A 57671-nucleotide genomic window follows, 5' to 3' on the forward strand; every position below is an offset into this window, starting at 1 on the left:
TGAAAATTGGAAAAGAGAAGCGGGCAAGATGCCCGCACTCCTCGAATTCTTTGATATGACTGGAGTGGGAGCATCTTGCTCCCTGGATTTTTAATTAGGGTATTTCCGCTTCGCGGACATGAATAAGCGAACTTGATATAAAATGCGTGTTTATCAATTGTGGGAGAGGGGCGATCGCCCGACACCAAAATCGATCGCCCCTCTCGCTGTTATTGAAAGCAACAAAATCTCCGTAATCTAGCGGATTCTACGACTGACATCAGAATATCTGTGGCTAAGGGTTTGACTAAGTATCCATCAAGCCCTAGATGGGATTCTTGATGTAGCCAACTGGGAGCATGACAATCAGTTAGGGCAATAATCGTCACTCCACATTTTTTAGCTTGCTCTCGCAATTGATAGACAAAATCGGATGACCATTGATGGCAATTGCCCGATAGAATCACCAAGGACGGAAGGGTTTGACTCGATAGACTAACCGCTTGTTCGGGTGATTTGGCGATCGCGACTTGACAAGGCACATGATTAAGCATCGATTGCAAGAGATTGAGATCCTCTAGCTCTTGCCCTAAGACTAAAACACTATTTGTTAAAGTTTCCATATTCCCGTTAAACCAAATGACTGGTGGCTCAAGAGCTGCTAACGGTTTGGGTTCTCTTGAGATAGATATGTTATTGATCCTCTAACCCTATCATTTCAGACGATCTCCATCGATCCCCAATAATTTCCAGTTTTTTTCGGTTTTACGGCTTAATTTATCGATAATGAATATTTATAAGAGATGGATAAGAGAAATACTCACAAGGATTCTAAGTTTTATAAAGAATTGGATCGAGATTTGAAGCGCCTGATTCACGGTGAAGGTCTATATGCGTTTTGCCAATCGTAATTTTGCCGATCGCGCACGGGAATTGTTTTTAATTTCTTCTGCTTGAGCAATAATCGGTTTTTTTGTCAGAACCGTAAGCTGTGGGGAGTCCTTAAAGTAATGTTTAACGCAACGGTCTTCTAGGGAATGAAAACTAATCACCCCCATGATCCCGCCCGGTTTTAACCAATTAGAAGCCCTATCCAGGAACTGGGGCAAAACCCTTAACTCTCCATTCACGGCGATCCGTAGGGCTTGAAACACCCGTGTAGCGGGATGAATCCGTCCATGACGGGCGCGAGGGGGATAACAGGAGGCGATCGCCTGGGCTAACTCAGTTGTAGTATTAAAAGGCCGCTTGGCCACAATAGAGCGAGCAATCCGTCGGGACAAACGCTCCTCCCCATACTGATAAAAAATATCCGCTAACTCCTTCTCATCCCCATGATTAATCAAATCCGCAGCCGTCAAGGACTGATCTTGATTCATCCGCATATCCAACGGCGCACTATGGCGAAAACTAAAGCCTCGTTCGGGAATGTCAAATTGGGCAGAACTGACCCCTAAATCAGCGATGATGCCATCAAACTGTTCAGTCTCACCGGGATAATCAACAAAATTACCATGCCAGAAGGTAAGGCGATCGCCATATTCCGATAAAGCAAGTTTAGCCGCCTCCAGTGCTTGCCTATCCTGGTCAATCGCCGTTACCCAGATCTCCCGACATTCGGCAAACAACAGCAAGCTATGGCCACCCCCTCCCACCGTCGCGTCCAGATATATCCCCCCTGGACGCACGTCAAGACCTTCAATTAACTCCGACCCTAAAACGGGAATATGTACAAACTCTGTCACGTTATATCAATTAAAAATTAAAAATTAAAAATTAAAAATTGGGGGAACAGGGAACAGGGAACAGGCAATAGGCAATTTCTCCGTGTCTCCCACTCCTCCATTCCCCATTCCCTAATCTAAAACTCTCCAGCTCCCCAACCTTCAACTTCCTGAGCTGCACGGATCACAAAAGCCGATAAATTTTCTAACTCTTCCGAAGACATCCACTCTGGACTGACTTCACGACAGGCATATTTTTGGTATTCCCCTTTTTGCTTCAAGGGAGCGCGGAGAAAACCCACCATATTACTGATGTTATCTAGGGGAGGAGTGGCATCCTGTAGAGACTCCAGAGACAAGGACTCAAATTCACTCAGCAGAGTTGTGCCCCCTAAATGGCAATTTTCACAATTTTTATTAAACAGGATTTTCCCTTCTGATAACTGATCCGGGGTTACGGTTTGGGTATTCCCTGCCGTATCTAGGGGAATCTCTACAGGTTCTAAAGCCTTTAGGAACCGCATTACATAGCGATCTGAGGCGAAAGCTGGAGGCGTGGCCAAACTCCAGAATAGAGTAAGGATTAAGGCGATCGCCACCACCGGACGAACCCCACTTCTCCATCGTCGGCTACTCTCAGCCCCAGAAGCGTTTAAACCAAATTTGAATTGAGGGAAATTAATCATGAACTTTAGATAAATAAACATTAAGAGCAGCAGTACCCAGGACTGCTGCTATTGAACCGGCACAAGAGCCACTCCTACCCCCAGGAGTAGGAGTATCACTCTTGGGAATTAACGAGTATTTTTACCCGCTCCCCACTGATTCGGACGCACATTCATTTCCACCAGAATATAGGAGCCGATCGCTTCTAAATCCTCATCGCTGAGATTTCTCATTTCTGGGAAAATATCCGCACTCCGGGTACTCGGATGGAGTTCATAAATTTCGATTTCTCCATCATAGGTGGTGGGATTCTGCATATAATCGACTAAAGCCGCTAGATTATTACGGGGAGGTTCTGCCCCAGCCATAGCCTCAACCCCCAAGCCCACATTCGGGTTGGTTTTAGTCATCCCTGTGCCATGACACTGGGAGCAGGTATCTACAAACAGTCTCTTCCCTAGTACATACTCTTTTTGAGTAATTGTGGTTGTTTCACCGGATTCATTAATGGGAATAGTACGGTTCTGTTCTGAAACGTTGGCAGCCGTCGCACTCCCGACAACAACGTTCAGGGCGAGAAATACAGTGGCTAATATCAGCACAATGTATCGTTTTAGCATGGTTCTCCCTCAAAGACTATGACATTTTGTTATTGGAATTTTCAACACCTTGGCTGACCCAAGACCCATTACCGGTAAAATACCTACTGGACTTGGGATCGTCACCATCACTGTTGATCTTCATTATGAATATCATGCCACTGTGGGGTCTTTAGACCAACTCTCAGGAGAGATTTTTACTGATATTAAATTGAAACAGCTTGATTCATAGTTTAATCATTTTGTCAATAGGAAATGCTAGATCCCCCCATCTCCCCATCTCCCCATCTCCCCATCTCCCCATCCCCCCATCCCCCCATTCCCCCATCCCGTCCGATAAACTGGGAAAAAATGCAGTCTGAGATGAAAACGAAGATGAGTAATGGGTTTGTGGCATCCGATTATCCGAATCTGTCGGCGCTAGAAAAGGCGAATTTAAGTCATGCGGTGAATTATAGTCATCTGGAGTCGATCGCCCAAATCTGGCCGATCACCGCTCAGAAGTTTGGCGATATTGTGGCGCTTGAGGATATTCACAGTAAACAGAAAGTGAGTCTCACCTATCGCCAGATGTACGAGCAGATGGAACAGGTGGCGATCGCCCTGCAACAGCTTGGGGTGAATCCAGGCGATCGCATTTCCCTCTTTGCCGACAATAGCCCGCGCTGGTTTGTGGTCGATCAAGGAATTATGATGGCTGGAGCGGTGAATGCGGTTCGCTCTTCCCAGGCAGATGTGGAAGAACTGCTCTATATTCTCCAAGATAGCGGCAGCAGCTTTCTGATTGTCGAGAACCTGAAAACCCTCGATAAACTCGCTCCTCGCTTAGACTCGATTACCCTACAGGCGATTATTCTGCTCAGTGATGAAGATCCACCGCCCTCTTCTGGAGAGGCTCCCCAATATCTCAATTTTGGGCAATTGTGTAACCTTGCCCAAGGACAATCCTATCAACCGGTAGACCCCAATCCGAAGCAATTAGCCACCCTCCTTTATACCTCCGGAACCACTGGCAAACCCAAGGGGGCGATGCTCTCCCATGGCAATCTACTCTATCAGGTGAATACTTTGGCCGTGGTGGTGGCTCCCGATCCGGGCGATCGCGTCTTGAGCATTCTTCCCTCTTGGCATGTATACGAGCGCACCATTGAATATTATCTGCTCTCCCAGGGCTGTTCCCAAAGGTACACCAGTATCCGTCACTTCAAACAAGACCTGAAGAGCTACAAACCCCATTACATGGTCGGTGTGCCTCGGTTGTGGGAATCCATTTATGAAGGCATTCAGAAAGAATTTCGGGAACAGCCCCAGAGTCGGCAAAAATTAATTCAAACTTTCCTAGGGTTTTCTGACCAATATGTAAGCGCTAAACGCATTCAGGAACAGCTCGAACTAGAGAACCTCAGCCCCTCTGCTGGTGAACGGACTTCTGCTAGAGTAAAGGCGACTTTGCTGGCTCCTTTGCATTATTTAGGCGATCGCCTAATTTATCAAAAAGTGCGACAAGCCACCGGCGGACAGATGAAACAGGTCATTAGTGGGGGTGGTTCCCTCGCCAAGCATATCGATAAGTTCTTTGAAATGATTAACTTTGAGATTTTAGTCGGCTATGGACTCACAGAAACCTCTCCCGTACTCACCGCTCGACGCAGCGATCGCAATTTACGGGGATCATCAGGTTTCCCCCTACCCGGAACCGAAGTGCGAATCATCAATCTAGAAACCCGCCAACCCCTTCCCCAAGGTGAAACCGGGTTAATTGTCGCCAGAGGCCCCCAAATCATGCAAGGCTATTATGGCAATATCCAAGCCACCGCCAAAGCTATTGACCCCGATGGCTGGTTTGATACCGGAGATTTAGGCTTCCTGACTCCAGAAGGACAATTGGTAATTACAGGACGGGCAAAAGATACCATCGTTTTAACCAATGGAGAAAACATCGAACCCCAACCCATCGAAGACGCTTGTATCCGCAGTGTATATATCGATCAAATGATGTTAGTGGGGCAAGATCGGCGATCGCTCGGAGCCTTAATTGTCCCCAACCTCGAAGCATTAGAAAACTGGGTCAAAGAACATCATCCCACGGATGCCGGAATTGCCCAAACCCTAGAGGATGGAACCTTGAAGCTCAACCTTGAGCATCCAGCCATTGAAAACCTATTCCGAGGCGAACTCAACCGGGAAGTCAAAAATCGCCCAGGGTATCGACCCGATGACCGCATTGGCCCCTTCCGTTTGATTACCGAACCCTTCTCCATTGACAATGGCATGATGACCCAAACCTTGAAAATCAAACGTCCCATTGTCAAAGAACAGTATCGCGATATGATTAACGGGATGTTCACTTAATCATCTTAGAAACAGGATCGCCTGTTTTTGACCCTCAATTGCACTGGACTTACAATAGAGTGAATTTGCTAAACATGGATACCCAAAACCTGCTGCTCAAACGACCCGTTCGGATTAAAGTGATTGTGACTCCTCGATGGAAAGAAGAAGTCCAAGAACAACTCCAAAACCAACTCAACCAGATGGATGGACAAATTCAACAGCTAGAGATGCAGGGCCAAAGCATGATTGTCAACATGCAAAATCAAAATCCCCAACAAGTGTCCCAGATTCAAAACCAGTTGAATCAGAAGAAAAATGAGTTACTGCAACAAAAAAATCAACTTCTGAACCAACTAAATCAGGTACAAACCCTAGAGTTAGACCGGGAAGTCGATCAAGGTCAAATGGATAGCTTCTTTACCATTACCCCAGGAGAAAACCTGATCCAGAAAATGCAGGTTGAAATCGTCCTCCGAGATGGGGTGGTCGAGGAAATTCGCGGTCAGATTTAGTCTAGAATGAACGATAATTTTTAAGGATAATAGCGCCATGATTCATGAAGTATTCATGCCTGCCCTCAGCTCTACGATGACTGAAGGCAAGATTGTCTCTTGGGAAAAGTCTCCAGGAGACAAAATTGAGAAAGGGGAAACCGTCGTTATTGTCGAGTCCGATAAGGCAGACATGGATGTGGAATCCTTCTATGAAGGCTATCTCGCCACTATCATTGTAGATGCGGGTGGGGTTGCCCCCGTAGGAGATGCGATCGCCCTGATTGCTGAAACCGAAGCAGAAATTGAAACCGCCAAACAACAGGCCAAAAGTGCCCCTAGTGCTGCTCCTGCTCCTGCTCCTGCTCCCGCTCCCGCTCCCGTTGCTGCAACCCCAGCGCCAGCTCCCGCCGCCGCTCGCAGCAATGGCCGCACTGTTGCCTCCCCCAGAGCGCGAAAACTCGCCAAAGACTTAAAGGTAGATTTAGGGGCCTTGGTCGGTAGCGGCCCCCATGGGCGCATCGTAGCCCAAGATGTTGAATCTGCTGCCGGTGTAGCGGTTAGCGCTCCCCCTGCTGCTGCTCCCGCCCCCATTACTACGCCCAAACCCTTAGCCGCTCCTCCTGCGCCCAAACCCGCCGTTACCCCCGGTCAGGTGGTACGCTTCAATACCTTGCAGCAAGCCGTTGTCCGTAACATGGTCGCCAGCTTAACTGTACCTACATTCCATGTGTCCTACACCATCACCACCGATGGCCTAGACCGGCTCTATAAACAGATTAAGTCTAAGGGAGTCACCATGACCGCTCTACTGGCCAAAGCGGTAGCCGTAGTTGTAGCCAAACATCCCATCGTCAATGCCAGTTATACTGAGGAAGGGATTCAATATCCATCGAGTATTAATGTTTCCGTCGCCGTCGCGATGGATGATGGGGGCTTAATTACTCCCGTGCTGCAAAATGCCGACCAACTGGATATTTATTCCCTCTCGCGCACCTGGAAAGACCTGGTGGCTCGCTCCCGCACCAAGCAATTACAACCGGCAGAATATAATAGTGGAACCTTCACCCTCTCCAATTTGGGGATGTTTGGGGTCGAGCAATTTGATGCAATTTTACCCCCCGGTCAAGGCTCAATTCTGGCTATTGGTGCATCTAAACCCCAAGTGGTGGCCATGGATAATGGCTTAATGGGAGTACGCCGACAAATGAAGGTCAATATTACTTGCGATCATCGCATTATTTACGGTGCGGATGCGGCGGCATTCCTGAAAGATTTGGCGGATTTAATTGAGAATAATCCCGAATCTTTAACTCTGTAGTAGGCAGCCTAGAAACCGGGTTTTTGCTGACCTCATCTATCTATAGCAAACCTAAATGAGTTGTGTAATGGCTGCCCCTCATCCCCCTACCCCCTTCTCCCGCAGGAGAAGGGGAAAAAAGTCAAGAATCCCTTGGGAGAGGGATGGGAGAGGGCATTCCCCGTTGTACAACTCATTTAGACTAGCGATAGGAAAGATCGAGATCAAAAACCCGGTTTCTTACAGCAATTTTAGTTAGTTTTCACGGTTTAAAAATGCCACCGCCTCCACATGCGCGGTTTGCGGGAAAAAATCCACCGGTTGTACTCGTGTCAGGCGATAAGCTCCTTCCTCACAAAGAATCTGAAGATCTCGCGCTAGAGTTGCGGGCTTGCAACTGACATAAACCAGACGCGCAGGACGCAGTTTTAATAAGCCTTGCAGCACTTCTGGCTTACAACCTTGACGAGGTGGGTCAAGTAAGACAAGATCGGGTTGATGATCTAATTGGGGTAATATCTCTTCGACTTTGCCCACCTGAAAGGCTACATTCTCAATATGGTTTAATCGGGCATTTTCTTGAGCTTGTTGAATGGCTTCTGCTTGCACTTCTATCCCCGTCACTTGCTGGACTTGACGCGCTATGGGTAAGGTGAATGTGCCAATGCCACAATAGGCATCAATGACCCGTTCGGTTCCTTGTAAGTCCAGATGCTGGAGAATCATATCTAACAAGGCTTCTGCGGCTTCGGTATTCACCTGAAAAAAGGTATCGGCTCCTAAATGGAAGGTTAAACCGGCAAATTGCTCGCGCACATAGGATTGTCCGATAATGGGAAAAGTGCGATCGCCAAAAATGCGATTGGTTTTATGGGGATTCACATTCAGACAAACCCCAACCACCCCAGGAAATTGCTTTAACCAGTTCTGGCTATGGGTTTCTAGACCGGGTAATCGGCGCTTTGTGGCCACGAGAGTAATTAAAATTTCTCCTGTGCGCTGACCCATACGCAGACAGAGATGGCGCAAGAGTCCTTCATGACTCTCCTCATCATAGGCTGACCAGTGAGCCAAATCAAACTCTTCTTTGAGTAGCTCTAAGAGGGGGTTTAAGCGCTCATCCTGGACGGGACACTGATTGAGATTAATCAGTTTATGGGTTCCTTTTTGGTAATATCCCGCTTTGAAGATGCCAATATCCGACAGTTCTAGGGGATAGGACACCTTATTCCGATAGCCGAAGGACTGGGGAGCGCCGATAATGGCAGAAACGGGAGGATCGGCAAATTTGCCAATCCGAGTTAACGCTTCTGTGACTAGGGTTTGTTTCGCCTCTTGCTGATAGTCATAGCGTACATGCTGCCATTGGCATCCCCCACATTTATCGGCGACAATGCAAGCTGGACGGATACCATGGGGAGAGGGTTCGAGCAGTTCTTCGATCGCTCCTCTGGCAAATTGGGGCTTAACATAGAGTAGCCGAACTTTGAGGCGATCGCCCGGAACCGTATTCGGCACAAACACCACCCGGTTGTCTACCCGTCCCACACCATCGCCTGTATCGCTTAAGGAAGCGATCTCGATTTCCACCACTTCACCTTGTTTCCAGTTCAATTCTGTTTTCATCTTGTTAAGTATCTCTTCCCTTGTGTCCCACCCAATAGTTAAACTAACAGGATATTGATATTCCGTTTAGGATAGGGATTCCAACATAATCATGAGCGTTGTTACTCAAATCATTCTCAATGCAGACGAAGAATTGCGCTATCCCAGCGCAGGGGAACTTCAAAATATTGAAGCCTTCTTAACCACCGGAGAAAAGCGCACTCGCATTGCCTCCACTCTCACGGAAAATGAAAAGAAGATCGTAGACAAGGCTACCCAAGAGCTGTGGCGCAGACGACCTGACTTCATTGCACCTGGGGGTAATGCCTCTGGTACAAGGGAACGGAATCAGTGTATCCGTGATTATGGCTGGTATTTGCGGCTGGTGACCTATGGGGTTCTCGATGGTAGCACCGAGACCATCGATCAGATTGGTGTTTTAGGTGCGCGGGAAATGTACAATTCCCTCGGCGTACCCCTAGCGGGTATGGCAGAAGCTATGCGTTGCTTGAAGCAAGCCTCTTTAGCTCTGTTGAGTGTAGAAGATGCTCAGGAAACGGCTCCTTATTTTGATTTTCTGATTCAAGCCATGTCTTAATCAGAGGGTTGGGCGAACCGCCCCTACGAAATAACCCGTAGGGGCGGGTTAAACCCAAATCTAGGACACCCACAAATCAATAATGTAAACCCGCCCCCACCAATAAACCCAGCACAGGGGAACCAGAAACCCGGTTTCTTAGCACCTAGGTTGACTATACAATCATTTTTAATTTTTAATTTTTAATTTTTAATTGATATCATGCGTTTAGGTAAAGTCGTTAAATCAAATTCCCATTGTGATTATGTGGTGCAACTGGATGAAAAGCGGGATTTGTTGCATCCGCCAGCACCAGAGGATTATGGGTTTGGGTGTTTTGTCAAGCTTGAAGATCTCAATCAGCGCCATTGGGCGGTGGGTTTGGTTTATAATTCCCAGTTGTTTAATCCCCAATTTCTCAATACCGGGCCTCGATTGTCGAACGATCCCGATCCGTTGTTTACGCCGGATCTGATTGTGGAAACGCGGGTATTACTGGGTACAATTTTAATTGGGGAATTGACGCAAGGGGGCGATCGCCTTTATGGAGAGCAAGGTATCCCTAGGGTAGTCGTTCCCGTCAATACGCCAGTCTTTAAGATGAGTCCCCAAGAAATTCATCAGTTTCACCTCAACGCCCAAGGTCGCCCCCATTTAGGCTACTATGCCCATGTGCTACGCAGTGGGGGGATGTTTGCCTCCCAATTGGTGCAACAAGTGATTGGAGAATTAATTAACCAAAACCTCTTTTCAGAAGCCGATCAAAGGGCATTAGAAATCCTACGCAAGGAGTTAGCCTGGAAGAATACCCTAGGCTCGATTAAGGTTTAAAAGATCCTGGATTCTGGAGTGACCATTATGCTGAAGTTAGCCGGTTATCAAGCAGAGGAGCTGATCTATGATGGCAGCCGCACCCTAGTCTATAGCGGAATCCGAAACAGCGATCGCCAGCCGGTAATGATCAAAGTGTTATGTTATCCCAACCCCAGCTTTAAGGAATTAATCCAGTTCCGCAACCAGTATGTCATCACTCGCGAGCTAGAGCATCCCCACATTGTCCGACCCTTGGCATTAGAACGCTATGGCAATAGTTATGCTTTAATTATGTCCAATTCAGGGGCGATCGCCCTTTCCCAGTATTGGCAAGTATCGAACCACTCCCCCCAAGAGATTCTCACTCTAAGCATTCAACTCTCAGAAGCCCTATATTATCTCAGCAGACAACGAATTATTCACAAAGATATTAAACCCGCTAACATCATCATCCATCCCCAAACTCATCAAATTCAACTGATCGATTTTAGTATTTCCAGTCAACTCCCCAAAGAAGAGCAACAACTACTCAATCCCAACATCCTCGAAGGAAGTCTCTCTTACATCTCCCCAGAACAAACCGGACGCATGAACCGGGGAATTGACTATCGTACCGACTTCTATTCCCTAGGAGTCACCTTATACGAACTGCTCACTGGTAAACTCCCTTTCCTCAGTGATGACCCCATCGAATTAGTGCATAAACATATTGCTCAAACCGCCGAATTTCCCCCAGAAAGTCACGTGCCAGTGGTGCTGCAAGGAATCGTCTTGAAACTGATGAGCAAAAATGCAGAAGACCGCTATCAAAGCGCTTTGGGGTTAAAACATGACCTAGAGAGATGTCTAGAGCAGCTAGAAACCACAGGAGAGATAGCTTTATTTATACTGGGACAAAAGGATAGGAGCGATCGCTTCATCATCCCCGAAAAACTCTATGGAAGAGAAACTCAAGTAAAAAGCCTACTACAAGCCTTTGACCGAGTAGCAGAAGGCAACACCGAAATGATGCTAGTCGCCGGATTTTCTGGCATTGGCAAAACCGCCGTTATCAACGAAGTTCACAAACCCATCGTCAAAAAACGCGGTTACTTTATCAAAGGAAAATACGACCAATTCAATCGCAACATTCCCTTTTCCGCCTTTGTTCAATCCTTCAGAGAACTCATGGGGCAACTCTTAGGAGAACCCGATCAACAATTAGAGAAATGGAAACAAAAAATCCTACAAGCATTAGGAGACAATGCCCAAGTCGTCATCGAAGTAGTTCCCGAATTAGAAAAAATCATCGGCCCCCAACCCCCCGCACCACAACTCGAAGGCAATGCCGCACAAAATCGATTTAATTTTCTCTTTGAAAAATTTGTCCATGTCTTTACCAATCAAGACCATCCTCTAGTCATATTCTTAGATGATTTACAATGGGCAGACTCAGCCTCCTTAAATCTTTTAAAACTATTAATGGAAGACTCAAAAACTGGATATTTATTAATCCTAGGAGCTTATCGGGATAATGAAGTTTGCCCTTCTCATCCTTTGATGTTGCAATTAGAGAAAATAGAACAAGAAAAAGCCGTAATCTCTACAATCACTCTAGAACCCTTAGCCTCAAATTATATCAATCAACTGATTGCCGATACCCTCAACGACCCTTTAGACAAGGTACAGCCCTTAACCGACTTAGTGTACCAGAATGCTCAAGGTAATCCATTTTTTACTACTCAATTTATCAAAGGACTATATAATGAACGTCTAATTTACTTTGATGAAAAATCAGGCAATTGGACTTGGAACATAAGCGAAATTTATAATCGTGCATTACCCAATGACGTAGTTATTTTTATAGCTAGAAGCTTGCGGAAATTACCGCAAGAAACGCAAGACATCTTAAAATTAGCAGCTTGTATTGGCAACCAATTTGATTTAGAGACTTTATCTGTAGTTTCGGAAAATACCAAAGAAGAAGTAGCAGATTATCTGTGGTATGCACTGCAAGAAGGCTTGGTGTTACCCATTAACGAAAGCTATAAATTTTTCCAAAAACTAACGACAGAAGAAACCCCAACCCAGTCAGTTCTTACAGTCGGCTATCGTTTCTTACATGACCGAGTGCAACAAGCGGCTTATTCTCTGATTGCTGAAGATAAAAAACAAGCAATTCATCTAAAAATAGGTCGTCAATTGTTGCAAAACTTAAGTAAAGAAGAAAAAGAAGAGCAATTTTTTAATATTGTCAATCATCTCAATGAAGCGCGAGATTTAATTAGCGATCCCAATGAGCGAGAAGAAATTGCCCGACTGAACTTACAAGCCAGCAAAAAAGCCAAAGTATCGGTGGCTTACGAAGCCAGTCGCCATTATTGTTATGAAGGTCAAAATTTTCTAGATGAATCAGCTTGGAATACGAATTATACGCTCATGTTTTCCTTGGCAATATCAACCATTGAAAGCGAACATCTGAATTATAATTTAGATGCGGCTAGAATCTTATGTACAAAAACATTGTCGCACGTTACAAGAGTTGTAGATCGTGCAAAAATCAATGCCTTTGAAATCTTATTTGAAATCAATGAGAATAAAATGCATGAAGCCATTGATCTTGCTCGACAAGCTCTAATTCCTCTAGGAATTAATTTACCATCCGATCCAGAAGAGATCAAGGCTGATGTTGAGTTGCTCCGTAAAGAAGTTGAATTACCCATAGAAGAAATTGCCAATTTAGAAAATCTGCCCTTGCTTGAGGATGAAGAAAAACTAACTGCAATCAAGATTCTTACGAATACAGCATCTGCGGCCTATATTTCTCAGCCCAATCTCTATCCCTTGATCGCTTTTCATGGCATTCGATATCTGATCAACTATGGACAGTCGGAAGATGCAGTAACTTTTTACGCTTGGCATGGGAGCGTGCTGTGTGGAGTGTATGATGAAATTGAAACAGGATATGCATTTGGACTACTCTCCTTAAAAGTAATTGAAAAATTTAATTGGCGGGAATTTGAAACCAAGAGTAGAAATATGTTGAATATCTTTATTCGACATTGGAAAGAACCACTTAAAAATGCGGTTAATGATTTTATTGAAGTTATTAAAAGTGGCTTTGAAACAGGAGATCTAGAATTTGCTTTTTATGGTGCTATCGGCCGTTGTAACTATTTCTATTTTATGGGTGGTTTTCTGCAAGAAGTACGAAAACTTCATGAACAGTATTTCCCTGCTGTTGTCAAAGCAAAATATGAGTTTCATCAAAGTTTCTTCCTCCTGTATCGACAGATTATTTCTAATCTTTTGGGAGAAAAAGAGCATCCAGAACTCCTGGAAGGCCCTATATTCGATCGTCAGTCTTATTTGCAAGAGTGGGAAAAGAACAATAGTCATCTAGCCTTCTGTTTTTATCAAGCGCAAACCCGTCTTTTTTATTACTTTGAAGATTATTCTAGGGCCCTAGAAGTTGGCGAAAAAGCTTGGAAAAACCAAGGAGCCGCCCTTTCTACAACTTATCTATCTGAGCATTTATTTTATTACAGTTTAGTATTGTTATCTCAGGAAAATTTAACAGAACAGCACTGGAATATTTTGGAAGAAAATCGACGAAAACTACAAATGTGGGCTGGCTTTGCTCCGATGAATTTTCAGCATAAATGGGATTTAATTGCAGCAGAAAAGTCTCGGATTTTAGGGGAATTATTTGCAGCAGCAGAATTCTACGATCGCGCCATTACTGGAGCCAAAGAAAATGGATTTCTCCACGAAGAAGCCCTGAGTAATGAACTAGCAGCTAAATTTTACTTAAACTGGGGCAAAGAAAAAGTAGCAGCCGGTTATATGCAAGAAGCTTACTATGGGTATGCTCAATGGGGAGCCAAAGCTAAAACCGATCATCTCGAAGCCCAATATCCGCGACTTTTGGCTCCTATTCTTAATCATCCAACCCAAGCTTCAAAAGGGGAAACTCTGACGAGTACATCCCCAGGTAGCTCAAATGTCTTAGATCTCACCAGTGTCATCAAAGCCTCTCAAGTGCTATCGGAAGAAATTTCTCTGAATAGTTTACTCTCTAAGTTAATGCATATTCTGATTGAAAATGCAGGGGCGACGCAAGGGATTTTAATCTTCAATAATACGGGCACTTGGGAAATTATGGCTCAGTACCTTCAGGGTAATTGTAATCTGTCCATTGTTCCTCTTGAACAAGCAGAAAATATCCCCCATAGCATCATTAACTGGGTCAAACGGACAGAAGAAATTGTGCGGATCAACAACTTATCAGAAAATACATCGTTTAGCACAGACTCATACTTATTGCAGCAGCCAACCCAAAGCTTGGTCTGTTCTCCCATCCTCAATCAAGGTCAATTAATTGGTATTCTCTACTTGGAAAATCATCTGACTTCAGAGGCATTTACGGCTGACCGGATGGAAGTCCTAAATGTGCTGACGACTCAAGCGGCGATTTCGATTAATAATGCTCGATTTTATCAAACTCTGGAGGATACGGTAGCCCGACGGACGGCTCAATTGGCGACAGCGAATGAGGAAATAACCCAACTCAACGAAAGACTGAAAGCGGAAAATTTGCGTTTAGGTGCAGAACTCGATATTGCCCGCAGAGTGCAAGAAATGATATTACCCAGACCGGAAGAATTGCGTGCCATTCCCACTTTAGACATCGCTGGATACATGGCTCCAGCCGATGAAGTGGGGGGAGACTACTATGATGTGTTGGTCGAAGATGGAGTAGCCACTATTGGTATTGGAGATGTCACCGGTCATGGGTTAGAAAGTGGGTTAGTGATGATGATGGCTCAAACGGTTATTCGGGCGATGAAGGAAGTGCGAGAGAATGATCCGGTACGATTTTTGAATACGGTCAATAGTACCCTTTATAAAAATGTGGAACGGATGAAAGTAGACCGACAATTGACTCTAGCCATCCTCAATTATGCGGATAGCCATTTAAGTATTAGTGGGCAACATGAAGAGGTATTAGTGGTGCGGGCGGATGGAAGATTAGAAACGGTGGATACAATGGAGTTGGGGATGGTTATCGGTTTGATAGATGATATTGCCGACTTTATTGCTCAAGTGAGGGTGAAACTAGAACCGGGAGATGGGGTGGTTCTGTATACTGATGGAATTCCGGAAGCAGAGAATGAGGCAGGCGAATTATATGGATTAGAGAGATTATGTGAGGTGATTCAAGAGCATTGGCATCAATGCGCTCAAGAAATTCAGAAAGCGGCGATCGCGGACGTGCAAGGGTTTATCGGTAACTATAAAGTGTTTGATGATATTACTTTGCTGGTTCTGAAAGAAAAAGATCTCTAAGCCAAAACATCGACTCTATAATAGGGAATGGGGAATAGGGATTTGAACTATAGCGCTGGGCGCTATACTCAACATTAGGAGTTATAATTTTTAATTTTTAATTTTTAATTGATTATGGTGCGTTTTAAGCTGTGGCAATGGGTCGTTTTAATTACCCCGATCGCCTCTATCGTCATTTTACTGCTCGTTGCTGCCGGATGGCAGATCCATACCTGGGGTATTAGCTGGATTTGGGCGGTCTTTATCCTGGTGTTCCTGGGGTGGCGCTGGTTGTTGGTGCTGTGGACGCGCCCCATGGTGGAGCAGCTTGAAGCAGCCGTGGAAGCGGTGAGCGCGGATATGGAGGCAGTGACGGCAGAAACTCAATCGGCCATTGGTAATGCGGAAATTGGGGCAAAAATTGAGACGGAATTGGAGAAAATTCTTAAGGAGTCCAAAGGCGATCGCCCCATCTGGGAAGATCAAACCGCCTTTTTCCAACGCTGTCAAGCCATAGTGGTCTGTGTTGCTCAAGCTTATGGACAGGATGCCCAATATCCTCTACTGAATATCTATATCCCCCAAGCCTACGGGTTAATTCAAGGAACCGTGGAGGATGTGGGACGCGCCATTACCCAACTTTCTCCGGTTCTGAATCAGGTGACTGTTGGCCAAGCCTATCAAGCCTATGAACTCTATCGCAAGTTGGAACCCCCGGCGCGTAAACTGCTACAGGTGTGGGGTTGGGCCCAATGGTTGCTGAATCCGGCCGCAGCCGCAGCCAAACAAGCAACAAAGAAGTGGGGCAATCAAGCGACTCAGGAGTTATTGGTGAACCTGGGTCAAATGTTACGGGAATCGGCCCTGCGGAATCTCTGTCGCCAGGCGATCGCCCTCTACGGCAATGTAGCGCCCCCGGAACTCAATGTTTCCGCCTCCGAACTAAGCCTACCCAAAGCCAAAACCGAAACCCTACGCGCCATTATCGCTAAAGCCTCTCCAGAAGAGGAGATCGAGCAACACCCCCTGAATCTACTCTTAGTTGGACGGACAGGGGCGGGTAAAAGTAGCCTGATTAACACCTTATTTCAAGCAGAACGGGCGGAAGTCGATGTTTTGCCCAGCACGGACAAAATTCAGAATTATCAATGGCAGGGAGCCAATGGCGAGGAGTTGAATCTGTGGGATACTCCTGGTTATGAGCAGGTGAACCGGGCAGATTTAGGCGAGCAGGTGTTAGAGTTTGGCGCTAAAGCCGATTTAGTTTTATTGGTCACTCCTGCACTCGATCCGGCTTTGCAGATGGATGTGACGTTCTTGAAGCAACTCCGGGAACAGAATGAAACCCTACCCCTAATTACCTTGGTGACTCAAGTTGACCGCTTGCGCCCCATCCGGGAATGGTCGCCCCCTTATTACTGGACATTTGGGCAGCGGCCGAAGGAGGTAGCCATTCGGGAGGCGACCGAGTATCGTCAGCAACAGTTATGGGAGTGGTGCGATCGCGTCCTTCCCGTAGTTACGGCCGATACTCAGACAGGTCGCCAGGGTTGGAATACGGACAAGCTCTCGGCAATGCTCATGGAGGCGATCGGGCCGGTGAAAGAGGAGAGACTAGCGCGATTTTTACGCGATCGCGATGCCCGTACCCTCGCCGCCGCCAAAATTATCGACCGCTACACCTTCCAAATGGCGACGACTCAAGGCCTAACTGCACTCCTGAAAAGTCCCGTCCTCCGATTTGTATCAACAATTGCCACCGGTTCCCCCACCCTCGCCTATCTCCTCGCCGAACAAATCCCCATCGAACAGTTACCCGTTGTGATTGGCAAATTACAGATGGCCTATGATTTATTTTTGCTCCTGAGTAATGATCCGGAGATAGAAGTAAAATTTGAACTCTTGACCCTCTGGCCCCAACTGTTGGAAAATCCCGCCACTCCCGATAAAAACGCCTGGGCCTTCGGTCACGCCTTAGTAGAATACTGGGTGCAAGGCTTGAGTGTGGATGAACTCGGCGATCGGGTTAAATTTTATCTAGAGATGCGACAGTAGAATAGAGCGCCACGCTCTAGGCAAACAGCAAATGAGGACAAAATAATGGAAATTCTATTAACCCCTGAGTTAGAACAACTGATTGCCAATCAAATTGAGACCGGTCAGTATGCTTCACCTAGTGAAGTAATTTGGGCAGGAGTCAAGCTCTTACAAGAAATTAACCGAATCTACCAAGGACGGTATGCAGAACTGCAAAAAGAAGTACAAATAGGCACAGAAGCTGCAAATAGGGGCGAATTACTAGATGCAGAAGTCGTCTTCGGTCATCTAGAGCAGAAACTAAGGGCTAAACGGGGTTTACGCTGATATAATGGCTCAGTTTCCAGGATTAGGTCGCAGACGAGATGAACTTTGTCTAGGTGCGCGAAGTTTTCCCATTAGCAACTATCTCATATTTTATCGGGCATCCGCCGAGGGAGTCGAAATTTTAAGGATTGTTAGCGGGTATCGAGACCTAAAAGCCTTATTTGAAATGGACGAGTGATATCAAGTCTATCCCTTATTCTCCTGCCCACCCTACCCCCTACTTAAACTCCACTAATCGGTAATCACCTGCTGAGTATCTAAATTAAATAAAGTATCTAAACTAACGTAAACTTTTCCTCTATTGTCTCGTCGCTCAATTGCTGCTAAACCATCAGCAGCCAAAACCAGGATTTTAAAGGGTGTTAATTCAATTTCATTATCATTCATCGCTGATGTGCCTTCATCGGGGACGCTTCGGAATGTATATTGAGTCGTTAACGGCCCCTCCTGTGTAGACGATCCCATAATTGTTTTACCATCGGTAAAAGTTGTCCCTTACAGCAGTTGGCTCTGCTATGCGGTAAACTTTGATCCCCCTTTCATGTCCGCTTGCGGAAAATCCCCCTTAAAAAAGGGGGACTTTCTTATTCCCCCCTTATTAAGGGGGGTTAGGGGGGATCTTTTACTACTGCACCTCATTACCGCGCAAAGCGCTGTATGGATTGATTCTCACTTTTCACAGAATCTTTTAACGTTTTTTTTACGCTGCACGCTGGCTCCCTTCTGCTGCACCACATGGGTGAGTTCATGGGCAATTAATTCCTGACCTTGCGGACTTGAGGGTTTATATTGTCCCTCATTAAAAAACACATCCTGTCCCGTAGTAAAGGCTTTCGCTTGTATCGATTGACTCAAACTGTGAGATTTCGGATCGGTATGCACCTTTACCCCACTAAAATCGGCTCCCATGGCTTCTCCCATTTTCGTTTGCAGGGTAGGATCTAAGGGTTTTCCCCCTCCTTTGGCTTGTTTGAGTTCTCCTTCAAACTCTGGGGTAGCGCTGCCTCCTCCTAACCCATCTCGTTGCAGTCCCGGTTTAGGCTTCATGTCTACATCTTCGTCATCTCCTTCGCGCTGCACCATGGAGTCAAGGGGTTTCATGTCTACATCTTCGTCATCTCCTTCCCGTTGCACCATGGAGTCAAGGGGTTTCATGTCTACGTCATCCCCCTCATCCTCAGTGCGCTGAATACCCAATTGTTCGGGTATTCCCATGCTCCCCTCCTCTTCTTTTGTCTGTACTCCTTCACTGGCAGCAGGTTTGGGTTCATGAATTTGTTGAACCACTTGACTCGCTACTGCATCCGCTTGTTGTTCGTGAACATCTCCCGGTTCGCCAATGGTGAGTTTGGCTTGGACGGGGGCCGGATGGCCGTACATTTCATGGAGACTGGTATAGTTATAGTTGTTGGCTGGCTTAAATGGGGGCAGAGTTTTCTCTTTGCTCTCCTTGCGCTGTACGGCAGGAAGCACTTTAGGCGCGAACCGACTAGAGGACTTCTGAGGAGCAGAACTCTGTTGGGCGGTTTTTTTGCGACGAATGTAGGAGCGCATGGTGGAAAAACCCATAGGAAACAAGCTTATGACGATTATATCAATTGAACATGAGTTATGTAATGGCTGCCCCTCATCCCCCTACCCCCTTCTCCCGCAGGAGAAGGGGAAAAAAGTCAAGAATCCCGTGGGAGAGGGATTGAGGGAGAGGGCATTTCCTGTTGCACAATTCATTTAGATTAGCTATATAGCTTGTAGAATTATGGGGAAAAAGTGTTCTAGGGTGGAAAGCGATCGCTCGATCGCAGTTTGAATTAAGCCAATATCCGGTTGAATTCCCGTGCAATCTAGGCCGGTGCGGTAGCGAAATTCCCCATCTTCAAAGTCTAGCTCGAAGTTGCCTAGGGTGAGTTGGGAGTAGTTGAGATTCATGAAGAATTTAGCCAAATTGGGGCGCTCAGATTCAGGTATGGAAACTGTGGCGATCGCATAAAAGATAAACTGATTGAGTTCTTCTCTGACTTCAGCTAAACACAGCCATGTCCCTGCCTCGCTTTCAAAGAGCGATCGCACCATTAACTCCCCTTCAACCCGTTCATAGGGCCAATTTTCCGACTCGAAAAAGGCAATTACACAGTCAAATAGGGGAGTGTCCCTAGAAACCGTCAGCCATTCATCGAGTTCTTCGGCTACCTCTTCCGAGTCCTCAATGACATCCGTCAGAGTGTCTGAAAGGTTGTCGAGTTGCTCATTAAGAGCGGTTTCAAAGACTCTGGCGATCGCCCCACTCAGGTTTTGTGTACTGTCTTCATCTTGGCGCAATAAGCCTGGAATCGATTGTAATAAAGCATAACTGAGATTTTGGGTGGTGGCGATCGCTTCCCGTTCGGGTAAATTGAGAGCCTCTGCCAGATTTTGAGTCACCGTAGATTCTGCCATGAAGCGAGTCAGACTTTCCACCAATTCCGATTCGGGAGTCTCACTTGCTGCCAGAGTGAGGCTATCCCAATAATTCCACAGAGTGCGATATCCCGTTGCTCCTTCTGAATGCTGCTGAGATGTCCACAGGAGCATCCAGTTGTCTGTATGGCGAAGGGGTGAGGTTAAAGGTTCTGCCAGCAGGAACTCTGCAACCGTTTCCGCTTCACTAAAAGGTTCTAAGGCTTCTAGATGTTCTGGAGTCAGGAGCAGCACCGTATAAATGGGACGATCCGGACGAAATTCTCCATTAGAGAACATCGTGCGAAACTCCGGTTGCAGACTAAAGAGAGCTTCCTTTTCGATGCGATCGTGCTGTTCTGGGCTAATCTGTATATGCAACTCACACCCAATCGGAACTCCATCAGCTTGCAGAAGATTAACTCCTTTTAACTGCATCTCCAGAGGTTCATGAGCGGTTTGGAAAATGAAGGGGCGATCGCCAACAACCATCACTTAACTCAACCACCACTTATAACGAAGATTTTAATTCATTCGACAAAGCTTTAACAAATACTAACTTAGACCTGGGATGATTATTGACATTCTGCAACATTCTTGCAAAGTCCCCCGGATCGCTCGGCCATTTTCCCCATTGCATTTGTTTTTTACCTTTATCACTTAAGCCAGTGTCTAACCCACCCTTATTCAACGTTACCGTAGGATTCCCCTTTCCTTTACCCCGAAGACGACTCCATCCTGCTCCTACTGTAGTCCCAATTCCTTTGCCAGTTTTCTTGGTCTACGAATTGAATTATCATGAATTTCTATTTTGTAATATTCTTCACCTGTATCTCCCTCGATCGCATCCTTCAGACTGGCAACCAATGCATCACCCTGCTCTCGATACTGGGGAGGATTTTCTGGAAACTGACCCCTTATTTCTGGTTCTGCCAGCCATCCATCAAGATCTGTCGTTACACCACTTGAAGGTACTCGCTCTTCCTGATCGGTTGCAAACGGTAAAGTCTCTGGAGCATTATTATCCTTAGTTTCCTTCGTTATTGTCTTATCGTCGCTATCCTCGGAATTATCATTATCCTGGGTAGGGCTAGTCTCATTGACTCGCTGCAAAACCTCCCCACTTCTCATCGGTTGCAGCGAGTCTAAGGGGAGTTTCGCTGCTGCTTTCAACTGCATCACATTGTTCTGTCCCCTGGGTTTCACCGGTTTCCCTGACCACCGTTTGGGACGCAATGAACGCTGTAACTCGGCGACACTTTTCTGTTGACTCACCTTACCCTGTACGGTTTCCTGGGTCGTTGTTGCCCTTGGTGGATAATGGGCAGAGCGCTGGAGAACTTGCCATCCCTGGTTACTTGTAATAGGTTCTGAGCGACGCGGTTGTAGGGTTGCGGGTTGGGGATGACCATAGAGTTCATGCAGAGAGCTATAGTTGTAGTGGGAACTGGGTTGAAAGGCAGACAGAGCCTTAGTCTGGGAACTTTGGCGCTGTACGGAGGGAAGTACCTTGGGGCGAAATGTGCTTGAGGTTTTCTGCGCTGTGGAGCTAGATTTAGGTGTTTTTTTAGGTCGTTGGAAGGCACACATGAGCGAAAACCCACAGTTTGAAGAAGTTGCTTCTATTATATATATTTGAGATCAAGTCCAGGTCATCAGTTAAAGTATAGGAGTCAGGTGAGCAGGGTCTTTTGGTAGCATTTGAATGATATGGCTTCTTATCCTGCCCACCCTACGATGAGTCTAAACTCCAACCCAGACCTATTTTTAATTTTTTCGGCTGTCGCCGACATGAAAATTTTTAATTTTTAATTTTTAATTTTTAATTGATATGAATGCCCCTCCCTCCGAAGTTAACCCCCAATGGTATTATCAGAGTCTGCAATATTTGACGCGGTGTATTGGGCAAATTCACCAAGTTCTCGATCGCCACATTACTCAACTGCAAAATCCGGATCAGGCTCTTCCCGATACTCCCCCCATTCATCTCGATGCTCCCCCTTCAGATCTAGAAGAACCGCTTCCCGCTTTCGAGCAGTTAAGCCAAGTCTTCCACCTCTCTCCCTTCGAGCGCAAGGTGCTGTTGCTCTGCGTGGCTCGGACGCTCCATCCCCAGGTTCCAGCCCTTTGCGGCCATGCTCAGGGAGATGCTAATTTAACTTATCCTACGTTTCAGTTGGCGATCGCCCTTTTTCCCGATTTCCATTGGGAAGCTCTTCATCCCCAAAGACCGCTACGATTATGGAACTTGCTGATTTTAGGCGAAAATGAAGATCTGACCCATACGAAACTGGAGATCGATGAGAGCATTTTACATTATTTATTGGGTCAGGTTTATCAAGATCAAGACTTAGCCCCATTGCTCGAACCTCTTACACCTCCAACGCCCTCTTTATCCGCCTCTCATGAAAAAATTGTCGAGTTAGGAATTTCCGCTTTATTAACCTCTCATCCCGTGCAACTGTGCGGATGGAATGTAGAGGATAAACGGGCAATCTGCCAACACATTGGCGAGTATTTTCAAATGCCGGTACAAGTGCTTTCGAGTCGCCATTTACCCAGCGATCCGAAGGAGTTAAAACATCTGGTATTTCGCTGGCGACGGGTGATGCTATTGTCTCCTACTTTGCTGCTGTTGGAATATGAGCCAACTCAAGGCACAGAACTGGCACAACAGGCAATTTTAACGGATTTTATCCGAGACTTAAAAACGCCGGTGATGATCTCGACTTCGATCCGGTTTTCTTCTGCTCATCTCCCCCTGCTCACGTTTGATGTGCCGAAGCTTTCCTATTATGAACAATTGCATCTGTGGCAAACCCATTTAGGAGAAGCGACGGAGGAATTGAACGGCCATTTAGAGGTGATTACTTCCCAGTTTAATTTACCCTCAACCACGATTAAGGCGGCTTGTTCGACGTTAGAAATCGAACCTAAAGAAGGGGATTCTGTCGGCGATCGCCTCTGGCACTTTTGCCGCCTACAAGCTCGCCCCCGCTTAGAAGATCTCGCTGTTCGTATTGAAACTAAGGCAACTTGGGATGATTTAATTTTACCCCCGCAACACAAACAAACCTTGTATCAAATGGTGGCTCATTTACGACAGAGGGTGCGCGTCTATGAAGATTGGGGCTTTGCAGGCAATGAGCGGCGCGGATTGGGCATTAGCGCCCTTTTTTCCGGGCAAAGTGGCACGGGAAAAACCTTGGCGGCGGGGATTATCGCCCGCGAATTGAAGTTAGATTTATATCGCATCGATCTAAGTTCTGTAGTCAGTAAATATATTGGCGAGACTGAGAAAAACTTAAAACAAGTCTTTCAAGCTGCCGAAACCGGGGGCGCAATTCTGCTCTTTGATGAAGCCGATGCTCTCTTTGGTAAGCGCTCCGAAGTGCAGGATAGCCGCGATCGCTACGCCAACATGGAGGTAAGTTATTTACTGCAAAGCATCGAAGCCTACCAGGGATTATGCGTACTGACGACCAACCTAAAAGGGGCGATCGATCAAGCTTTTCTGCGCCGTATCCGCTTTATTGTCCAATTTCCCTTTCCAGATCGGGATAGTCGCGAAGCCATTTGGAAGCGAATTTTCCCCACTAAAACTCCTACAGAGGGTTTAGATTCTCGCAAACTGTCTAATCTTAATGTAGCTGGAGGCAACATCCGCAATATCGCCCTCAATGCCGCATTTTTAGCCGCCGATGCAGACGAACCCGTGAGCATGAAACACCTGTACGAAGCCACAAAAAGTGAATATATTAAACTAGAGCGCTTGTTAACCGAAAAAGAGATTAAGGGATGGATTAATTAATACTCTTATTATCTATTAAAATTCTATCGAATAGTTTAAGTTTTGTGATGTTGTCATAAATAAAGTAACATATTGAAAAGTTTAATTTACCTTCACAAGAAGATTGACTCTTCATGATAGTCTAGACACGACAATATCAATCTGATTGAGGAATTGAGTTATGGCAATTGTTAAAAGCGATTCAGGAGAACACCAACATATCTGTGGTGCTGTGAGTCCAAATGGCAACCCATATTTTGGTGAAGGGTTTAACTCCAGGAAAATTAAGGAGGGAACTTACCTTGTGGAGTTTGAAAAACCCTTTGGAAAAAATCCAGCACCCATCTGTACAGTGTTCGGAAGCGAATGGAAAACGTTCAATATGTCAGTGGCTATCGTAGATCTGAGTCCAACCCACTTTATCTGTGTAACTTCGTCACCAGATCGACCAGTAGATTGTGCTTTTACATTTATTGCGTTTGGCGATCTCTAATCATCATATCAAGTCCGAATAATCAGCTATGATTTGTCATTGCGAATGGAACGCAGTGGAATGAAGCAATCGCACAATCTCGCTAATCTTGGCGTTTGGGCTTCGCGGACATGAAAGCGAAGCTTGCGTGAAACGCGAAGCGCGAATGCTTCCCTGCGGTCGCAATGACATCTATTTAACCGGACATCATATCATCTGTACGATCAAGACTTCTCCCTATTTCTAGCTTCTCTGGTTCAGAGTGGGGAAAAGTTTGAAGTTTTCCATGTTCAAAATCATTTTCTAAGAGGAATAATCCCATGGCAATTATCAAAGGTGAGCGAGGTGAATCCCAACAGCTCGGCGGTGTTATCGACAAAGGTGGTAATACAATATCGGGAGACGGCTTCCAGACCCGAAGGCTTACGGAGGGCCTTTACCTCGTTGAATTTAATCAACCCTTTAGGGAAAATCCATCTTGCATTTGTACAATTTTTGGGCCAGAGTGGGAGACCTTGAACTTATCTGTTGCTATTGTAGACCTTTCACCATCGCACTTTGTCTGTACAACTTCATCACCGAATAATCGTCAAGGTTCTGGTTTCACTTTTCTTGCTTCTGGCCCCCTCTAAATTGTGGGGGTAGAAGCCGGGTTTCTCGGAAAATTGAGGACACAAACGAGAGAAGAAACAAGAAACCCGGCTTCTGGACTCATGTAAGCATAGTTAATTTTTAACTGATTTCACTTCTACACAAACGTCCCCCTCACAGGGATGAATTTCAACCAACACATGGGAAAGGGAAGAAATGGGGTGTAGGAGTGTTTTGTAATGTTCCGGTTCTTGGGGATAGTAAGAGTGTAGGTTGGGTTGAGGAACGAAACCCAACACCCGTCTGACGAAAGTTGGGTTTCACTTCGTTCAACCCAACCTACAGTTTTAAGCTTGCCGGTCCAGTAGTGGATTGGCAAGCTTAAAACTGTGGCCAACGCGATCGCTATAATCCAAGTTAGTTGTATTTATAGCACATGGTTTACCCCTATTTTTAAGCTTGCCGGTCTAGTAGGGTGGGCAGTGCCCACCTTACACATTGACTTACATAATGTCTCATTTTTATTTAAATTGACTATAAGTTTACAAAAGCGCCTGATAACATTGATAATTGCGATCGTCCCAACAGACAATAATCGCTTGCTCGATAGAAGGCTGTTGCTGTAGAACTGCGCTAATCGTCCGTAGAGCAATGGAAGCGGCCCAGTCTGGGGGACAGCCTAAAGCACCCGTGGCAATGGAAGGAAAAGAGACCGTTTTAAGCCCTTTTTCTAGGACTAACTTCAGGGCATTCCGGTAACAGTTGGTGAGCTGTTCTTCTTCCTTCGCACGTCCCTCTTGCCAACCGGGGCCGACAGTGTGAATCACATATTGGGCAGGTAAATTAAAGGCGGGAGTAATTTTGGCTTCGCCCACATCACAGGTAACCAAAGCATTACAAGCTTGGCGCAACTCTGGGCCGGCTGCTCGGTGAATCGCCCCATCTACCCCATATGTACCCGTCATCAGGGGATTGGTTGCATTAACAATGACATCAACCGCCATCTGAGTAATGTCACCTTTGACGACTTTTATCCGGTTTCCCACCTGTTGCCAAGGTTTTGCCTCCTGTCCTGACGGGGGAACCGGTGAGGGGGATGGGACTTTCTTTTGGCGCTCTTCTTGATATTCACCATAACGGGACTGTCCCCACCCGCGACTGCGACTATGGGATTCAAAATGACCGCGCTTCATGAATTGCTCGTATTCCCGCCGTTTTAAGTTGGTATTCAAGGATTGCAGGGAGTTAGATTCCTGACTCATGGCTGGGGAAGCAGGGGCCGACTGAATCGCTTCCATGCCTTTAGCAATAGTTTGTTCGGCGAGGTCATACTGCCCCTGTCTGGCTTGCTCTGCGGCTTCTTTTTTGGCACGAGAGGCCAGTAGAGCGGCTACTTCTTGCTGTACTTCTGGGTTAAAGGGAAATTCGTTTAAACTTTGTCGGTTAACCCAAGGTAGGCTGAGGGATTGGTTGATGTGCTGGCGTTGACTGGTTTCTACATCATCCCAAGCTAGGTGCAAGGTGAGGATGGAGGGCAGGGTTTGGGGGGGAATTTTCAGCCGTAGGGCGAGGGTAAAGGGACTACCAGCAACGAGGTTGGGGAGTTGATAGTCACCGTTGGAGAGAGTGGCAAAGTCGTTGAAGACATCGAGCAGTTGCACTTGAGGGGGGAGGGTGAAGTTTAAACTGACATTTTTGCCTTGGGTAGCCATGAGGCCTTGTAATTCCATGGCGAAAATGTCGGGGAGTTGGTCGGGACGTTCGATGTAGTAGTAGTTGCCATCACCACTGACGGCGATCGCCTCTAATAGACTTTCATTATAGTCATCGCCTACGCCCATGGTCGTTGTACTGACTCCCCTCTGGGCTAGTCCATGGACATCAGTGGCAATGACATCGGGGTTAGTTTCCCCCACATTAGCAATGCCATCGGAGAGCAGAATCACCCGGTTGAGAGAAGCCGGTTGTAGGTGTTGACTCACCTGTACGCCTCCTTCTAGCCAACCGGCATGAAGGGCGGTTCCTCCCCCCACCTGAATTTGTTGAATTTGTTGCAAGATATAGCGTCTACTCCGTACCAGTTGACTGGAAACGGGGGTGTTAACATGGCTCTCGAAGGTGACCACACTGACGCGATCGCTCGGTAGTAATTGGTTGACGGCATGAATGGCTGCTTGTTTGGTAAAGGTGATTTTATTACGCTCGGCCATGGAACCGGAGCGATCTAAAACCAGGCTCAGATTAATGGCTGGCCGTTGGGGTATATCTTGGGGGGCAGGGGGGGTAAGCCGGATTAAAACATCTAAAGTTGTGGGCATTTCCGTGCATAAAGCGGCACGGAGGGGGATAAATTCGATCGCCGGTTGCATAAGATTAACTCCTTTAGGGATAACGCAGAGCTAAGAGGGCCTGGATAATCGCTTGTACCAGGTTTTCTTGCTCTTGGGGGCTGGTGGGTAGGGTGACATCTGAACGCAGATGGATTTCTAAACCCGGTAATATTTCTAGATGTTTCCAGTCTTCTGGGATGGGTTGTGTTGCCTCGGAAACCCGTGGGATGTTCTGACTAGGGGGACTGATCCTCCGTTGGTTAGCCGGAGGGTGAGCAGGGGCTGTCGGCGATCGCCCTTTCACTTGTTGCAGAAAGGCCAAAGCCGGATTCGCCGGTTCTAGGGAGAGTTGCACCCCTCCCTGCAAGAGGGACTCTAACTCGGTATTGGTTTTTGCTACCACAAAGGATTGCAGGGCGCTAGTACCGAATCCCTCACTGAGTAATCGTCTGATTAACAACATCTGTAGGAGATGGCGGTAAGTATAACGGGCCTCCCTCCCCTGTTTGAGTGGCTCATCAAGCAATCCCTGGCTGGCATAATGGCGCACTAAACGAGGGTTGACCTCTTCACGCGATCGCCGGGAATGGGATTGCCGCTCCGGTAAAAATTGAGGCAACAACTCATTTAACACCTGGGCAAATTCCTCCAGAGACCAGAGGGGCTGCTCTTGTGAAAGCTGTTGCAAGGTTTTCATAGTTCAAGTCTAACAATTACAATTAAAAGTGTCAATATCAAAATTATATGTTAGCATTGACTCAATTGCATCGCCCGGAAAAAAACCGGTTGATCTATCACCAGGGCGTAACGCTATAAGCTATAACAGGACTATTAAAACCTCTTAATTGCCATAAGAGGCGATCGCCCGACTCCAACTAAGGGAAGCTACTGCTGTGAATCTTCTTGACAACCTGAAAAGTCTCATCTCTAAACGGCCAAAAGGGATTGGAGTTGAACTGACTCCCGAACAGATTAATATTGTTCAAGTCCTGAAAAAAGGTCAAGCCTACAAACTCCAATCATTCCACTCCATAGAAGTGCCAGAAGGCATCTATGAAGACGGGCAAATTTTAGATGCTCCTGCTATGGCAGAACTGATCCAATCCTGTCTGGAAGAAAATAAAATCACGGTCAAGAACGCGGCTTCTGCGGTCTCCGGACGAGAAGCCGTCACCCGCCTAATCCCGGTTCCGGCTGAGTTAGATGACAATGAACTGCGGGAAATGGTACTCAACCAAGAAGCCGGATTATACCTACCTTTCCCGCGAGAAGAGGCAGATGTAGATTACCAAAAACTGGATCTGATGATCGATGATGATGGGATTGAAAAGGTACGGGTTTTGCTCGTGGCGACGCGCAAAGAAGTCACCGATAACTATATTAATACCTTTGAGCAGGCCGGGTTGCGCCTGGATGTCTTAGAAATCAGTAGCTTTTCCCTGATTCGTACCATTCGCGAGGAGTTGCGACAATTTGCCCTAGGAGAAGCGGTGGCGATCGCCAATATAGAATTTGAAGGCACAGAAATTGCGATCGTTGTCGATGGTGTCCCCCAATTTTCCCGTACCGTTCCCATCGGAACCCACCAGATCCAAACCGCCCTCTGTCAAGCGATGAACCTACCCCCATCCCGCAACCCGGAAATTCTCCAAGGGATGACCATTCCCCTCACTCCCGTTGATAGCGTGCAAACGGGGATGACTGGCTCGAACCCTGGCGCGGCTGCTATGGTAAGAGTATTGGGAGAATTGGCCGATGAACTGCGGCGATCCATTGACTTTTATGTAAACCAAGGAGAAAACCAAGAAGTCGCCCAACTCCTCCTAGCAGGCAGTGGGGCGGGTATTGGTCAATTAGATGAATTTTTAACCCAAAGGCTTAGTGTTCCCACTTCCCAAGTCGATCCCATTGAAGCCCTATCTTTGGAAATCGATCAGGAAATTCCCCCAGCCCAACGGCCGGGATTGGGTATCGCCTTGGGGTTAGGCTTACGATATGTGATGTAGAGGAAAACACCCATGTATGGACTCGATATTAATTTCCTTAAGGATAGACCCGGATATTTAGAGACTCCCTCAACCACCCAAAAAGGAGGGGGAGGCAGTAGTGCAAGTCCCACAGATGCCCTACCCATTATTGTCGGTTTAGTGGTCGGTGCGGCGGCCGTGGGCGCAACCTTGGGTGTGAAAATGGCTATTTTTGACAAGCAAAATGGCGAGCTTCAAGCCCAGTTAGATGGCATCAATGCCAACATAGAACAACAAGCCTCGAAAGCCCAGGAAATTGAAGGGGTGCAAGCCCAAACGCAAGCCATTCGCGACCAAACGGGGTCTCTGGCCACGGTATTTAATCAGATTAAACCCTGGTCAGCTCTACTGCAAGAAATCCGCGATCGCGCCCCCGCTACCATTCAAATTAACACGGTTGAACAAATCGAGGTGCAACTGCCTGACCCCAATCCCCCTCCAGAAACCCCGAACGCAACCCTAGATGTCAAAGGGCTACGAATCGCCGGAACTGCCCGCACCTTTGATGATGTCAATGATTTTATGTTGCTGCTGAAAAACTCTGATTTTCTCGGTGGAGACCAAACACAACTCCTACGAGCAAGTCTGCAAGCGAATAACACTCAAGTTGAAGTGCCAGAAGGTAGTGAGATCGAAGTAAAGCTCCCGGATGTGGTCGCTTTTAACATTGAAACGCCCCTATCCGACAAAGGGGCATCGGAATTAATGGCCCAACTCGAAAGCAAAGGAGCCATTGGTTTAGTCAGTCGGATTGAAACCTTAAAACAAAAGGGGATTTTAGAATAATGACACTAGCAGGAGATTTAGGAACAGTTGGGGCTGAAGCCGAAGGTAAAGGCGGCAATCAAACGAATCTGTTTATCGGCATTGGTATTGGTGTACTGGGCTTAGGAATCGCTGGATTTTTAGCCTATAGCCAACTGCTACCGGCAATGCAAAAAAATCAGGAACTGCAAGCCGAAGTCAATGATAAACAAATTCAGGTTAAACAAGAGCAAGAACTGCAAAATCAGTTGCTGGCAGCCCAGGAAGACCAAGAGTTAGCCAAACAGCAAAGTGAGGAAATTAAGACCCTCTTTGCCGATGAAGCGTCCCTCGATACGCTGCTATTGGATATTAACCGCATTCTCAAGGAGCGGGGAGTGGAGTTAATTCAGTTTGAGCCAAATACTGACGGCATACAATTGGTCACCGATGGTTCTTTGGGAACCGATGTGGATGGTAAGCTCAGGAGCCGAGGGTATCGTCTGCAATTTTCGGGCACTTTCGATCAGACTCGTTTAGTATTGCTCAATATCGAACGACTGCAACCCTTATTAGTAGTTGAGTCCATGAGAGTCACCGTCGATCCATCCTCCCAAGAAGTTCGGTATCAAGGGGGCAATTTAGTGGCCCAGAATACGCCTAAGCTGACCACAGAAATGGAAATTAGGGCCCTATTGCCCGCAGATCTTCCCCCACCCGTTCCTGTAGAAGCAGCACCGGAAGCGGCTCCGGAAGGTGGTTAGATCCCTAAGCCTATTTTTGTCGGGGTGGACAATTGTCCGCCCCTACAGCATTCTGCGTAGATCTTCAAATAAGCGGTGTGCTTCTTCGATCTCAAAGTCTTCTAGTCGATCTTCGAGTTGGTGAATCTTCGGTTCTAGGGGAGTATCGATCGCCTCCTGCTTCAAATCATCCACCAAGGCGATCGCCTCAATCAAATCTGTCTCTAGTAACTCCAGAATCTCACCAATCAACTCAGCAATGCGCTCCCGGTTCCATTGCTTCTGCTGCTGAAGGTTATCGGGTAAATCTTGAATCCCCTCTAAAACGACCTCCAAAGCTTCTAGTAACCCTACCTTACCGAGCTGCAACTGTTCAATATTCAGAGTATCTAACTTTAATATCTCTTCAAGAGTAAGCGCCCAGACATACACCCGATCCGCACCAATATTACCCGCAGCTCCTTTCAAACCATGGATTAACTCTTGGGCAGGTAACCATTCTTGACGGCTAAGGGTTCCCTCGAAATCCAAGCCAAAGTCTTGATATTGCTGATAAAACAACTTCAGTAATCCTTGATACCCTGGCCAATTGCCTCCCATGCGCGATAAACCTACCTCAACATTAATCCCTGGTAGAGAGGGATAAGCCGGTTGCGGATTTTCAGTGAGGATAACCGGCTCTGAGGGCTGCTCAACTTCTTCTGTCACTGGAGGCTCATACATGCCTGGAGGAATCCAACGCACGAGAGCTGAGTATAACTGATTGAGATTGACGGGTTTTGCCACATGGTCATTCATGCCTGCGGCTAAACTTTGAGCGAGTTCCCGATCCATAACATGGGCAGTCATGGCAACAATGGGCACAGTGGCAAACCTTTCGCTTTCTAAATCTCCCTCTTTTGCCATTGCCCGAATCTCTCTCGTTGCGGTTAAGCCGTCTACTTCAGGCATCCGAATATCCATTAAAATTAGATCGAAAGCATGGCATAGCACCCGGTCGATCGCCTCTTGCCCATTGATTGCCCAATCTACTTTTAACCCCACACCCTGTAAGAGTTCCCGTGCAATTAAGGCATTTACTTCATTATCTTCAACGAGCAAAACCTGAGCGCCTTGGATCTGTTGCAATTGTTCCTCCAAACCCGAAGAGGATGCGATCGCTCGGTTAGCATCCAAAGGGAGAGTGTACCCCAAAACCATCATAATCGTCTCTAATAATTGGGAGCGATTAATCGGTTTGGTCACTAACCGATTGAGATCTAACCCAGGGGTCTCTTTGAGAATACGGTCTTCTGAATGAGCTGTGACCATCAAAATCTCTGGAATAGCGGCTAAATTAGGATTGGCTTCGATCGCTCTTAAGGTGTCCAAACCATTCATCTTGGGCATATAGGCATCAATTAAGACCAGATCGAAGGGGGTAGACTCTCTTGCCCTTTCTAAAGTGGCGATCGCCTCCTCCCCCGAACCCACTGCCATCGCTTGCAAGCCAAAAGAACTTAAGATCTTGATGAGCATCTCCCTAGAGAAGGGATGATCGTCAACCACCAAAGCCTTTAAACCTTCTAAATTGGCAATCTCCCAGGATTGAGAATAATCCCCCAAAGCGCATAGATAAGGAAACTCCAATTCAAAGGAAAAGGTACTGCCGTGATCGATCTCACTTTCAACCTGAATAACCCCCCCCATTAAACTCACCAGACGTTTACAAATTGCCAATCCTAACCCCGTTCCTCGATATTTACGACTAATAGAAGCATCGGCCTGAGTAAAGGCTTCAAACAGAGTATTGAGTTGATCGGGGGTTAAACCAATACCCGTATCCTGGACGGTAAACTTGAGCCTGACTGACTTTTCGCTTAAGGCTAAAGTTTCGATAGTAATCATCACGCAGCCCTGTTCGGTAAATTTGATGGCATTACTGGTAAAGTTAATCAAAACCTGACTCAAACGCAAAGAATCCCCCATTAAATAGCTGGGGACATTACTATCGACTTCAAACCACAAATCTAGTCCTTTTTCTTTGGACTTAAATGAAAACAGATTGTGCAAATTGTCTAAAATGGATTCTAACTGGAATGGAGTATTCTCTAACTGCATTTTTCCTGCTTCAATCTTAGAGAAATCCAAGATATCATTGAGTATGGATAATAAGGACTGTGCCGAACTCTGGATTTTCTTCAGGTAGTCTTTTTGCTCGTCATTTAAATCCGTTTTGAGAATCAAGTAAGCGAGACCTAAAACCCCATTCATGGGGGTACGAATCTCATGGCTCATCAGGGCTAAAAACTCACTTTTAGCGCGATTGGCATATTCGGCGGCTGCCTTGGCTTCTTGTAATTCTTGTTCGGCTCGTTTGCGATCGGTAATATCCACAGACATGCCAATAATCTGAGTCGGTTGTCCATTGGTATCATGGACAACTGTCGCATTGACTTCAAACCAAAAATAAACCGGATGGTCTAAATCTTCATTAACTAAAACTCGATGCTCAATTTGAAAAGATTCCCCTTCGGCGATCGCCCTTTGATTGGCTCGATCGAGCTTTTCCACATCATCGGGATGAATCATTGCCAAAGATTCTCGGTAAGAGAGTTCTGCTGGAATATCCGAATTAATCGTTGAAGAAAAATAGACCCGATCCGTGCCCAGATCCCTTCTCCAGGCGATCGCCTTCGATACCTCTAAAGCCAATAAAAGTTGGGTTTCCCGCTCTTGTTGTTCCCGTTCGGCTTGTTTGCGGGTGCTAATGTCTCGGAAAATGCCCTGAATTAAGGTGGCATCTTCTATGGTAATCACAGAAGTAGAAACATCAACGGGTATAAGCTTGCCGGTTTCACTTTGGCATTGTATATCGAAGAGTTGATAGATCTCTCGATGGGCGATCGCCTCAAATGCCTCTAGAGTCCTCTGTAATTCCTGGGGGGGAAACAAGTCACTCCAGTACATTTGGCACAGTTGCCACCGGTTATAGCCAAATAACGCTTCTGCCTTAATATTCACTTCCTCAATTTTGCCCTGGCGATCCATTAACACAATCGCATCCCCCGCTCCATCCATCAGCGCTCGATACCGAGCTTCCCGATTTTGCAAAGCCACTGTGCGCTCAATCACCTTATTTTCGAGGTCTCGATTCAGTTCTTCCAGCAGACGACTAGCCCGTTGACGCTCCAATTCTGCCCCGGCACGAGCGGCAAACACCCTCAGAATCTGTTCTGCCCACTGGGGATTTTTCAGAGGTTGGGTGTCTAAAATACAAAGGTTACCGATCGCCTCTCCTTGGCTATCATAGAGAGCAACACCCAAATAGCTCTCCGCAGAGATCTCCGTTAAATAGGGATCGTCGGGAAACTGCTGCTGAACCGATTCTATACAAACATAAACTCTCTTTTCGAGGCTTAATGCACAAGGGGTTTTGGCGATCCCATAGCTAAAATTCGGTTGCCGACTTTTCCCCCAAACCCCTAACGTGCAGAGTTGATCGTCAACTTTTTCAGAGACAATGGCATAACCCACCTGAAGTGCTTCACTCATATATTGAACCAAAGCCGGAAAAAAATCTGCTCCTGTGGTTCCAGCCGTTCCCATCACCAAATTATCTAGGGCGGTTTGGGTTTGTTTGCGCTCGGTGATATCTTGCATCAGGCCTAAAACATGTCAATTAAAAATTAAAAATTAAAAATTAAAAATTTGCTCAGTTACCCATTTTAATGAGTCTGGCTTGGAGATCAGTTGGCTTGCTGCGAGGCTTATACAGCCTCGCCTGTAGACCTATCTCTGCTATTATAGGTTAACTGAACCCAGCCCATAGTTCCATAGTAGGAAACCTGTCATCAAGTCTAACTCCCCCGCAATAATTGTTCATTGTTCATTGTTAATTAGGTAACGTAATCTTAAAAATTGAGCCTTCCGGTTGATTATCACTCACCTGAATTTTACCCCCATGAGCTTCCACCACCAACTTACAAAAGGCTAGACCTAAGCCAATTTGAGAAACTTCTGGTAAAACATTACCAATTTCGTATTGCTCAAAAATTTTCTCTTTTAGGAGTTCTGGCACACCCGATCCAGTATCAATAACCTCCAACGTTATTGAACCAGAAAGGGGAGCATTTAAGTTAATGATAATTTGACTCTCTGGGGGAGAAAACTTAATGGCATTAGAGAGCAAATTATCTAGCACTCGATGCATCATTGCTTCATCAATAGCTATATTTTTTCTCGGTTCTTCTGAACACAGAGGCACTAAAACTTGATTTCTATTGGCAGCGATAGGTTCAAAATTAGAGGCTGCTGAGTTCACCAGAACTGCTAGATCCATCTCTTGTAAATTTAGGCGCACCTTGCCCGATTCTAAGAGGGCAATTTTCAATAAATCATCAATTAAAGCTTGGAGAGATTGGGCTGAATTATAAATTTTATTGATTTTATCCTTTTGTTTTTCTGGACTATACTCTCGCCTTCTCAATAATTCCAAACCAAATAATACTCCTCCTAGAGGATTTCGCAAATCGTGAACCACCATTTTAACCATATCTTCCCGTAATTTAAGCAGGCTTTGCAGCTCGTCATACTGCTGCTTAATTCGCAGCATAGAAGAAACACGGGCACGAAGTTCTATCCCATTAACCGGTTTACTAATAAAGTCATCGGCTCCCGCATTTAAACACCGGGCTAGATCGGATTTTTCACTTAAAGCGGTGATCATAATAATGGGTATAACTTTCCATTTCGGCATCGCTTTAATTTGCCGACAAACTTCAATCCCATCGATTCCGGGCATCATGACATCAAGGAGAATTAAGCCTGGATCGTAGGTTTCTAGAGAATTCAGGGCCTCTTGACCATTAGCTGCATAGTGAAGATTATATTCTTCGTCATTCAGTAGGGTTTCAATGACATCAAAATTATCGGGTTCATCATCTACAATCAAAATCGAAAACTCATGGGCTACAGTCATTGGTCGATCCTACGGAGAAGAATTAGGGCATTATAAAGGACTTCATTAAGTGTATAGTTTAACAGATTTTTTCGCCAAAAGCGATGAGCTTGGCTTAATTTCTGAGAGAAAAACGTTATTATTAATACTTTTTATCCGTAACAATCGATTTCAAGATTTCTGAGTCTGCAAGAGTTCTTGAATCGTTAAAGCCAACTGCTTGAGCTTAATAGGCTTGCTTAAGTAATGATTGGCTCCTGCTTGCAAACAGCGATCGCGATCTTCTGGCATAGCCAGAGCCGTCAAAGCAATGATTGGTACATCAATGAAAGTTTTAACTTCGCGAATATACTGAATTGCCTCTAAGCCATCCATCCCCGGCATTTGAATATCCATCAAAATAGCATCGGGACACTCCGTCTTAGCCATCTCAATCCCATCCTGCCCATTTTTAGCAAATAAAACCTGATAGCCCTTCGCCTTCAGATAACTCGAAACCGTATGAATATTCGCCTCATTATCCTCCACCAACAAAATCCGAGGATGACTATTGAGGATTTTTTCCCGACTCTCCTCTTTACTGCGCTCCAACTCCACCCCCTCTTGCTTCAGAGCAGCATTCACACTCACACAAGGCAAATCCACCCGAAAACAACTGCCTACCCCCTTGTCACTTTGCAAGCTCACCCTACCCCCATGCAATTGGACTAACTGCTTCACCAAAGTTAAACCCAACCCCGTTCCCGCATACTTACGATTCAGGGAACTATCAATTTGCACAAAGGGCTGAAATAACTGTTTCTGCTCCTCCTGGGAAATCCCAATGCCCGTATCCTCCACTGTAATTCGCAGATACTCCTTCCCTTCACTCTCTTCATCTGCTTCCCCCTGAAGCAGATGGGCTGAAAGAATCACCTTGCCCTCTTCTGGAGTAAACTTCACCGCATTATTAAGCAAATTAATCAAAATTTGGCGAATGCGCCGTTCATCTCCCCATAAATCGGGTAAACCCTCTGAAAGTTGAGTCACTAATTCAATTTTCTTGTTATAAGCTTGAGTTTTCACTAGGGACAAACTCGAACGACATAAACTGCTGACGGCTATAGTTTCCCATTCCAGCTCAATCTTCCCCGACTCAATTTTGGCGACATCCAAAATATCATTAATCAATGCCAACAAATGGTTGCTACTGCGGGTAATGACCTCCAGGGATTTTTGCTGCTGGGGATTCACTTCCCCAAACACCCCATCTTGCAAGCCCTCCGTCATCCCCAAAATAGCATTTAGGGGGGTGCGTAGCTCATGGCTCATATTCGCTAAAAACTCATCTTTCAACCGGGTTACCCGTGCCAGAGTTTGATTTTTTTCCTGCAATTCCTTATTTAGATTCTGAAGCCGTAAATGACTTTTAATCCTTGCTTTAACTACACTATTATTAAAGGGCTTAGTAATATAATCAATCGCCCCTAATTCTAGTCCCTTGGCTTCATCTAAATCTTCATCCAGAGCCGTAATAAAAATGACTGAAATATTCGATATTTCTGGATCGGCTTTTAGCTGCATAAAGGTTTCATAGCCGTCCATCTTGGGCATCATCACATCCAGAAGAATTAAATCGGGATGGGGTTTTTTCTGTGCCATTTTGATCGCTCTTTCTCCAGTCGTGGCGGCAATCACTGCGTAGTCATCTTTCAGCACTTGGAAAAGCACTTGCAAGTTATCGGGACTATCATCGACAATGAGAATCTTCGGTTTAGGGGAATTTGGATGGCTCATAAAGGGTCAAGGCTTACTCCAGAGAACTGGGGGAATTCGCTAAGGTCGTTTGCATAGTGTATAGTAGATCCTACAATCTATTAAAAGTTCATTTCTCGATGGGCTAAAAGCTGCTCGATGGTGGTGACCAATTGTTTCAGTTTAACGGGTTTACTTAGATATTCATTGGCTCCGGCTTCTAAGGCCCGATCGCGATCGCCCTCCATCGCTAAAGCAGTTAACGCAATAATGGGAACCTCTACCAACTGGAGATCCTGACGGATTTTCTGAATCGCTTCTAAGCCATCCATATCTGGCATTTGAATATCCATTAAAATCATATTGGGCTGTTCTGAGGCGGCTAAAGCTACACCCTCTGAGCCATTTTTACCGATGCAGAGTTGATACCCTTTAGCTTTTAGATAGCTCGATAAAGTGGTAAGATTAGCTTCATTATCATCCACGAGCAAAATTAAGGGCGATTTGGACTCAGTAGCAGGGGAAAGGTTTCGATCCCGATCCAGTTCTGGGGGGAGATCAACCGGAGTATCGGGCCCCTCTAAACAAGGTAAATCAATGCTGAAACAACTGCCCAAACCCACTTTACTCCTCACTGAAACCTGACCCCCATGGAGTTCGACAATCTGCTTGACTAAAGCCAGACCTAATCCTGTACCGGTATACTTACGATTTAAGGCGCTATCGATTTGCACAAAGGGCTGAAAGAGTTTTTCTAGGTTTTCCGGAGTAATGCCAATGCCTGTATCGATTATGGCAATGCGGAGATAATGGTTGAGGGTTAATCCGGGATCTTGGGGCTGGCATTTCACTTCTGGATGCAGAGCCTCAATTTGGGAGATGTTCGGAAAACATAGGGTGGAGTCTGTATTCAAGGCCGGCTTAGGAGCAACTTTCAGCGTAATTTTCCCCCCTTCTGGGGTAAATTTAACGGCATTATTGAGCAGGTTAATTAAAACTTGGCGGATGCGGCGCTCATCGACCCACAGATCGGGTAAAGGGTTGGCGATCGCGGTTTCTAGGGTAATGCCTTTTTTCTGGGCTTGTTGTTTGACAAAGGCCAAACTGGAGCTACAGAGGGGAGCAACGGGGACGCGGCTATATTCGAGTTCGATTTTGCCCGATTCAATTTTAGCCACATCGAGAATATCATTAATCAGTTCGAGGAGATGGGAACCACTGCGCTCGATGGTGTCTAAGGCTTTGAGCTGTCGATCGTTAATTTCACCAAAGATTTGCTCGCTCAGTCCTTCAGCCATACCCAGAATGGCATTGAGAGGAGTGCGAAGTTCATGACTCATGTTGGCTAAAAACTCATCTTTGAGGCGGGTGGCGCGGGCGAGTTCTTGGTTGGTTCTGAGTAGTGCTTCTTCGGCAGCTTGGCGATCGCTAATATCCCGACAAACGCAGATTAAATAGCCCTTGTCTGTGAGGGTGAGGGAGAGTTCTTGGGCGAAGGGTTCCCCCTCACGCAGGGCGATGGTTTGGCCTCGCCAATGGCGATCGCTAGAGAGAGCCGGAAAGACTTGCTCTTCAAAGTATTGGATTTGTTCCGTATCATAGAGCTTGCGCCAACTTTGTCCGAGCAACTCTTGAGGATCGGTAAAGTTAAACAGGCTCAGGTGTGCCTGATTGACGAAGATATAGCGGTCATCTCTGAGGATACCGATACCATCGATCGCCGCCTCAATCGCAGCCATTTGTTGTTGCAGTCTGGCTCCGGCTTCTTTGCGATCGGTGATATCCCTAGCAGCAGCATAAATGAGATCTCCATAAGGACGCGATCGCCATTCAATCCACCGGTAGGAACCATCTCGGCAGCGATAACGGTTGGTAAAATTAATCAGCTCCTCACCTTTGCCTAAATTCACCATCGCTTCTAGGGTGCTGTCCAGGTCTTCCGGATGCACATAATCTAAGAACTTTTGGCCCTCTAACTCCGAGACTGGATAGCCCAAGGTTTTCTCCCACTGAGGGTTGAGGCGGATAAACTCACCCTCTAAATTGGCCATACACAGCAAGTCAAGGGCAAGGGAAAAGAAGCGGTCTAACTCTTGAGTGGTCTGCTCTAGGGCCGCCATACTGCGCTTGTAGTCGGTGATGTCTCGACAGACACAAATGAGCGTACCGTCTTCTGTCAGCGTGAGGGAGAGGTCTTCATCAAACGTCGAGCCATCTTTACGGGTGGCGATCGCCTCCCCTTTCCAAAAGCCTTGTTCGAGGAGGACAGGAAAGACTTCTTTTTCAAAGCGCTTGAGTTCTTGCTCAGAATACAACTGTCTCCAGCTTTGGCCGATCAGTTCTTCAGGGCGATCGTAGCCAAAGATCTGCACATGGGAGCGGTTCAAATATTCATACCTATCTCCCTTAAGCAGGGCAATTCCATCTACAGCCGCCTCAATACTAGCCAATTGTCTGGCGTTTTCTTCCTCCGTCTCCTGTCGCTGGCGCTCTAGGCGATAGCCTTCGATTAAGTTACTACAGGTAATCAGAAAGGGTTCTAACTCTTCTACAATCTGCTGATTGTAACCCTGGGGTCGATTGGCAATGCCCACCATTCCCAACAGGGTAGACCCACTGTAAAAGGGTAGACCTAAAAAGGCATTCAGGGGGGGATGACCATCGGGTGTGCCTCCCCGCCTAGGATCGGTTCTAGGACTGTTAGCAATTACCGGTTTTCCGGTCATGACAACCGCCCCAAACAGGGTATTCATATTGCCAAATTCCATCCCCTGTTCATAGTTTTGCTCGTAAAACTCCTGAGTCGCTCGATCCCAGGCAATATTGGTAATGCTGTGGGTTTTCACGTAGGGAACGCCCCGAATTTTGAGCAGAATTTCGTCACATTCAGGACGTTTTTCTAAGGGTGCTATGCCATCATCTCGAAATAGCACTTCACCAATAAAGCCATACTCACTATCGGTGAGTTCGAGTAAGTTAGAGAGCAGGCCTTCAAAGATGGTGAGCCGGTTACCTGCGGTGATAAATTGAGCTTGGGCGGTGCTGATGGCTCTCAGCAATTGGTTACTGCGAGCAAGGGCAAGTTCCGCTTGTTTGCGATCGCTAATATCCACCCGAATCGCCAGGTATTGAAAGGGTTTTCCCCCAGCATTCAGGAAGGGCACAATGGTGGTATCCATCCAATAGAGCCGTCCATCCTTCGCCCGGTTGCAAACTTCAGAGCGCCAAATCTCTCCCCTAGAGACCGTCTGCCACAGGTTTTGGAAAAATTCGGGGGGATGAACACCAGACTTGATCAGGCGGTGGGTTTGGCCAATAATCTCCTCTTGGGTATAGCCAGAAACTTCACAGAAGCGATCGTTGGCATAGGTAATCACCCCTTCGGCATCCGTAATCGCCACGATCGCCGCTTGATCCAACGCTAACTTAAAGTTGGCCAATTCTTGCATCAAGACTTGACGCTGCTGGGAGTCTATTTTAGCCTGGGTGATATCTCGGTTAATCCCAATCATCCGTTGGGGATTTCCCTGCTCATCTCGTTCCACAATGGCCGTGGCAGATACCCAGCGTACAGAGCCATCCGGATGCAAAACTCGAAACTCAGGATCAAACTTTTTCTCGCCTCTCAGGGCTGCTTCTAGAGCTTCACCAGCCATTGGCGCATCCTCTGGATAGAGGGCATTTTGCCACAGTTCCACTGTATTCGTAGGGTTCGAGGGGTCTAAACCATAGAGGGTATACATTCTCCGATCCCAGGTGAGCCGATTTTCCACCACATTCCATTCCCAAATGCCAATCTGGGCTGAAGAAACGGCTAGTTCTAGACGCTTGGATATCGTCCTAATTTTTAGGGTTCTTTCTGTTACTCGATCTTCCAGGTCTTGATTGAGTTCTTCTAGGGCTAACTGGGCCTGTTTGAGATCGGTTTCCATATGTTTGCGATCGCTAATATCCGTAATGCTGCCCACATAACCGATGACCTTGCCCTCACTATTGCGCTCGACTGTTGATTGAGCATATACCCAATAGATAGACCCATCGAGGTGTTGCAGACGAAATTCGAGTTCACAAGCACAATGATCCTTGACTCCATTAACCCAAATATTCTCCACTCGTTCGCGATCGTCTCGATGCACAGATGTGAGCCATCTATTCCCCATCAATGCGGTTCCTGCAAGTCCCGCTAATTCACACCAGCGCTGATTCACATAAACCCATTGACCGGTCTTATCCGCCCGAAAAACCCCGACTGGCAGGCTCTCTGCCAGACTTGCATATCGCTGCCCACTCTCGCGCAGTAAGCTTTCGGCTTGTTGTCTCTCCCTCAGTTCGACGGCCAGTTTTTGATGGGTACTGGCTTGTTGAATGGCGATCGCCAACTGCACCCCCACTTCTTCTAACAGGGACACCTCTTCCCCTGTCCAGTCTCGATAATCCTCACATTGATGACTAATCAGAAATCCCCAGGGCCCTTCCTCGAAGGTTAGGGGAATGACGAGATTGGCTTTCACCTGATATTCTTCTAATAAGTTCAGATAGCAGGGAGTATATCCGGCGGTATCAACATTGTTGACCACAATCGAGCGGTCTCTGGTCTGCTCTCCAAAACAACCGTCCTCGATCCAATTCCCCAAGCTAGTTCGCCACCGAGGAAGGGCGGACTCAGCAATAATGCGCCCATGACCCTCATCTTGAAATTGGCACACTACGACGCGATCGCAACTTAAAACCCGTCTAATTTCGCTAACGGCCACATCCAACACCTCTTGCAGATCCAGAGAATACCGAATCCGCTTGGCCATATCAGCCACCACCTTCTCCCGTTCCCGTTGCGCTTGTAGTTCAGCCATTCTCGCTTGTACTTGCTCTTCGAGTTCGCTGTTGCGCGACTCTAACAGCACGACTTTTTGGGCTTCTAGATGATTGACCTTATGTTCTAAGACTTCCACTAATTTGTAGAGTTCTAGGGGATTCAGCGCTTGCAACAGGCTGGTTTGAGTGACAATACCCAAGAGTTCCCCTTGCTCTCCGATCGCCACCACTCGCTGGATCAAGTGCTTTTCCATGATTTGCTGCACTACCCATAGGGAGTCCTGGGGTTTAACCGCAAAAATAGGACGGCTCATTAAGTCCTCCGCCAGGTACTGTTTAAAATGAGGATAAAAGCTATGAAATTGAACCAGGTCTCGCTCAGTGATTATGCCCACAGGAATGTCTAAGGAACCGGTGGCAGTGTGCCTATTTTCTACAATCACCACCGAACTGACTCGATGGCTTGCCATCAGTTGGGAAATTGCTAGTAATGAGGTTTGGGTAGTAGCACAAATGACCTGGCGACTCATGACTTCTTGCGCTTCTCGCAGACGCAACAGATCGATGGGGCGCGAGATCTGGCGTAAACTTTCATGGGTAACCAGTCCGACTAACTGTCCGCGATCGTCTAGAATAGGCAGATGCCGAATCCGATGCTGCTTGAGCAGGTTGATCGCGAAAAAAATATCGGTAAATTCTTCTTCTTTAATGGTAACGACGGAGGGACTCATCACCTGTTCAACCCGCAGATAGGCCAGGGGCTGATCTTCGGCTAGTAAGCGTACCATATCCCGTTCGGTGAGAATACCCATCACCTTTTGGTTGTCCACTATGACAACACAACTGGAAGTAGCTTCTAAATGGAGTTGATGGTGTTGATTGTCTTGAGTGCGCTCGGTTTCACAGGACAAATGGGTAGCGCTCATTTTAGAGATGGCCTCCCGCACATTGGTATTAGGAGATACCACGATCGGGTTTCTAACAATGGCTAACTTCAGTTGGATGGGGTCTAGAGCGGTTTCAGAATTTAACATTCATTCTGTTTTTGGGTTTTATCTCTATTATGAACGATCGTCTGGGAACTTAAAAGGACAGAGATCGCACAGAGATGATGATCCAGTTCTCGACCTTTGTTCAGATCGAGAATTGAGGATCAACCCAGAAAGAAAGCATGTATGATGAAAATCTAGAAAAAGACAAGCACCACCCGGCCAGTTTATGGATCAGTCTCCTGCCGACTTATTAGCCCTATTGGGGGAACAACCCCAACTTGATTTTAATTTGCCCGATCCCGAAGATGACCAAATTCCCGATGTTGAATTTGTGCAGCAACTGGATACGGCCTGGTTAGTTTGCGATCGCTTTGATTTGCAAACGGATATTTGGCGGGGTCGGATTTTACGGGCAATCCGCGATCGAGAAAAAAAAGGGGGGGATGGCCGCGGAACGGGGTTTATCAATTGGTTAAAATCGAAGGAAATTACGAAAAGCCAAGCCTATTCTTTAATTCAGTTGGCCAATAGCGCCGATACCTTAGTCGAAGAGGGACAATTAGACCCAGAATCGGTGAATAATTTCAGTAAGCGAGCCTTTGTGGAAACAGCAAAAGCACCGATAGAAGTGCAACAATTAGTCACAGATGCCGCGAGTCGAGGCGATCGCATTACCCGCCGAGAAGTCAAACAATTGGCCGATGAATGGACAGCCATGTCTTCCGATCTCTTGCCCAATGAAGTCAAGGAAAAAGCCGCCTCCGGAACCATGGCTTCTAAGCATTTGGCCCCCTTAGTCAAAGAATTGGGCAAACTCCCGGATACTCACCTACAGAGTATTCAAGAAGAGGTAGCGGCTAACCCGGATGTGGAAACGGTTAAACAAATGACCTCAGAAGCCCGGAGTCTAGCCAAATATTTAGATGCAGCCGCCCAAGTGCAAATCCTGAGTCAATCCTCCGTCGATTTAGAGATGGCCCTAGATGAGAGCTTGCGGTTAGGGTGTTTAAGTACAGCCTCAGAATTGCTCAAACAAGCCACCCAACTTGAACAAACGGTAGCCAAATTGTATTTAACCTGGAAACGGTTGGGAAATTTGGCCGATCGCCTGTTTGTAGACACCGGAGCGAGTACCCCCCATCTGCGCTCGATGCTCAATCAACTCGGCCCCCTCACCAGTGAAATTCTAGAGGTTCCCCTACAAGATCGGCTCCCCGATGAAGAAGGCGATCGCTCCAGCATCCGCCTACAATGGCTCTCAGATACCTAAGTCCAGTTCTAAGGACAAATGAATAGAGGATAATTTTACGCTATCATCAGATAAATCAATGAAATATCACTCATTCATGCAAATTATCCTAGGGTCAGGGGATCGAGACCGAGATGAGCGATCGACTCTTGAGCGGTCTTTCCCAGAAGGGGATGAAAACGGGCAAGGGTTAAGTTACACTTAAACCTACCCAAACTCGTCGATCTTCCCATCGGCAAAAAAACCTTGCCATCCAATCAGGATTAACATCATCAATATTAGGAGATTACTCACCTATGCAGCAGCTTGCAGTTAGCACTGAACTCGACTATCAAAGCGAAACTTACAAAGATGCCTATAGCCGGATCAATGCGATCGTCATTGAAGGGGAACAGGAAGCCTATGACAATTACATTAACTTGGCTAGTCTGCTGCCCGACGACAAAGAACAATTAACCAAACTGGCGAAAATGGAAAATCGCCACATGAAAGGGTTCCAAGCTTGCGGCAACAATTTGAACGTCACTCCAGATATGGAGTTTGCCAAAAAATACTTTAATCAACTGCACCAAAACTTCCAGGATGCCCTAGCAGAAGGGAAGGTGGTTACCTGTCTGTTGATTCAATCTTTGATTATTGAGTGTTTCGCGATCGCTGCCTACAATATCTATATTCCCGTAGCCGACCCCTTCGCTCGCAAAATCACCGAAGGAGTCGTGAAAGACGAGTATACCCATCTCAACTTTGGTGAAGAATGGCTCAAAGCCCACTTTGAAGACTCGAAAGCTGAACTGCAAGCAGCCAACAAGCAAAATCTGCCCATCGTCTGGAAAATGCTCAACCAAGTGGAAAAGGATGCCCAAATCCTGGCCATGGAAAAAGAATCCCTGATTGAAGACTTCATGATTGCCTACGGTGAAGCCCTAGCCAACATCGGTTTTAGCACGGGAGAAATCATGCGGATGTCTGCCTATGGTCTACGGCCCTTCTAATCTCGGTTGAGAGGGTTTTCGATTGACCTATTGCTTTCCCCGATAGTCAGCAACCCACCGGTCAGACCTAGCCATCTGATCGGTATTTTTATTTCCATTGTCTATTTCGTCCCATTCTCCTTTACTCTAATAAGCAGACGGCTTAACTTAGTACATCCATGTTTGGTCTGATCGGTCATCTTACGAGCTTAGAACATGCCCAATCCGTTGCCAGGGATTTGGGCTATCCAGAATATGCAGATCAGGGGTTAGATTTCTGGTGTTCTGCCCCCCCGCAAATTGTGGACGATATCAAAGTCACCAGTGTTACCGGACAAGTTATTAAAGGTAAGTATATTGAATCCTGTTTTCTGCCAGAAATGCTGGCCAATCGGCGGATTAAAGCGGCAACGCGCAAAATCCTGAACGCCATGGCCCATGCTCAGAAAAATCATATTGATACTACGGCTTTGGGTGGATTTTCCTCGATTATTTTTGAAGAATTTAATCTCCATGACAGTCCACGGGTTCGCAATGTGGACTTAGATTTTCAACGGTTTACCACGGGCAATACCCATACCGCCTATATTATTTGTCAACAGGTTGAGCAAGTCACGGCTCAGTTGGGGATCGATCTCTGTCAAGCGACGATCGCCGTTTGTGGGGCAACAGGAGATATCGGCAGCGCCGTTTGTCGATGGCTCAATCAGAAAACCGATGTGGCGGATTTGCTCTTGGTGGCTCGTAAACAAGACCGGTTGAATGCCCTGCAAGAGGAACTGGGACGGGGCAAAATTCTGGCCCTAGAAGAGGCTCTTCCCCTAGCGGATGTAGTGGTTTGGGTGGCGAGTATGCCCAAAGGGGTAGAGATCGATCCATCCACCTTGAAACATCCCTGTTTGATGATTGATGGGGGATATCCGAAAAATTTGGGTACTAAACTGCAAGATACGGGAATCCATGTCCTCAATGGCGGCATTGTCGAGCATTCCCTCGATATTGAATGGACAATCATGGATATTGTGCAGATGGATGTGCCCGAACGCCAGTTATTTGCTTGCTTTGCCGAAGCCATGCTTCTAGAGTTTGAGCAGTGGTATGAGAGTTTTTCTTGGGGCCGCAATCAAATTACAGTGGAAAAAATGGAAAAAATTGGCATGGCTTCACGCAAACATGGATTTCGTCCCCTGTTATTACCCCAGGCTTGAGACCTAGGGTTGAGTAGAGATGGCCCGAATCCGATAAAATTGGAAGCGGGTTGAAAAAAATGTAATTCCCCTTTATTGACTGTGAGTACCTCTGAACGTAAACCCCTACTCCTGGATTTTGAAAAGCCCCTGTTTGAGCTAGAAAACCGAATTGAACAAATTCGGGAATTGGCAAAAGAAAATGGTGTGGATGTCTCAGATCAAATTCAGCAGTTGGAAGGGCGTGCCATTCAACTGCGACAGGAGATTTTTACTAATTTGTCTCCCGGACAGCGACTGCAATTGGCTCGCCATCCTCGCCGTCCCTCGACCTTGGATTATATCCAGTCGATTAGTGAGGAGTGGATCGAGTTGCATGGCGATCGCTGTGGAGGCGACGATCCGGCCTTAGTGGGCGGGGTGGGTCGGATTCAGGGACGACCCGTCATGATGCTCGGCCATCAAAAGGGCCGGGATACTAAAGATAATGTGGCCCGTAATTTTGGCATGGCTTCACCGGGAGGATATCGGAAGGCGATGCGCCTGATGAATCATGCGAATCGCTTTAAGATGCCCATTCTCACGTTTATTGATACTCCCGGTGCTTGGGCCGGACTGCAAGCCGAAGAGCTAGGACAAGGAGAGGCGATCGCCTATAATTTACGGGAAATGTTCCGCCTCGATGTCCCCATCATTTGTACAGTCATTGGGGAAGGGGGATCGGGGGGAGCCTTGGGGATTGGTGTGGGCGATCGCCTCCTGATGTTTGAACATGCGGTCTATACCGTCGCGACTCCAGAAGCCTGTGCGGCTATCCTCTGGAAAGATGCTAAAAAATCCCCCCAAGCGGCAGAAGCCTTAAAAATTACTGCCGAAGACCTAGAAAAATTGGGGATTTTAGATGACCTATTACCCGAACCCCTCGGTGGCGCTCATGGCGACCCCCTAAAAGCCTCTCATATCCTCAAAACCTCGATCCTCCGTCACCTGTCTGAACTCGATACCCTATCCCCTAAACAGCGTCGAGACCTCCGGTATCAGAAGTTTAGACAGATTGGAGTCTTTTTGGAAGCGAGTGCCTAGGCTCTCGGTTTGTGTTAACTGGGGCGATCGGAGTTATAATGAATTCCAGTAACAATTGTTTACATTTTCCTCATTACCGATTTGAGTTTTAGCGATCGCAAACATTTAGATGACAACAGCTTGGCCTCCCTAGCATGGGCTGTCCTAGCTCACTTCGGTTGTATTCCAATTGATCCAAAACCTAGCCCCAGTATCTGGCGACAAAGTATCTCTAGTCATGTGAATCCTAGATCCTTTAGATCCTATAGATCCGATCGCTCCAAAACGATCTCAACCCCCATTGCTTCCTCCCTCAGCAGCGATCGAGGCATGGAACAATACCCAAGGCCAGCAGCTTGGCTTAAGTCCCTCTGGCTCCCTCTTAAAGCAGACAAAGTTATGTCTGTCTTGCTCACCCACCTGAAATGAAAAGAGAGTTTTTCATCTTATGACTATTGCTTCCTCTAATGGTTCTCCCTCCTTGAGTTATTCTAAGGAACATCAACCGCTATCGAGTCGGCCCGATCGTGCCACGACCCATGGTATGGAATCGACCATTTCCCATCCTCCCTCTGAAGTCAGCAATGAAGCCTTAATGGATTCTGTGCGAACCATGTTAACCGAACTCGGCGAAGATCCAGAGCGGGAAGGGTTGCTCAAAACCCCCAAACGAGTCGCAGAAGCGATGCGCTTCCTCACCAATGGCTACCATCAGTCCTTGGAAGAACTGGTTAATGGAGCCGTTTTTGATGAAGGCCATGATGAAATGGTACTGGTGCGCGATATTAACCTGTTTAGCTTGTGCGAACACCATATGTTGCCATTTATGGGTAAAGCCCATGTGGCCTATATTCCCAATCAAAAAGTGGTGGGTTTAAGTAAATTAGCACGGATCGTGGAAATGTATTCCCGTCGCTTGCAAGTTCAAGAGCGCCTCACTCGCCAAGTGGCTGAAGCGATTCAAGAAATTCTTGACCCTCAAGGGGTGGCAGTGGTTGTTGAAGCTAATCATATGTGTATGGTGATGCGCGGCGTGCAAAAACCCGGCTCTTGGACGGTGACTAGCTCCATGGTGGGTGTGTTTAAGGAAGACCAAAAAGTGCGTGAGGAATTTTTAAACCTCATCCGTCATCAACCCAGTTTCTTCTAAGAGAAACATCTAAGGCAGGATGGCAGTTATCGGGCAGGATAAAACCGTTGATCTCGACCCAAATGCCATCCTTGCAGTTGACCGGCTCGCCACTGTTGGAAAAGCTCTGCTGTAGAGAGACCTAATTTTTCGGCTAAAAGGTTTGGCAAAATTCCTTGGGGTCGAGGTGGGGCTGGGAGTTCAATTTCCCGTTGACTCTTTTGTACTTGGGCAAGTTCTAGCTCTAACTTCTGGGCATACTCTTGAGATTGGGTTAGAGCTTGCCTGAGCATTTCGATTTGGGTTTGCTGTTGAATTAGGATTTGGCGCACCTGAGCGAGTTCTGTTTGTAGCTCCTGTTGGTGGGTCTCTAAGCTGTCTAGGCTCTGTTTATAGTGGATCAGTTCTTGTTGCAGTAGGGTTTTCTGGCGATCTCTAATTTCTAAGGATTGATGTAAATAATCATTTTCCTGCTTCAAGAGATCCTCTTGGTTTCTACCTTGAGGATCTTGATAGATCTCAAGCAACTGATTAAGCTTATCATCAATTTGGCTTATTCTCTCTTCTAGGCTCAACTGATCGCTCATCACTGATTACTCTGATTCGGAATTTTCACTTCTTTACCAATAAGGCTTAAAAAACTCGTGCCAAAATGCTTAATTTCTAGAAAACTGGCATTTTGCGGCGCAGGTTTATAAATGCGAAAGGTTTTTATAATCCCTAGGGTAGCTGCACTTTCTAGGGGGCCGATAAAACGGGTATCCCGGTCAAGGAAATGGGGCTGATTTACCCAATAATCCATTTGCGCTCCGTTGAGAAAATAACAACCGGAGTGGGGATTGAGGGGACGCTTTAAAATAACAGGACATTCCATCACTTTTCCGGTCAATTGGGGATGTTCTTCTAGGTTTTGAAAGGGTTGAGTCACATGGGGTTTCAGATCGCCATCGATGTAAGCTTTGCGGAATGTGCCACCAATAGCGCTCTCATAGCGGTTGGGTTGCAGAAGGTTGCGATCGCCCGTGATCCGATTAAACCAGACCAGTTTAACAAAAAACCAAGGGTCAGATAAAATCAAGTCATCTTCTAGGAAGCAGTAGTAATCATAACAGCCCAAATTATCTTTTAATACCCCTTGACATTCAAAACCCAGAAACATCGGTTCACATTGGGTTGCCAGATGGTAGTAAGAGTCTTGGGGAATGGGCAATTCCTTGAGCAGGTGGTGTTCCCCACTGGTACAAATCACGATATCAATATGATTGATATATTGTTGATTGCTCGGTACAACCACCCGTTGACCAATGTCAATCATGCATTGAAATTGACTATAGAGCTGATAAATCGCCCCCAGACTTGAAGTCAGAGCTTCTATCCGGGGTTGGGGATTAGGACGTTGGGAAGCATGTTGTCGAGACCCTTGGGGGTTATAAAAGTGGGGGATAGTAAAGAGAAGACGCATACATTAGTCATTGACAGCAATACCATTATTTTGTCATTGCTAGGGAAGGCAAACAATAGGTTCATGTACTGAGTATAACATTTGATGCATGAAATCAGTATAGTTGATTACTATTTTGCCTTATAATTAAAATTATGACCCATTTAATTATCTTAGTCTTTTTATGAAACACAATTTATTAGCTCCCTGGATAATTCTCTTATCTTTTAGTGTCAGTTTAGTCAGTTGTCAATCCAATACACAACCTTCATCTGTTTCGGAAAATCCTTCTCGTTCTAGTGAAATTGATACTCAAATGGAAACCCAGGCTAATATCGATCTAGAAACAGAAAGGATTGCTACTAAACCCTGGAGAATTACTTTTGTAACGAAAGCTCCTAATTACGAAGAATTATCAGAGTATGATTATTGGTCAGTGACTTGGCGCGGTATGGAGCAAGCGGCAAAGGATTTTGGGGTTAATGTAGAGTTGGCTTATATTACCGATCCTTGTGAAAATGAATTAGACTGTATTGAAGCCCAAATCAGACTGGTTTCTGAGTATTTGAGTCGTCAAAATACGGATGCGATGATTATTGCTCCCATGGATGCTAATCGTCTGGTTCCCGTGACAGAAACCCTGATTGAAAAAGGGGTTCCGGTTATTGCTCTAGATAGTGCAATTAATACCAATAAGGTGTTGTCTTTGGTCAGCTTTAATAACTTCCAAGCGGGAAAAGTGATGGGGGAGTGGCTGGTGAAAAAATTAGATGATAATAGTAATGTTTTAATTTTAGAAGGCGTGACCAGTCAACGCAGTGCGATCGATCGCCGCAATGGGTTCCTTGCTGGCTTAGAGCAAGGCAATATCAATGTTCTCGCTAGTCAATCCGCCCTTTGGGATAAAGATATGGCAGAAAAAATTACAACTGAATGGCTAAAAGAATTTTCGGATATTGATGCGATTATGTGTGCCAATGATACCATGGCTTTAGGGGCACTCAGTGCCCTTCAAAAAGCCGGACGTAGTGATATTTTAATTACCGGTTATGATGCCATTCAGGATGTGATTGAGGCGATCGCCAAAGGAGACATCGCCGCCACCATCGATCAATCCCCAGATATCCAAGCTCGTATCGCTCTACAAATGATGATCCGTCATCTAGAAACCAAAGAATCCCTTCCCCCTATCATCTATATGCCCGAAATCAAAGTCGTTTCTGAAGAGAATGTACAAACCTCTCTCCAGTAATAAAATGATCGTCAATTATGAAATCTCGTCAACATCAATCCTTGATCAAACAGCTCATTCAAAAAGTATTACTGATGACCCTAATCGGTATATTCGGTCTGGGTAGCACCATTATTTTATTGGTTCTTAATCGCCTTGATTCAGTAAACAAACAAATGCTCGAATCTAATGTGACCGCAGTGAGTGCTTTTGATGAGTATTTTATTCGTCTAAAAGCCAGTATGCTGGCTGCCTCAAATTTATTACAATCTACCAATGACGTTCAATATGCTATTTTTCAAATCGCATCCCTAAATCCTTCTATTGTTGATATTTTAGTGGTCAATCCAGAAGGAAAGATTGACCATCAATATCATGCTTTTGGCCGCCCCAATGTCAGCCAATACGAGCATCCAGAATTACTCAAAACAGAGTTTAAGTTTGGAGACATATCTTTCAGTCAGATTTCTTATGAACAAGAGATATCGACCTTAGATATGCTCACACCCTTATTCGATGAATTGGGAATTCAGACCGGTATATTAATGGTCAGAGTTGATTTAACAGAACTTTGGAATACCACTTTAGATATTAAAGTAGGTAGATCCGGCTATGCCTACATTGTCGATAGTGAAGGTTATCTAATCAGTTATCGCAACCGTAGTTATTTAGTCAATCGTAATCTCACCTTAAAAGATTTATTAGGCAGAAGCCCTGAAAGTATTGCCAGTACAGAACTGGACTTCTATCGAGGCATAGAAAACAAATGGGTTTTTGCATCGGGTAAACCCCTCAATTCTGTCCCTTGGTTTGCCATTGTTGAACAACCCATACAAGAAGCCTTATATCCCCTCTTAATTCCGGGAATTTTAGTAGGTTTAATCTTGGTTTTTATTGTTTTTCTGCTCTACGATATCCTTCATTTTTTCCGACAGCGTATTGTTTTACCCCTACAGAAACTTAGCTTTGCTGTTGAAAATGCTGAACTGGGCAAAGCGATCCCTAATATTTCTTTATCAACCGATGATGAATTGGCACAACTGGCTACTGTTTTAGTCAATACATCCCTAGATAATGCTACTCTTTATCATACCCTAGAAGAGAAAGTCAAACAACGGACAGTACAACTAGAGTTAGCCAATCAAGAAATAGGAATCTTAAATGAGAAACTCAAAGCTGAAAATGTTCGTTTAGTTTCTGAACTAGATGTGGCTAAAATGATTCAAAAAATGGTTCTCCCTAAACCGGCAGAGCTAAAAGAAATTTCTTATTTAGATATCGCTGGATATATGGAACCGGCCGATGAAGTGGGAGGAGATTATTATGATGTACTTCAACAAGGCGATCGCCTGAAAATTAGTATTGGTGATGTGACCGGTCATGGCTTGGAAAGTGGTGTCTTAATGTTGATGACTCAGACGGTTGTCCGGACTCTACAAAAAGTGAATCAAACGAACCCCATTGAATTTTTAGATTTACTCAATCGGACTCTATATGATAATTTACAAAGAATGGATTGTGATAAAAATCTGACCTTATCTATTGTGGACTATCATGATGGGGTCATGACCCTCAGTGGACAACATGAAGAGTTAATTGTTGTCAGATCTCAGGGTGAAGTAGAAATTATTGACACCATTGATTTAGGATTTCCCATTGGCTTGGATGGAGAAATTAGACAGTTTATTCAGCAACAAGATATTCACTTAAAGAGCGGAGATGTGGTGGTTTTGTATACGGATGGTATCACAGAAGCGGCTAATATCCATCACGCTCAATATGGTGTACAAAAGTTATGTAGTGTGGTAACTAAGTATCGACATCAGTCGGCGGAAGAAATTTGCGAACAGGTGATTAAAGATGTGCGGGAATTTATTGGGACGCAGAAGGTGTTTGATGATATTACCTTGGTGGTGATCAAGCAAAAATAGTCGATCGCACGGTAAAGTAATCAGTAATAACTCATAACGAATCAGTCAGAGGATAGCGATGGTTGCTAAACGGATTTTACCCTGTCTAGATGTGAGGGCAGGGCGAGTGGTGAAGGGCGTTAATTTTGTGAATCTTCAGGATGCGGGCGACCCGGTGGAGTTGGCTTCGGTCTATAATGACGCGGGGGCGGATGAGTTGGTGTTTCTGGATATTACGGCGACTCATGAAGACCGGGATATTATTCTGGATGTGGTTTACCGGACGGCCGAGCAGGTGTTTATTCCTCTGACAGTGGGTGGAGGGATTCAATCCTTAGAAATGATTAAAAATTTGTTAAGGGCCGGGGCGGATAAGGTGAGTATTAACTCGTCAGCCGTCCGAGACCCGGATTTGGTGAATCGGGCGAGCGATCGCTTTGGAAATCAGTGTATCGTTGTCGCCATTGATGCCAAACGTCGCAGCGATCCAGAGAATCCAGGATGGGATGTTTATGTGCGCGGGGGACGGGAGAATACTGGACTCGATGCTCTCTCCTGGGCCAAGGATGTGGCCGCTCGTGGAGCTGGGGAAATCTTGCTCACGAGCATGGATGCGGATGGTACTCAAGCCGGTTACGATCTGGAGCTAACCCGCACGATTGCTGAATCTGTGGAAATTCCGGTGATTGCTTCCGGTGGTGCGGGAACCTGCGAACATATCCATGAAGCCTTAACTGAAGGCAAAGCAGAAGCTGCTCTTTTAGCGTCTTTATTGCACTATGGCCAATTGTCGGTGGCTGAAATTAAGGCGCATTTGGCCAGCCAAGGTTTGAAAATTCGACAACCGGTGACGTGACATCCATCACATTATGTTCCTCAAGGACAGATTTCTAGGAGAATTTAAGAATTGAACCGCGACAGTCCTGCAATAACTTGTTACAATACAGGAATTGTTACATTTCTTAAACGAGCAATGATCATTATTCTCATAATTGTCATTGCCTTAGTAGCCTGGTCTTTACATCTGATGGAATCGGCGATTCATACGCGGGAATTCTCTCTGATGTTAGCTGGGGTTCTAGTGGCAGGGGCTGCGGTAGCCATGGTAGCGGTTTACTTTCTCATGGGCCATTACGTCGGCTATTTGAGTGAAACAGCTCGGCTCGACGATCGGGCCATTGAAGAACCCCGTGAAGTCCTCAGTTGGCTGGTGGAGTTCGATGAAGCTCAACAAACCGGAATGGGGAGTAGGGCGATCGGTGGATACCCAAAACTAAGCGATCTCTCAACTCAGTGATCTCTACCTTCTGAACACCCATAGTTCAGTTGGAGAACCACCCAAAAGCCATTATGATTAAAAATGACCGGTTGTTATGAGCTGGTCTCACATTGCCCACAAGTTCCCAAATTATGAGTATGAGCCGACGGAAAAAGCCAAAAATGCTCGTTGTAGATGACGAACCGGATAATTTGGACTTGCTTTACCGAACCTTTCGGCGTGAATTTCAGGTCTCGAAAGCTGAAAGTGGAGCAGATGCGCTCAACGTTTTGGCCGCAGAAGGGGAAGTGGCAGTGATTATCTCTGATCAAAGAATGCCCCAAATGAAGGGTACAGAGTTCCTCAGTCAGACTGTAGAACAATATCCGAATACCATGCGGATTATTCTGACTGGGTTTACGGATGTGGAAGACTTGGTGGAAGCGATTAATTCTGGCCAAGTCTATAAATATATTACGAAACCTTGGGACCCCACAGAATTAAAGGCGGTAGTAGACCGAGCGACTCAAACCTATGAGCTGCTCAAACAGCGCACGGAGGAGTTGGAAGCTTGTCAAGCTCAAACCCTGCTGCTTTCGACTTTGGTGAAGTTAACCCAGGAGCCTCAAGAGCTAGAAACGGCTCTAGGGGCGATCGCCGAAGTCTTTGCCCAAGCGTTTGAAACCCAAGGCTGTATCCTGCATCTGGTTCAGGATGGCGCATTAAGTTCCCCAGTGGGTCGTTATAGCAGTACCGATAACCCGATCGACTTAAGTACCGATGCCTCCACTCAAGAAGCCCTATCCTCGGCTACTCCCCAATACTCACAACTGGCAGATGGCCCGATCCAAGAACATCTGGCTATTCCTATTCTCTACCAGAAAAAACTCTTAGCACTGCTTTCCCTACAGTGGACTCAAGCCTATAACCTGAGCGAGGAAGAACAAGCTTCTATTCATACCTCTGCCCAACTGGTAGGGTTACTGATTGCGGCTATGGGTTAGATGGGGGAATGGGGGATAGAATCCTAACCTATTACCCATTACTTTAGAAGAATGACTCAAAGTTCGGTTCAAGATATTTTTAATCGCATCGCTCCAGTTTACGATCGCCTGAACGACGGGTTCAGTTTCGGCCAACATCGCATTTGGAAACAGATGACGGTGCAATGGAGTGGCGCAAAACCCGGCTCAGTGGCGATCGATCTCTGCTGTGGCAGTGGGGATATCACCCGGTTATTAGCGCGGCAAGTGGGAGCCACCGGTAAGGTTTATGGAGTAGACTTTTCTGAGAAATTGTTGGCGATCGCCCAAAACCACTATAACTGGACACCCATCCACTGGCTCAACGCCGATGTCCTCCATCTGCCCTTCCCCAACAACACCTTTAACGCTGCCACCATGGGCTATGGACTCCGCAACGTCTCCAGCATCCCCCAAGCCCTACAAGAACTCCATCGCATCCTCAAACCCGGCGCAACTGCCGCCATCCTCGACTTCCATCGCCCCAGCCAACCCCTACTGCAACAGTTCCAAAACTGGTATCTCAATCAAGTCGTAGTTCCCTACGCCCAACAGCAAGGACTCACCGAAGAATACGCCTACATTATGCCCAGCCTCCAGCGCTTTCCCCTCGGCCCAGAACAAGTGAAGCTTGCCTATCAAGCCGGATTTGCTCATGCCGTTCATTATCCGATCGCAGGCGGTATGATGGGAGTATTGGTCGCTACCAAATCTGTTGATTCCTAGTCCTAGCCTTGCGTTTCTTAGATCTTTGGATATACATCACCCCACCCATTGCCGGTGGCATTATTGGCTATTTCACCAATGATTTAGCCATTAAAATGCTCTTTCGCCCCTATCGAGCCATTTATATCGGTAAACTGAAACTCCCCTTTACTCCCGGCTTAATTCCCAGCAACCAAGGACGGTTAGCCCAAAGAGTTGCCGATACCATCATGGGGTCGTTACTCACCCCCACAGAACTACAAAACCTAGCCCGTCGTTTACTCCAAACCGAACGCACCCAAGCCGCTATCCTCTGGTTACTCCAATTAGCCCTCAAGCAGCTCCAGGCAGACAAGGAACAAAAAACCATTAAAATTCTAGCCGGTATCCTCAAAGATTTACTCGGCCAATCCCTACCGCGCTTAATTCGGGTGTTAGCTCGGCGAGACGATTTTCTCGAAGATCAGATTAACCATATCTTCGATCGAGTGCTATTGGATTTCAGTCTAACCGAAGTTCAGGCGCGATCGCTCTGTGAATGGCTCTTTCATGTCGTCCTTCCCCCCAACACCATTCGCCAAGCCCTAATCGACTTCCTCACCGACTATAATATCCAAATCATTGACGAAGGCTTTCGGGAAAAAACTAGCGGCACATACTGGGTAGTCGCTAACATCCTAGGGCTAAAAAACTCTTTACATCGTCTCCGCAACTATTGTTTAGACGAGCGAGAAGAAGCTAACCAAAAAATTCAAGAACTTATCGATGCCTTAGCCCTCAAACGCAAAACCAAACAATGGCTACAAACCCTTTCCCTACAAAACTTACCCGTCCTCACCGTGCGACAACTGCGGAAAAACATCCGCCAGAGCGTCAGAATTTATTTACAAGAACGGGGCGCAGACCTCATTCAAGGTTTAGGCAACTCCATTAACTGGGAAAACATTGCTGCTCTGATTTTAAATCGGCTGCAAAATTCCCCTATCATGCAATCTTCCTTAGAAATTGTTAGCCAAGAACTCGCTCTCGTTCTAGACCGTTACTTAGAAAAAGATCTAGAAATTATTGTTGCCCAAATTATTCCCATCTTAGACATCGATCAAGTCATTATCGATCGCGTCAATGCCACCTCCCCCGCCA

At 46.3% G+C, this 57671-nt stretch carries 44 protein-coding genes and 3 pseudogenes (1 of these 47 running past the window's edge); 29 read left to right on the forward strand and 18 right to left on the reverse strand.

Annotated features, from left to right (window positions below; genetic code table 11):
- Positions 1-209: 209 nt before the first annotated feature.
- The 4 genes from PMG71_RS06425 to psbV form a co-directional block, all read right to left on the reverse strand.
- Positions 210-602: a response regulator gene (locus tag PMG71_RS06425; RefSeq protein WP_283752829.1), complete on the reverse strand. Its 393-nt coding sequence runs from the start codon at positions 600-602 to the stop codon at positions 210-212.
- A gap of 264 nt (positions 603-866) precedes the next feature.
- On the reverse strand, positions 867-1724 hold the full coding sequence (gene rsmH, locus PMG71_RS06430) for a 16S rRNA (cytosine(1402)-N(4))-methyltransferase RsmH (protein ID WP_283752830.1): 858 nt from the start codon (positions 1722-1724) through the stop codon (positions 867-869).
- Between the two features lie 116 nt (positions 1725-1840).
- Positions 1841-2389, reverse strand: a complete 549-nt coding sequence (gene psbV2 / locus PMG71_RS06435) for a photosystem II cytochrome PsbV2 (RefSeq protein ID WP_283752831.1) — start codon at positions 2387-2389, stop codon at positions 1841-1843.
- Positions 2390-2497: 108 nt separating this feature from the next.
- Complete coding sequence (gene psbV, locus PMG71_RS06440) at positions 2498-2989, reverse strand: photosystem II cytochrome c-550 (protein WP_283752832.1); 492 nt, start codon at positions 2987-2989, stop codon at positions 2498-2500.
- A gap of 49 nt (positions 2990-3038) precedes the next feature.
- On the opposite strand from psbV, the gene PMG71_RS06445 reads away from it, so the two are divergent.
- The 4 genes from PMG71_RS06445 (at position 3039) to PMG71_RS06460 (ending at position 7114) form a co-directional block, all read left to right on the forward strand.
- Positions 3039-3200: a hypothetical protein gene (locus tag PMG71_RS06445; protein ID WP_283752833.1), complete on the forward strand. Its 162-nt coding sequence runs from the start codon at positions 3039-3041 to the stop codon at positions 3198-3200.
- 119 nt (positions 3201-3319) lie between these two features.
- The gene (locus PMG71_RS06450) at positions 3320-5320 is read left to right on the forward strand and encodes an AMP-dependent synthetase/ligase (RefSeq protein ID WP_283752834.1); all 2001 of its coding nucleotides are present in this window, start codon (positions 3320-3322) and stop codon (positions 5318-5320) included.
- 74 nt (positions 5321-5394) lie between these two features.
- Positions 5395-5814 carry a YlqD family protein gene (locus PMG71_RS06455; protein WP_283752835.1) on the forward strand — a complete coding sequence of 140 codons (420 nt, stop codon included), beginning with the start codon at positions 5395-5397 and terminating at the stop codon, positions 5812-5814.
- A gap of 37 nt (positions 5815-5851) precedes the next feature.
- A complete protein-coding gene (locus PMG71_RS06460) occupies positions 5852-7114 on the forward strand; it encodes a dihydrolipoamide acetyltransferase family protein (protein WP_283752836.1) in 1263 nt (420 codons plus the stop codon).
- A 234-nt stretch (positions 7115-7348) separates the two neighbouring features.
- Here the strand turns inward: PMG71_RS06460 and rlmD are convergent, their stop codons facing one another.
- Positions 7349-8719 (reverse strand): 23S rRNA (uracil(1939)-C(5))-methyltransferase RlmD, encoded by a 1371-nt coding sequence (gene rlmD, locus PMG71_RS06465; RefSeq protein WP_283752837.1) that lies wholly within the window; start codon positions 8717-8719, stop codon positions 7349-7351.
- A 91-nt stretch (positions 8720-8810) separates the two neighbouring features.
- On the opposite strand from rlmD, the gene apcD reads away from it, so the two are divergent.
- The 6 genes and pseudogenes from apcD to PMG71_RS23845 all read left to right on the forward strand — a co-directional run.
- On the forward strand, positions 8811-9296 hold the full coding sequence (gene apcD, locus PMG71_RS06470) for an allophycocyanin subunit alpha-B (RefSeq protein ID WP_283752838.1): 486 nt from the start codon (positions 8811-8813) through the stop codon (positions 9294-9296).
- 201 nt (positions 9297-9497) lie between these two features.
- Positions 9498-10106 (forward strand): DUF8166 family protein, encoded by a 609-nt coding sequence (locus tag PMG71_RS06475; RefSeq protein ID WP_283752839.1) that lies wholly within the window; start codon positions 9498-9500, stop codon positions 10104-10106.
- Between the two features lie 27 nt (positions 10107-10133).
- The gene (locus PMG71_RS06480; protein ID WP_283752840.1) at positions 10134-15416 is read left to right on the forward strand and encodes an AAA family ATPase; all 5283 of its coding nucleotides are present in this window, start codon (positions 10134-10136) and stop codon (positions 15414-15416) included.
- Between the two features lie 114 nt (positions 15417-15530).
- Positions 15531-17450: a GTPase family protein gene (locus PMG71_RS06485; protein ID WP_283752841.1), complete on the forward strand. Its 1920-nt coding sequence runs from the start codon at positions 15531-15533 to the stop codon at positions 17448-17450.
- A 45-nt stretch (positions 17451-17495) separates the two neighbouring features.
- Positions 17496-17759, forward strand: a complete 264-nt coding sequence (locus tag PMG71_RS06490) for a ribbon-helix-helix domain-containing protein (protein WP_283752842.1) — start codon at positions 17496-17498, stop codon at positions 17757-17759.
- A gap of 4 nt (positions 17760-17763) precedes the next feature.
- Positions 17764-17937 (forward strand): annotated as a pseudogene (locus PMG71_RS23845) (type II toxin-antitoxin system RelE/ParE family toxin); the annotation flags it as partial.
- Between the two features lie 53 nt (positions 17938-17990).
- Here the strand turns inward: PMG71_RS23845 and PMG71_RS06495 are convergent.
- The 4 genes from PMG71_RS06495 to PMG71_RS06510 form a co-directional block, all read right to left on the reverse strand.
- Positions 17991-18224, reverse strand: coding sequence for a hypothetical protein (locus PMG71_RS06495; protein ID WP_283752843.1), 234 nt, complete (start codon positions 18222-18224; stop codon positions 17991-17993).
- A 204-nt stretch (positions 18225-18428) separates the two neighbouring features.
- Positions 18429-19328 (reverse strand): eCIS core domain-containing protein, encoded by a 900-nt coding sequence (locus PMG71_RS06500; RefSeq protein WP_283752844.1) that lies wholly within the window; start codon positions 19326-19328, stop codon positions 18429-18431.
- Positions 19329-19496: 168 nt separating this feature from the next.
- Complete coding sequence (locus PMG71_RS06505) at positions 19497-20684, reverse strand: type III secretion system chaperone family protein (RefSeq protein WP_283752845.1); 1188 nt, start codon at positions 20682-20684, stop codon at positions 19497-19499.
- A gap of 252 nt (positions 20685-20936) precedes the next feature.
- Positions 20937-21782 carry a hypothetical protein gene (locus tag PMG71_RS06510; protein WP_283752846.1) on the reverse strand — a complete coding sequence of 282 codons (846 nt, stop codon included), beginning with the start codon at positions 21780-21782 and terminating at the stop codon, positions 20937-20939.
- A gap of 241 nt (positions 21783-22023) precedes the next feature.
- On the opposite strand from PMG71_RS06510, the gene PMG71_RS06515 reads away from it, so the two are divergent.
- From PMG71_RS06515 to PMG71_RS06525, 3 genes are all read left to right on the forward strand, one after another.
- Positions 22024-24003 (forward strand): ATP-binding protein, encoded by a 1980-nt coding sequence (locus PMG71_RS06515; protein ID WP_283752847.1) that lies wholly within the window; start codon positions 22024-22026, stop codon positions 24001-24003.
- Positions 24004-24163: 160 nt separating this feature from the next.
- Positions 24164-24475 carry a hypothetical protein gene (locus PMG71_RS06520; protein ID WP_283752848.1) on the forward strand — a complete coding sequence of 104 codons (312 nt, stop codon included), beginning with the start codon at positions 24164-24166 and terminating at the stop codon, positions 24473-24475.
- Positions 24476-24774: 299 nt separating this feature from the next.
- The gene (locus PMG71_RS06525; RefSeq protein ID WP_283752849.1) at positions 24775-25086 is read left to right on the forward strand and encodes a hypothetical protein; all 312 of its coding nucleotides are present in this window, start codon (positions 24775-24777) and stop codon (positions 25084-25086) included.
- A gap of 501 nt (positions 25087-25587) precedes the next feature.
- Here the strand turns inward: PMG71_RS06525 and PMG71_RS06530 are convergent.
- Together PMG71_RS06530 and PMG71_RS06535 are read right to left on the reverse strand one after the other, a co-directional pair.
- Positions 25588-27414 (reverse strand): macro domain-containing protein, encoded by a 1827-nt coding sequence (locus PMG71_RS06530; protein ID WP_283752850.1) that lies wholly within the window; start codon positions 27412-27414, stop codon positions 25588-25590.
- 13 nt (positions 27415-27427) lie between these two features.
- Positions 27428-28072 carry a MerR family transcriptional regulator gene (locus PMG71_RS06535; RefSeq protein WP_283752851.1) on the reverse strand — a complete coding sequence of 215 codons (645 nt, stop codon included), beginning with the start codon at positions 28070-28072 and terminating at the stop codon, positions 27428-27430.
- Between the two features lie 196 nt (positions 28073-28268).
- Between PMG71_RS06535 and pilM the strand changes: the two genes are divergently transcribed.
- From pilM to PMG71_RS06550, 3 genes are read left to right on the forward strand one after another with little or no spacing between them, the layout of a single operon-like run.
- A complete protein-coding gene (pilM, locus tag PMG71_RS06540; protein ID WP_283752852.1) occupies positions 28269-29381 on the forward strand; it encodes a type IV pilus assembly protein PilM in 1113 nt (370 codons plus the stop codon).
- A gap of 12 nt (positions 29382-29393) precedes the next feature.
- The gene (locus tag PMG71_RS06545) at positions 29394-30188 is read left to right on the forward strand and encodes a PilN domain-containing protein (RefSeq protein WP_283752853.1); all 795 of its coding nucleotides are present in this window, start codon (positions 29394-29396) and stop codon (positions 30186-30188) included.
- The gene (locus tag PMG71_RS06550; RefSeq protein ID WP_283752854.1) at positions 30188-30910 is read left to right on the forward strand and encodes a hypothetical protein; all 723 of its coding nucleotides are present in this window, start codon (positions 30188-30190) and stop codon (positions 30908-30910) included. The genes PMG71_RS06545 and PMG71_RS06550 overlap by 1 nt, the downstream gene beginning before the upstream one ends.
- 42 nt (positions 30911-30952) lie before the next feature.
- Here the strand turns inward: PMG71_RS06550 and PMG71_RS06555 are convergent, their stop codons facing one another.
- The 5 genes and pseudogenes from PMG71_RS06555 to PMG71_RS06570 form a co-directional block, all read right to left on the reverse strand.
- The gene (locus tag PMG71_RS06555) at positions 30953-34531 is read right to left on the reverse strand and encodes a hybrid sensor histidine kinase/response regulator (protein WP_283752855.1); all 3579 of its coding nucleotides are present in this window, start codon (positions 34529-34531) and stop codon (positions 30953-30955) included.
- 232 nt (positions 34532-34763) lie between these two features.
- Positions 34764-35849, reverse strand: coding sequence for a hybrid sensor histidine kinase/response regulator (locus tag PMG71_RS06560; RefSeq protein WP_283752856.1), 1086 nt, complete (start codon positions 35847-35849; stop codon positions 34764-34766).
- Positions 35850-35999: 150 nt separating this feature from the next.
- Positions 36000-37202 carry an ATP-binding response regulator gene (locus PMG71_RS06565; protein ID WP_430540999.1) on the reverse strand — a complete coding sequence of 401 codons (1203 nt, stop codon included), beginning with the start codon at positions 37200-37202 and terminating at the stop codon, positions 36000-36002.
- Between the two features lie 21 nt (positions 37203-37223).
- Positions 37224-37604: pseudogene (locus tag PMG71_RS24090) on the reverse strand (response regulator); the annotation flags it as partial.
- Positions 37605-37684: 80 nt separating this feature from the next.
- Positions 37685-43408: a PAS domain S-box protein gene (locus PMG71_RS06570; RefSeq protein WP_283752858.1), complete on the reverse strand. Its 5724-nt coding sequence runs from the start codon at positions 43406-43408 to the stop codon at positions 37685-37687.
- A gap of 184 nt (positions 43409-43592) precedes the next feature.
- Here PMG71_RS06570 and PMG71_RS06575 point away from each other — a divergent pair, with 184 nt between their 5' ends.
- From PMG71_RS06575 to folE, 6 genes are all read left to right on the forward strand, one after another.
- Positions 43593-44636, forward strand: a complete 1044-nt coding sequence (locus PMG71_RS06575; protein WP_283752859.1) for a hypothetical protein — start codon at positions 43593-43595, stop codon at positions 44634-44636.
- A 58-nt stretch (positions 44637-44694) separates the two neighbouring features.
- A complete protein-coding gene (locus tag PMG71_RS06580) occupies positions 44695-44820 on the forward strand; it encodes a hypothetical protein (RefSeq protein ID WP_283752860.1) in 126 nt (41 codons plus the stop codon).
- A gap of 91 nt (positions 44821-44911) precedes the next feature.
- Positions 44912-45607: an aldehyde oxygenase (deformylating) gene (locus PMG71_RS06585; protein ID WP_283752861.1), complete on the forward strand. Its 696-nt coding sequence runs from the start codon at positions 44912-44914 to the stop codon at positions 45605-45607.
- Positions 45608-45765: 158 nt separating this feature from the next.
- A complete protein-coding gene (locus tag PMG71_RS06590) occupies positions 45766-46794 on the forward strand; it encodes a long-chain acyl-[acyl-carrier-protein] reductase (protein ID WP_283752862.1) in 1029 nt (342 codons plus the stop codon).
- An 81-nt stretch (positions 46795-46875) separates the two neighbouring features.
- Positions 46876-47856: an acetyl-CoA carboxylase carboxyl transferase subunit alpha gene (gene accA / locus PMG71_RS06595; RefSeq protein ID WP_283752863.1), complete on the forward strand. Its 981-nt coding sequence runs from the start codon at positions 46876-46878 to the stop codon at positions 47854-47856.
- Positions 47857-48283: 427 nt separating this feature from the next.
- Positions 48284-48985: a GTP cyclohydrolase I FolE gene (folE, locus tag PMG71_RS06600; protein ID WP_283752864.1), complete on the forward strand. Its 702-nt coding sequence runs from the start codon at positions 48284-48286 to the stop codon at positions 48983-48985.
- Between the two features lie 26 nt (positions 48986-49011).
- Here the strand turns inward: folE and PMG71_RS06605 are convergent, their stop codons facing one another.
- A complete protein-coding gene (locus PMG71_RS06605) occupies positions 49012-49551 on the reverse strand; it encodes a hypothetical protein (RefSeq protein ID WP_283752865.1) in 540 nt (179 codons plus the stop codon).
- On the reverse strand, positions 49551-50426 hold the full coding sequence (locus PMG71_RS06610; RefSeq protein ID WP_283752866.1) for a hypothetical protein: 876 nt from the start codon (positions 50424-50426) through the stop codon (positions 49551-49553). Before PMG71_RS06610 ends, PMG71_RS06605 begins: the two co-directional genes overlap by 1 nt.
- A gap of 163 nt (positions 50427-50589) precedes the next feature.
- Between PMG71_RS06610 and PMG71_RS06615 the strand changes: the two genes are divergently transcribed.
- From PMG71_RS06615 to PMG71_RS06645, 7 genes and pseudogenes are all read left to right on the forward strand, one after another.
- The gene (locus PMG71_RS06615) at positions 50590-51657 is read left to right on the forward strand and encodes a sugar ABC transporter substrate-binding protein (RefSeq protein ID WP_283752867.1); all 1068 of its coding nucleotides are present in this window, start codon (positions 50590-50592) and stop codon (positions 51655-51657) included.
- 17 nt (positions 51658-51674) lie between these two features.
- Positions 51675-53567 (forward strand): SpoIIE family protein phosphatase, encoded by a 1893-nt coding sequence (locus PMG71_RS06620; RefSeq protein WP_283752868.1) that lies wholly within the window; start codon positions 51675-51677, stop codon positions 53565-53567.
- 58 nt (positions 53568-53625) lie between these two features.
- Positions 53626-54402, forward strand: a complete 777-nt coding sequence (hisF, locus tag PMG71_RS06625; RefSeq protein ID WP_283752869.1) for an imidazole glycerol phosphate synthase subunit HisF — start codon at positions 53626-53628, stop codon at positions 54400-54402.
- A 117-nt stretch (positions 54403-54519) separates the two neighbouring features.
- Positions 54520-54705: pseudogene (locus PMG71_RS24095) on the forward strand (hypothetical protein); the annotation flags it as partial.
- A 281-nt stretch (positions 54706-54986) separates the two neighbouring features.
- Complete coding sequence (locus tag PMG71_RS06635) at positions 54987-55808, forward strand: response regulator (RefSeq protein WP_283752871.1); 822 nt, start codon at positions 54987-54989, stop codon at positions 55806-55808.
- A gap of 51 nt (positions 55809-55859) precedes the next feature.
- Positions 55860-56552: a bifunctional demethylmenaquinone methyltransferase/2-methoxy-6-polyprenyl-1,4-benzoquinol methylase UbiE gene (ubiE, locus tag PMG71_RS06640; RefSeq protein ID WP_283752872.1), complete on the forward strand. Its 693-nt coding sequence runs from the start codon at positions 55860-55862 to the stop codon at positions 56550-56552.
- Positions 56553-56560: 8 nt separating this feature from the next.
- Positions 56561-57671, forward strand: partial view of a DUF445 domain-containing protein gene (locus PMG71_RS06645; RefSeq protein WP_283752873.1) — the 5' portion only. Its footprint extends 119 nt past the window's final position; only the first 1111 of its 1230 coding nucleotides appear in the window; the start codon lies at positions 56561-56563; its stop codon lies off the right edge, out of view.

The sequence above is a fragment of the Roseofilum acuticapitatum BLCC-M154 genome, assembly GCF_030068475.1.
GTDB lineage: Bacteria > Cyanobacteriota > Cyanobacteriia > Cyanobacteriales > Desertifilaceae > Roseofilum > Roseofilum acuticapitatum.

Excerpts from the sequence above, each read along its gene's own strand:
- PMG71_RS06425 (WP_283752829.1), bottom strand. The coding sequence starts at position 602 with ATGGAAACTTTAACAAATAGTGTTTTAGTCTTAGGGCAAGAGCTAGAG.
- psbV2 (WP_283752831.1), bottom strand. The coding sequence starts at position 2,389 with ATGATTAATTTCCCTCAATTCAAATTTGGTTTAAACGCTTCTGGGGCT.
- psbV (WP_283752832.1), bottom strand. The coding sequence starts at position 2,989 with ATGCTAAAACGATACATTGTGCTGATATTAGCCACTGTATTTCTCGCC.
- PMG71_RS06450 (WP_283752834.1), top strand. The coding sequence starts at position 3,320 with ATGCAGTCTGAGATGAAAACGAAGATGAGTAATGGGTTTGTGGCATCC.
- PMG71_RS06455 (WP_283752835.1), top strand. The coding sequence starts at position 5,395 with ATGGATACCCAAAACCTGCTGCTCAAACGACCCGTTCGGATTAAAGTG.
- PMG71_RS06460 (WP_283752836.1), top strand. The coding sequence starts at position 5,852 with ATGATTCATGAAGTATTCATGCCTGCCCTCAGCTCTACGATGACTGAA.
- rlmD (WP_283752837.1), bottom strand. The coding sequence starts at position 8,719 with ATGAAAACAGAATTGAACTGGAAACAAGGTGAAGTGGTGGAAATCGAG.
- apcD (WP_283752838.1), top strand. The coding sequence starts at position 8,811 with ATGAGCGTTGTTACTCAAATCATTCTCAATGCAGACGAAGAATTGCGC.
- PMG71_RS06475 (WP_283752839.1), top strand. The coding sequence starts at position 9,498 with ATGCGTTTAGGTAAAGTCGTTAAATCAAATTCCCATTGTGATTATGTG.
- PMG71_RS06480 (WP_283752840.1), top strand. The coding sequence starts at position 10,134 with ATGCTGAAGTTAGCCGGTTATCAAGCAGAGGAGCTGATCTATGATGGC.
- PMG71_RS06485 (WP_283752841.1), top strand. The coding sequence starts at position 15,531 with ATGGTGCGTTTTAAGCTGTGGCAATGGGTCGTTTTAATTACCCCGATC.
- PMG71_RS06490 (WP_283752842.1), top strand. The coding sequence starts at position 17,496 with ATGGAAATTCTATTAACCCCTGAGTTAGAACAACTGATTGCCAATCAA.
- PMG71_RS06495 (WP_283752843.1), bottom strand. The coding sequence starts at position 18,224 with ATGGGATCGTCTACACAGGAGGGGCCGTTAACGACTCAATATACATTC.
- PMG71_RS06500 (WP_283752844.1), bottom strand. The coding sequence starts at position 19,328 with ATGGGTTTTTCCACCATGCGCTCCTACATTCGTCGCAAAAAAACCGCC.
- PMG71_RS06505 (WP_283752845.1), bottom strand. The coding sequence starts at position 20,684 with ATGGTTGTTGGCGATCGCCCCTTCATTTTCCAAACCGCTCATGAACCT.
- PMG71_RS06510 (WP_283752846.1), bottom strand. The coding sequence starts at position 21,782 with ATGTGTGCCTTCCAACGACCTAAAAAAACACCTAAATCTAGCTCCACA.
- PMG71_RS06515 (WP_283752847.1), top strand. The coding sequence starts at position 22,024 with ATGAATGCCCCTCCCTCCGAAGTTAACCCCCAATGGTATTATCAGAGT.
- PMG71_RS06520 (WP_283752848.1), top strand. The coding sequence starts at position 24,164 with ATGGCAATTGTTAAAAGCGATTCAGGAGAACACCAACATATCTGTGGT.
- PMG71_RS06525 (WP_283752849.1), top strand. The coding sequence starts at position 24,775 with ATGGCAATTATCAAAGGTGAGCGAGGTGAATCCCAACAGCTCGGCGGT.
- PMG71_RS06530 (WP_283752850.1), bottom strand. The coding sequence starts at position 27,414 with ATGCAACCGGCGATCGAATTTATCCCCCTCCGTGCCGCTTTATGCACG.
- PMG71_RS06535 (WP_283752851.1), bottom strand. The coding sequence starts at position 28,072 with ATGAAAACCTTGCAACAGCTTTCACAAGAGCAGCCCCTCTGGTCTCTG.
- PMG71_RS06545 (WP_283752853.1), top strand. The coding sequence starts at position 29,394 with ATGTATGGACTCGATATTAATTTCCTTAAGGATAGACCCGGATATTTA.
- PMG71_RS06550 (WP_283752854.1), top strand. The coding sequence starts at position 30,188 with ATGACACTAGCAGGAGATTTAGGAACAGTTGGGGCTGAAGCCGAAGGT.
- PMG71_RS06555 (WP_283752855.1), bottom strand. The coding sequence starts at position 34,531 with ATGCAAGATATCACCGAGCGCAAACAAACCCAAACCGCCCTAGATAAT.
- PMG71_RS06560 (WP_283752856.1), bottom strand. The coding sequence starts at position 35,849 with ATGACTGTAGCCCATGAGTTTTCGATTTTGATTGTAGATGATGAACCC.
- PMG71_RS06570 (WP_283752858.1), bottom strand. The coding sequence starts at position 43,408 with ATGTTAAATTCTGAAACCGCTCTAGACCCCATCCAACTGAAGTTAGCC.
- PMG71_RS06575 (WP_283752859.1), top strand. The coding sequence starts at position 43,593 with ATGGATCAGTCTCCTGCCGACTTATTAGCCCTATTGGGGGAACAACCC.
- PMG71_RS06580 (WP_283752860.1), top strand. The coding sequence starts at position 44,695 with ATGAAATATCACTCATTCATGCAAATTATCCTAGGGTCAGGGGATCGA.
- PMG71_RS06585 (WP_283752861.1), top strand. The coding sequence starts at position 44,912 with ATGCAGCAGCTTGCAGTTAGCACTGAACTCGACTATCAAAGCGAAACT.
- PMG71_RS06590 (WP_283752862.1), top strand. The coding sequence starts at position 45,766 with ATGTTTGGTCTGATCGGTCATCTTACGAGCTTAGAACATGCCCAATCC.
- folE (WP_283752864.1), top strand. The coding sequence starts at position 48,284 with ATGACTATTGCTTCCTCTAATGGTTCTCCCTCCTTGAGTTATTCTAAG.
- PMG71_RS06605 (WP_283752865.1), bottom strand. The coding sequence starts at position 49,551 with ATGAGCGATCAGTTGAGCCTAGAAGAGAGAATAAGCCAAATTGATGAT.
- PMG71_RS06610 (WP_283752866.1), bottom strand. The coding sequence starts at position 50,426 with ATGCGTCTTCTCTTTACTATCCCCCACTTTTATAACCCCCAAGGGTCT.
- PMG71_RS06615 (WP_283752867.1), top strand. The coding sequence starts at position 50,590 with ATGAAACACAATTTATTAGCTCCCTGGATAATTCTCTTATCTTTTAGT.
- PMG71_RS06620 (WP_283752868.1), top strand. The coding sequence starts at position 51,675 with ATGAAATCTCGTCAACATCAATCCTTGATCAAACAGCTCATTCAAAAA.
- hisF (WP_283752869.1), top strand. The coding sequence starts at position 53,626 with ATGGTTGCTAAACGGATTTTACCCTGTCTAGATGTGAGGGCAGGGCGA.
- PMG71_RS06635 (WP_283752871.1), top strand. The coding sequence starts at position 54,987 with ATGCTCGTTGTAGATGACGAACCGGATAATTTGGACTTGCTTTACCGA.
- ubiE (WP_283752872.1), top strand. The coding sequence starts at position 55,860 with ATGACTCAAAGTTCGGTTCAAGATATTTTTAATCGCATCGCTCCAGTT.